Here is a 57010-nt window from a genome sequence, read left to right on the forward strand (position 1 = left end):
GACCGCCGCGACGACGCCGAGCACGATCAGCGAGACGGGACTCGTGCGCTTCACGATGCGCTCCCCCCAGGTCGGTGGATCGGAGATCGGTGGATGGGGTCGTAACGGTGCACCGGATCCGTGGCGCGGGCGGCGAGGTCGGCGACGCGTCCGTGGCCGGTGAGCTGGGCATCCGGTGCGATGTCGAGCCACGGCACGAGCACGAACGCGCGCTCGGCCGCCCGGGGATGCGGGAGGGTCACGCGCTCGTCGTCGGAGACGATGCCGTCGTAGTCGACGATGTCGATGTCGATGGTGCGGTCGCCCCAGCGCTCCTCGCGCACGCGGCCGAGGGCGTCCTCTACGGCGTTCACCGCGTCGAGCAGCGCGAGCGGGTCGAGGATCGTGTCGATGACGGCGACCGCGTTGAGGTAGGCGGGCGCGTCGTGATCGATGCCGTCGAGTTTCAGAGCGGGGGTCTCGTAGAGCGGCGACACCGCATCCAGGTGGATGCCGGGGGTGGCTTCGAGCGCGGAGACGGCGGCGCGGATGTTCGCAGCTCTGTCGCCCAGGTTCCCGCCGAACGCGAGCACGGCCGGGTGGCCGACGCGCAGACGCTGCGGCCGGGGCGTCACCCCTCCCGGCGTCACGACCGCTCCCGGAGGATGCGCACGGCAACATCGCCGAACGGAACGCTGATCGGGGCGTCCGGCTTGTGCACGGTCACCTCGACGGCGTCGACGGGTGGATGCGCGAGCACCACCCCGGCCACACGCTCTGCGACCGTCTCGATCAGGTCCACCGGATCGCGGCGCACCGCGTCGGCGATCTCCTCCGCGAGCTCGCCGTAGTGGACCGTGTGCGCCACGTCGTCCGACGATGCCGGCGCTGCGAGGTCGAGCCACGCGGTCACGTCGACCACGAAGTCCTGCCCGTTCTGCCGCTCGAAGTCGTAGACGCCGTGATTGGCGCGCACGCGGAGGCCGGTGAGGACGATCGCGTCGGACGCGTGGGTCGTTGCTGGCCTAGTCATCGCTTCCAGCTTGCCACGCCCGCACGACATCGAGGGCGATCCTGGTGGATGCGACATCGTGCACCCGCACCGCCCACGCACCTTCGCGCGCGGCGAGGGCACTGATAACGGCCGTGGGCGCATCCCGGTCGGTGGCCGGTGCGCCGTCGTCGAGCAGCGCGCCGAGGAAGCGTTTGCGGGACGCGCCGATCAGGATCGGGTAGCCGAGGGTCTCCAGCGCTGGCAGACCGGCGAGCACCTGCCAGTTGTGCTCCCCCGTCTTGGAGAAGCCCAGCCCAGGATCGAGGATGAGCCTGCTCGGGTCGATGCCGACGTCGAGCAGAGACGTCACGCGGGCGGAGAGCTCGGCCCGCACCTCGCCGACCGTGTCGGTGTAGCGGGCGAGCGAGTCCATCGAGTCGCTCTGGCCGCGCCAGTGCATCACCACGTACTGCAGGCCGGTGTCGAGCAGAGCCTGGGGCATGTCGGGGTCGGCGAGGCCGCCGGAGACGTCGTTGATGATCGCGGCGCCGACCGCCGCCGTCTCCCTGGCCGTGCCGGCGTTCATCGTGTCGACGCTCACCGTGATGCCGCGGCGTGCCAGTTCGCGCACGACGGGAACGACCCGCGCTTGCTCCTCCACGGGATCGACGCGGAGTGCGCCGGGCCGGGTGGACTCGCCTCCGACGTCGATGATGTCCGCGCCCTGCTCCACCAGGTCGAGCGCGTGCTCGATGGCGGCGTCCGGCTCCAGCCAGAGGCCGCCGTCGCTGAACGAGTCCGGCGTCACGTTGAGGACACCCATGATGAGCGTCACGCGATGCCACGCCCGATCAGGGTGACCAGCTCCGCGCGGGCTGCAGGCTCCGTGAACGCCCCGCGTGCGGCCATCGTGACGGTGGTGCTCTGCGTCTGCCGAGGGCCACGCGTCGTCACGCAGGTGTGCGCAGCGTCGAGGACGACGAAGACGCCGCGCGCCTGCGTGCCGCTCTCGATCGTGTCGGCGATCTGCTCGGTGAGCCGCTCCTGAAGCTGCGGGCGGGCCGCCAGCGTCTCGACCACCCTCGGGATGCGCCCGAGCCCCACCACCTTCTCCCCCGGCAGGTACGCGACGTGCGCGACGCCGAGGAACGGCAGCAGGTGGTGCTCGCAGACCGACCGGAACGCGATGTCGCGCACCAGGATGGTCTCCGCCTTCTCTGTTTCCAGCGGGACGGCCTCGCCCAGCTCGGCCGCCGCATCCTTGCCGAGTCCGGCGAAGAACTCGGCGTATGCGTCCGCGACGCGCGACGGTGTCGCGGCCAGCCCTGGACGCGCGGAATCCTCGCCGATGGCGGCGAGGATTTCGGCGACGGCTGCCTCGATGCGCGGACGATCGAAACCGGTCATGCGCGCCCCGGCTCTACGCGGTGGCCGGACGCGGCTTGCGAACGGGTGCGCGCTTCGGCTTCGACGGCGGCTCGGAGTCGACGCCTCCGTCGACAGCGCCGGAGTCGATCGGCGCCTTGGCCTTCGGGTAGTCGATGGGAGGCAGGTCGGAGATCGGCCGCTTGTCGCTGGAGAGCCACTGGGGGCGCTCCGGCAGCTTCACGACGTCTTCGAAGATCTCGGCGATCTGGTTGTGATCGAGGGTCTCCTGCTCGAGCAGTGCCGCAGCGAGCCTGTCGAGGACCGCGCGGTTCTCGTTGATGACCTGCCAGGCCTCGTCGTGCGCTTTCTCGATGAGGGTGCGCACCTCGGCGTCGACCTGCTCGGCGATCCGCTCGGAGTAGTCGCGCTGGTGACCCATGTCGCGGCCGAGGAACATCTCGCCGTTGGCCTGCCCGAGCTTGACGGAGCCGATGTCGGCGCTCATGCCGTACTCGGTGACCATCTTGCGGGCGATGGAGGTGGCCTTCTCGATGTCGTTGGAGGCGCCGGTGGTCGGGTCGTGGAACACGATCTCCTCGGCGACGCGACCGCCCATGGCGTACGCGAGCTGGTCGAGCAGCTCGTTGCGCGTGACGGAGTACTTGTCCTCCAGCGGCATGACCATCGTGTAACCGAGGGCACGGCCGCGCGGAAGGATCGTGATCTTGGTCACGGGGTCGGTGTGGCGCATCGCAGCGGCGGCGAGAGCGTGACCGCCCTCGTGGTACGCCGTGATCAGCTTCTCCTGGTCCTTCATGACGCGGGTGCGCTTCTGCGGGCCGGCGATCACGCGGTCGACGGCCTCATCCAGGGCACGGTTGTCGATGAGCTGAGCGTTGGAGCGGGCGGTGAGCAGCGCGGCCTCGTTGAGGACGTTGGCCAGGTCGGCGCCCGTGAAGCCCGGCGTCTTGCGCGCCAGCACTTCGAGGTCGACGGATGCGGCGAGCGGCTTGCCGCGGCCGTGCACCTCGAGGATCTTCTTGCGTCCCACCATGTCCGGCGCGTCCACGCCGATCTGGCGGTCGAAGCGACCAGGGCGCAGCAGCGCTGGGTCGAGGATGTCCGGGCGGTTCGTGGCGGCGATCAGGATGACGTTGGTCTTCGGGTCGAAGCCGTCCATCTCGACCAGGAGCTGGTTGAGGGTCTGCTCGCGCTCGTCGTGTCCACCGCCGAGGCCCGCGCCACGGTGACGGCCGACGGCGTCGATCTCGTCCACGAAGATGATGGCAGGGGCGTTCTCCTTGGCCTGCTGGAACAGGTCGCGGACGCGGCTCGCGCCGACGCCGACGAACATCTCGACGAAGTCGGAACCGGAGATCGAGTAGAACGGCACGCCGGCCTCACCCGCGACAGCGCGGGCGAGCAGCGTCTTGCCCGTTCCTGGAGGGCCGTACAGCAGCACACCCTTGGGGATGCGGGCACCGACAGCCTGGAACTTGGCGGGCTCCTTGAGGAAGTCCTTGATCTCCTCGAGCTCCTCGATGGCCTCGTCGGAGCCTGCGACGTCGTCGAAGGTGACCTTGGGGCTCTCCTTCGTGACCAGCTTGGCCCGAGACTTGCCGAACTGCATGACCTTGTTGCCGCCGCCCTGCATCCCGGACAGCATGATCCAGAAGAACACGCCGATCAGCAGGACGGGGATGAGGAAGCCGAGCGCGGAGAGCAGCCAGTTGGGCTGCGGAACCTCGTCGTCGTAGCCCTTGGGCAGGTTGGCGTCGTCGACCGCCTTGACCACATCCGGGCCGCGCGGGGTGACGTAGTAGAACTGCACCTGGTTGCCGAGCGTCTTGTCGGCGGTGGTGAGCGTCAGGTCGACGCGATTCTCACCGTCCACGATCTTCGCGCTCGAGACCTTGTCGTCGTGCAGGAGCTCGAGGCCCTTCTGCGTCGACACTGCCTTGAAGCCCGACATGGTGATCAGGCTCGAGCCGATCCACACTGCGACGATGGCTAGCACGATGTAGAGAATCGGCCCGCGGAAGATCTTCTTGACGTTCATGGTGCAGCCAGAGTACCGCCACGGGACTGTGCGCCGCCTGCGTGTTCGCTCTGGGCGCGCCGGGCGTTCCTGCCGCCCGCGATCCGCGCTCCGGGATCAGCTGTAGACGGAGGGCGCGAGAATGCCGACGCCCCGCAGATTGCGGTACTTCTCGGCGTAGTCGAGGCCGTAGCCGACGACGAACTGGTTGGGGATCTCGAATCCGACGTACTTCACGTCGATCTCGACCCGAGCAGCCTCCGGCTTGCGCAGCAGGGTGCAGATCTCGATGGACTCCGGGCCGCGCGAGCGCAGGTTGGCCAGCAGCCAGGACAGGGTGAGGCCGGAGTCGATGATGTCCTCGACGATCAGCACGGTCTTGCCGTCCAGGTCGGTGTCCAGGTCTTTCAGGATGCGCACGACGCCGCTCGACGCCGTGCCGCTTCCGTAGGAGCTCACGGCCATCCAGTCCATCGTGACCGGGATCTTCAGCTCACGGGCCAGGTCGGCCATGACCATGACCGCGCCCTTCAGCACGCCGATCAGCAGGACGTCCTTGCCCGCGTAGTCGCGCTCGATCTCGCGGCAGAGCTCCGCGATGCGGGAGCGGATCTGCTCCTCGGTGATGAGAATCTCGGTCAGGTCGTCGTGAACGTCCGTGAGTTCCATGAGGGAGGTGCTGTCCTTAAGAGTTGGGGGAAAACATGAGCAGCCCGTTCTGCCTGACAACTCTAACGCCTGGCAGGCTGAGCGGACCCTGGCCGTGCCAGTCGGTGATCAGCTCGGCGACGGCCAGCGTCTGCGTGCGGCTGAGCGAGACGCCGAACTCGGCTGAGACCACCAGGCGGATGATCCTCTGGCGAAGCGCGGCAGGGTCGGCGGCGAGCCCGCGGACGTCGAGCGCGACCGCGCCGTCGTCGGTCTGAGTGACGAGTTCGAGCGCCCAGTCGAGGGCGAGGCCGTTGAGCGCCTCGTCGTCCTCCCGCAGTTGTCCGGCGGTGCGGGCCAGCGCCTCGGCGATGCCGGGGCCGAGCTCGCGCTCCAGAACCGGCAGCACGGCCGTGCGCACGCGCACCCGCGCATAGGAGGGGTCGTCGTTGTGCGGGTCGTCCCACGGCGTGATGCCGCTGTCGGCGCAGAAGGCTCGCGTTGACGCCCTCCGCAGCCCGAGGAACGGGCGCAGCAGCGTTCCGGTGTCCTGCGCCATGCCCTGCAGGCTGGTCGGACCCGAGCCGCGGGCGAGCCCGAGCAGAACGGTCTCCGCCTGGTCGTCCAGGGTGTGGGCCAGCAGGACGCGCTGGGCTCCCGTCGCCGCACGGGCGCGGTCGAAGGCGGCGTGGCGGGCCTGGCGGGCGGCGGCCTCCGGGCCGGAGCTCTGCGCATCCACTGTCACGGTCTCCACGATGACGGGGTCGAGGCCGAAGGCCGTCGCCTGCTCCGCTGCGCGGGCGGCGACGTCGGCCGAGCCCTCCTGCAGCCCGTGGTCCACGATCACGGCGCCCGCGCGGAAACCGGCGCGCGGCGCCTCGAACGCGGTCGCCGCTGCGAGCGCCAGCGAGTCCGCTCCCCCGCTCAGGCCGACCAGCAGCAGCGCGTCCTCAGTCAGTGGATGCGGCCTGGCCGGCCCGTGATCGTCGTGCGCGTCCGGGGCCTCCAGGGCAGCCGCCGCGGCGATGGCGGCGCGCACGGCACGGCGCGCATCCGCGATCGGAGGGGTGAGACGGGGGCGGCGTTCGGCGTCTGGTGAACCGTTGAGGTGCATCCAGTAACGTTATTGCAGACTTTTCGACACAAGGAGAGAACACTATGGCCGAATACGATGCCGTCATCGAAATCCCCAAGGGGAGCCGCAACAAGTACGAGGTAGACCACAAGACCGGCCGGGTGTACCTCGACCGTGTGCTGTTCACGGGCTTCGTCTACCCGACCGACTACGGGTACTTCGAGAACACGCTCGGCCTCGACGGCGACCCCGTCGACGTGCTGGTGCTGCTCGAGTACCCGGTGTTCCCCGGTGTCGGCGTGAAGGTGCGCCCGGTCGGCGTGCTCAACATGAGCGACGAGGCCGGCAGCGACGCCAAGGTGATCGCGGTGCCGCACAAGGACCCGCGCTGGGCGCACATCCAGGACGTGAACGACATCCCGGAGGCCACCCGCAAGGAGATCCAGCACTTCTTCGAGCACTACAAAGACCTGGAGCCCGGCAAGTGGGTCAAGGTCGAGGCCTGGGGCGACGCCGCCGAGGCCAACGCCATTATCGAGGCCGGCTTCACGAAGCTCGCCGAAGAGGGCCACTAGCCCTAGCCGCCACCCAGCCCGACGCCATCGAGCCCAGGGTTTTTCACCGTATTCGCGCGGAATACGGTGAAAAACCCTGGGCTCGATTGCTTGGGGGGGGGTCAGGCGCTGGGGCGGGCGACCTGGTACCAGGGGGAGCCCCAGACGGACTGGATTTTGACGACGTCGCCCTCGGTGGGGGCGGCGATCATCATGCCGCCGCCGATGTAGATGCCGACGTGGTAGAAGTCGCCGGGAGCGTCGCCCCAGAAGATGAGGTCGCCTGCCTGCTTCTGGTTGTACGAGACGAGCTGGCCGCGGTTGGCCGCCGTGTAGTACTGGTTGTTGACCGAGTGGCTGCCGATGTAGACGCCGGCGTAGCCGTACGCCTTCATGGTCAGACCGGAGCAGTCGTAGCCGACGGGGCCCTCGCCGCCGAAGATGTACGGCTTGCCGAGCTGGGCGCGCGCGTACGCGATCGCCGTGTCGACCACGTTGCCGTTCGGCGGGGCGACAGGGCCACCCCCTCCACCGCCGCCGCTGGGCGCCGTGCCTCCGCCGCCGGAACCGCCGCTGTTACCGCCCCCCGCGTTCTGCGCGGCTTCCTGTTGGCGGCGACGCTCGGCCTCCGCCGCGGCGGCCGCGGCTGCTGCCTGCGCCGCGCGGACCTGCTCGCCTTGAAGGTATGCCGCCTCGGTCTGGGTCGACGTGTTCTTCAGCGTCGCGAGCTGGGCGACCAGTTCGGTGGACTTGCTCTGCTGGGTGGCGAGGGCGGCCTGCGCCTGGCTCTGCGCATCCTGAGCCGCCTTGAGGGCGTCGTCGGCCTTGCTCGCGAGCGACTGGCGCTCGGTCTTGGCGACCTTCGCCTGCGCGGTCAGCGACTCGGCGTTGTTCTTGTCTTTCGTGGCCTGGTCGTAGACGTCCTTCGACTGGGCGGTGAGCTTGCTCATCGTGCCGAGCTGGTACAGCAGCTTGTCGGCCGCGGAGCCGGAGCCGCCGCCCTTCAGCATCAGGTCCACGGAGAGGTCTCCCCCTCCGCCCGACTTCGCCAGGTGCGAGGCGAGGAGGCCGGCACGCATCTGCGAGGTCTTGGCCTTCTCCGCCGCCGCGGACGCCTGCTTCTGCAGGTCGGCTTCCTTCTTGGTGGCGGCGTCCAGGGCGTCCTTCGCCTGGAAGTACGCCTCGGCGGCCTTCTCGGAGGCGACGCGGGCCGCATCCACTGTCGACTGCAGGCCGGAGATCAACTGGGTGATGTTGTCGATCATCGCCTGCTGGTTCTGGACGTTCGCCTTGGCCTGCTGCACGTCGTTCCACGACGGGTAGTCGTCGGCGAACGCCGGGGGCGTGATGACGCCGATGGATGCGGTCACCACACCCATCACGCCCGCGCCGATCATGACGCCGGGGCGAACCCGCGGCCTGTCGTTCTGGCTAGCCAAGTGGTGCCTGCCTTTCCCTCATGAACGGGATCCCGTCGATCTTCACACCGTTGATGCGCACCTCGTAGTGCAGGTGGCATCCGGTGGATGCGCCGGTCGTTCCGACGCGCGCGATCGGCTGGCCGGCACTGACCGACTGGCCGATGCCGACGAGGATCCCTCCGTTGCGGATGTGCGCATAGCCTGTCTGCACACCGCTTCCGTGGTTGATCAGGACGAAGTTGCCGTACGAGCCGTTGGGGCCCGCGTACTCGACGACGCCGGGATATGCGGCGTAGATGGGCGAGTTGCATCCCGCCCCGATGTCGATGCCCTGGTGGTATGTGCTGCCGACGCCGCCGGGCGACGGACGCGAGCCGAACCCGTCGGTGATCGGGCCTGCCGCGGGGACGGCCCAGCCCTGCGGGCCGACGTAGCCGCCGGGAAGTCCGCCGGAGCCCTGGGCTGCTGCTGCAGCGGCCGCCGCGGCGACCCCGGCCTCGTAGCCGCCGACCGTCTTGGTGACCGTGTCGCGCAGCGCCGCCAACTGGGCCTGCATGACGACGATCTGCTTCTGCTGCTCCGCGAGCTTGTCCTGCGCCGCCTTCGCCGCCTCGGCCGCCGCCTTCAGCGCCGCCTCCGCCGCGATCCGCAGCTTCTCGCGCTCGGCCTTCGCGACCACGGCCTGCGCCGCGAGCGCCTTCGCCGTGTTCTGCGCCGTCTTGGCGTCTGTGTACACCTGGTTCGACTGCTCGACCAGCTTGGACATGCTGCCGAGGTCGGAGAGCAGCTTGTCCGGGCTGGTGCTGGATGCGCCGTTGCCGCTCAGGAACAGGTTGGCTGTGAGGTTGCGTCCACCCGTGCGGTAGAGCTGGGCGGCGAGCTTGCCCGCCTGCACACTGGCGTCGTCGGCCTTCTTCTGGCTCTCGTCCGCCTGCTTCTGGATCAGCTCGGCTTCGATGTTGGCCTTGTCGAACGCGGCCTCTGCCGCCTGCAGCTCCTCGCCGCGCTTGACGGCCTCCGCCTGGGTCGCAGCCACCTCGCCCTTGAGCTGGCTGATGAGCCCGTTGATCTTGTCGACCTGCGCGGCGGCGGCGCCCGCGTTGGCCTTGGCGTTCTGCACGTCCTGCCAGCTCGGATACTGGTCGGCGTACGCGGGGGCGGCGACCGCTCCGACCGCGAAGACAGTGGCGACTCCGACCGCGGCGACGAGCGCCCGCATCCTGCGCCTGAGCACGCCTGCACGCCCGGCGGCGGGGGCTCGTCGGGCGGTGGGGGAGACCGGTTCAGTGCGCTTCATCGTTTCCTCGAACCCGTTCGCTCGTGCTCGCTTGAGTCACATGAGTCACACGGGTCCCGTTGTCAACGTGTGCAACTTTAGCAACAAGGCCTCGGAGCCCAGGGTCGGTGGGCCTGAGAGGCGGCGAAGCTGCGATGACGACGGGGGCGGCGCGCGACTGCACGGACAGCCCGGGCGGCCGTCGACAGCGAATCTAACCCGCGATCGAGAGGAAATCGTGACCATTCGCTGGCTGGTCGGGAGTTGAGCTTTTGTGCCGTTTTGGTGGGCGGTGAACCGGGCTTCCGCATCCGGAATCGTCGGACCCGCCCGGGATGCACGCCGGATTCGCTTTTGCCCACGGGTTTCCGTATGCTTGTTCGTCGGTGGTCATCGGAAAGTGAAAGCGATCCGAGACATTCCGGCCCCATCGTTTAGCGGCCTAGGACACCGCCCTTTCACGGCGGCAGCACGGGTTCGAATCCCGTTGGGGTCACTGTCCGTTGAAGGTAACGGCGTCCTATATAATTGAATAGCTTCACATTGAGGCCCTGTAGCGCAGTTGGTTAGCGTGCCGCCCTGTCACGGCGGAGGTCGCGGGTTCAAGTCCCGTCAGGGTCGCCACGACGAGAAGCCCTTCCACATCGGAAGGGCTTCCGTCTAGAGGCGGCGAATGTCACCTCGAGAGGCTCTGTAGCTCAGTTGGTAGAGCGTTCGACTGAAAATCGAAAGGTCACCGGATCGATGCCGGTCGGAGCCACTTTAAAAAATCCAGGTCAGGCCTGATTTCTGCGGGAAATTCACCTCCCCCAGAATGACCTACCGACTGGGCGTCGTAGAACCGAGACAGCGGTTCAACTCCACGACGTGCAGCCAGATGACGAGTGTCCGCGTAGAGCTGAGTCACGAGAAGTGACGAATGGCCGAGGATGGCTTGAACGTCCGGTGCGGGCAGTCCCGCGTCAAACAGAAACACCGCCGCCGTGTCGCGCAGGTCGTGCCAGTGCAACGGCAGCTCGTCGGAGGCGGCTGTTTTGACCTGATCGCGAATCCCGTGCGAGTTCAAAGTTCGGCTCAAGTTCTTCGAGTTCAAGAACCCTCCACGCGGGCCCGTGAATAGGTAGTCGTGCATGCCCTTGCCCGCCGCTGCCTCACGAAGGATCGGCACGAGCTGGTCGACAATTGGCATCTCTCGCTTGCGTCGGCCCTTCGTCGGTCCGATCACCACTTGGCCCGTCTCCCCCGCCGACGCCGTCCAGCTCACACTGATCGTGCGTTCGCCCCAGTTGACGTCGGAGACGCGGAGACCTGCGACCTCACCAAGCCGGCAGCCGGTGTAGACCATCGCGAGAACGAATCGGCGGTACGGACCAGCCGGCGGCAGGACTTCGAGCAGCGGTTGTATTCGTCTCGAGTGAGCGCCCGACCCGCGACGTCTCGCGATTGATCGCGTCTGCGGTCCACGCCGAGACATGGGTTACTTGCGACAAACCCGCCCTTGATGGCGACCCGATACACCGCGGACAGCACGCCCAGCGCATCCGCACGGGTCGATTCAGACCCGGACCAGTTCGCGAAGGCTTCCTCGACGTCGAGGGTTGTCACCGACGTGACGTCCCTCTCCCCGAACCAGGGAGCAACGCGAAGACGCCAGGCGTTCGCGTATGCGCGCTGAGTTCAGGGTGCGATCTTTGAAAAAATGACCGCGCGATAACGCTCATAAAGCGCGCCAACCGTCATCGGCGTCTCGCTATCGTTCGCGAACATGAACATACCCGATCGGCGTTCGCGTTCGCGGCACAAGTACGTTCGTGTTTGCGAACGCTAGCGTCTGTCCCCGACCGCCGATGCGCCGTCCGAATGACGGAATCGAACGACCGCGCAGCACTGGACCCGGAGCTGCAAGTTGATGAAGTCGATCGAAGCGACCTTGCTGAGAAACTGTCTCAGCTGAGCGAACAACTGCAGCGCGCAGCCGAACTCTTGTACAACCGCACCCGCGCTGACTCGCTGTCAGAGCGTCATTTTCACGGCGACGAGCCCGACGACTACGAACAAATCCAACTAGACCAGAAGTCTGCGGACGAGTTCCGTCGGACACTCACCACCCTTCGCGACTTCCGTCGCACGTATGGCCGTTGGGAGCGAGTCATCGCAGAGTTTGCGCTCACCAAGATGAACTACACGCAGCGCGATGCGGCGAAGCTTCTTGGCGTCGGGGTAAGCACAATCAATCGGTGGGCCCAGCATCCCCTACGGATCGACGAGCACAACTAATGACATTAGAAAACGGGGACACTTTCGATGAGTCTGCTCGACCTTCCAGTTGGCACCCAGGTCCCTCGCGCGGAGATCAACAGTCGCTATGGAGGCGGCCCTCAAGGAGGAAGCTGACGCCGGCCGGTGGCGCTCTCATGCTCCTGTATAGCGACCACTCGAGTGCCAAGACCTACGGTTACACGACGGACGGCTGGGCCGACGCTAAGCGGACCCGTTACGACTAACCGGCGAAGGTGCCGTTGGCCCGCAGTCGGTGGATCGAGGCAAGAATAGGATCCTGCTGGAGTCCATTGACTCCCGTCGGGAAGTTCACCTCTTCCGCGCGGTCGGAACCGTCCCGCATACGAGAACGCGCATTCACGAGTATCTGGCCAGTTCGAAGTCGACCCGTCTGACCCGTGGCGCCCCGAAGAAACCCTCGACCAAGAGGGGCAGCCCGCATCGCTGTGGTCTTTCAACTCCGGCGCGTAGGTGCCACCGCTTCACCGTCACCGGCGGCACAGATCGAAGCCGACCAGCCTGTGGCAACTACCGATGTCACCCCCATCGCGCGAGAATCGGCCAACAAGCTGCGCTCGAACCGCCGAGCCGTCGATCCCGTCGTCGCGGAACGACGCGAGCGACAATTCGAAGACGAAATGATTGACTGGCTACTTGCGCAGGGTCACGCCACGTCTCGGCTTCGCATTCAGATTGCCGGCGAGCTCGGACTCTGATTCCGACACCTGGATGCCCGAGCCGCGCACTCTGATCGAGGCGAAAGGAGATGCGACACGTAACGACATTCGAATGGCCGTCGCTCAGCTCCTGGACTACCGGCGCCACCCCACGCCGCCCCCACTCCGAAACACAGTCGTCGTACCGATCGCTCCCAGCCAAGACCTGCACGACTTCGTAAGGTCAGCAGGACTCTCCCTGGCTGTGTTCGACTCTCGCGGATTCACCTACCTGGTGGAATGACCACGGTTTGCATCAGCAATTGGCTGGTTTCCCGAAATCTTCTACACAGGATCAAGTAGCCAACGCGGGCGACGATAGGCTCATCGCCATGACAGACGTCGAGGATGAGCAGGAACGCCCCGCGGACGAGGAACTCCTACTGACCGATGAGGAGTTTGACGACCTCGAGACAGCGGAAGCTGTAGTCACCCCGATTAGCTACTCGGGGCAAGACTTCGACGTTGACGGCCTCGTCAGAAGACTGAACAAGAAGGACATCGTTGTTCCGAGTTTCGGACTAGAAGATGACGCGATTGAAACCGCAGGGTTTCAACGCGGTTTCGTCTGGACTCGCAAGCAGATGGACCGATTCATCGAATCTCTCTTACTTGGGTATCCGATCCCCGGTCTCTTCTTGGTGAGACAGCAAAGCGACAAGCGTTACCTTGTGCTGGACGGCCAGCAGCGCCTTAAGACGCTCCAGGCATTCAGAAAAGGGGTCCACGACTCGAAGGTATTTGCACTTGCGAATGTGGCGGACGAGTTCAAAGGCCTCACTTACGACACACTCCCCGAGCCCCTTCGGCGCACGCTTGATGACGCGTTCCTTCAGGCGACCGTCGTAAGCACAGACGGCTCCCGCCAGTCGCTCGAAGCCGTCTATCAAATCTTCGAAAGACTGAATTCCGGAGGCACCCAGCTAACTCCACACGAGATTCGGGTTGCTCTATATGCTGGCCCGCTCATCGGCGAACTCGAACGCTTGAATTCACTCGAGTCATGGCGGAAGCTCTACGGGCAAAAGAAGAATCCCCGACTCCGCGACCAGGAGCTAATCCTCCGCATCATTGCGCTCTACATTGCGCTTGACACATACTCAAGGCCCCTTAAAGGGTTCCTGAACGACTTTGCCGGCGAGCACCGGGAGCTCCCGGGCAGCGTGGTCATGCAAGCGTCCAAGCTGTTCGAACACGCCGCTGAACTTCTCGAAGCGGGCCCGGGCGCTCCCGCATTAAGAAAGGGGTCCGGGCAGGTTAATGCAGCTCAGAGCGAGGCAATTTTTGTTGGCCTCATGCACGAGCTAGCGAAGCGCGAACTTTCACCGAGTGATGTCAGCGGAGCCGTTGCTCGACTAACCTCCGACCCAGACTTCGATGCGGCCACGACAAGATCAACCGCGGACGAGTTGGTCGTGCAGTCTCGAATTCGAATTGCCAACCGGGTCTTTAGCGTAGCCTGATGGCGTGGCCAGGAGCGTGGCCGTCGTACGCCCTAGCGACATCGCGCACGCGCTTAGAGGAACTGATCGAAGAGGTCGATGCCTTGGATGTTGAGGTATCGAGTGGCACTGACCAGGCAATGTCTCGCTTCTTGGTTGTGCGGGCGTGCGGACACATCGAGTTCACGTTCGACGAGGCGTTCTGCGCATTCGCTGAAAGCAAATCGAGCCCGATCATCGCCACTTTCGTCCGTACCCAGTTCTTCAGAGGCGCGAATCCGGGACCAAAGCGGATCAGCGACACGCTTCGCAAACTTGAGCCGGTCCGAGCAGATCGCTTCGACCAATTCATTGACGACAACGACCAACGCCTAAGACGGGAACTCTCGTTCCTAGTCGATCGTCGAAACAAGATCGCTCACGGGCAAAGCGAAACGGTGCGGAAGCGACGAGCACTTGACCTAGCCGGAGTTGCTCTCGAGATCGCAGACTGGGTGGTGTACGAACTCGATCCTCGTTGAGGCTGCACAGGCTGCCACCCTCAGCGCTGCGCGCTTCGGTTGCCCCCGATTCGTTGGGCCCGGCTAGCCGCTCCCACAGAAAACCCCCGATCCCCTGCGGATGTCGGGGGTTTTTCCTTGGCTTCGGCGATCGTCGCGTGCGCCCGCCGTCATCGTCGAGTCGCTTCGCAGAGGTGAGCTGCCCGGCTCAGCTCTCCAGCGGCTCCACGAACACGGTCGCCCAGTCGTCCTTCACGCTCACCCTCGTGAATCCGGAGGCCTCCGCCTCCGCCAGCACCTGCTCAGCACCCTTCTCGTACGGCTGGTCTCCGCGGCCGCTGTCATCGTCGTGGTGCACGACGAGACTCAGCGAGCGCGGGTGCTTCTGCACGAAGCGCAGCATCGGGATGTCGCCGTTCGAGTTGCCGACCGCCAGCACGGGACGACGCCCGATGCGGCTCCAGATCCGGACGGGCTTCTCCGGGCCGTCGTCGAGGAAGCCGAACTCGGAGCCGTAACGCACGTCGTTCGTCTCCTGGTCGTAGCGCAGACCGACCGCCGAGCCGATCACGCGCTCCGGGGGGATGCCGTAGTAGTCGGCTGTCATCGGCCGCATGAAGTCGCGGTCGCCACCCGACACGATGTAGCTGGTGAATCCGCTCCCCTCCAGGTAGCGCAGCAACTCGGTCATCGGCTGGTACACCGTCTCCGAATACGCCCTTCCCAGGGTCAGGTGCTTCGCGTCGCGATAGAACGCGGCGACCGCCGCCTGATAGTCGTGGACGCTCTCATCCAGGGTGGTGCCGAGCAGCGCCGCGATGATGGTGTGCAGGTCGGAGTCGTCCCCCGCGTAGTGCTTGTCGATCGCGGCGCCGAGCCACGCGAAGTCGCCGGTCACGGCCGCCCGGTATGGCTGTTCAGCCGCCAGCGACGGGTCGGCCCTGGCCTCCGCCGCCCAGTTCTCCACGATGTAGTGGAGCTGGGTGGGCATCGGCTTCTCCGTCCACAGCGTGCCGTCGTTGTCGAAGACAGCCACGCGCTCCTCCTCGGGGATCGCATCGGGGCCACTGGTGACCGCATCCACGAATTCGGTGATCGCGCTCAGCGTGCCGCCGTCGCGCCACGAAGGAAGACGCCCTGTGGATGCGGTCATGCCGTCACACTCCTCACAATTCGGAACCCGATGTGGCTCATCCCCGTGTCGATCATCTGCGCCCGGCGCGCGGCCGGGCGGTAGCGCCGGCAGTAGCTGTCGGCGCAGAGGAACGATCCGCCCTTGACCGTCTTGCGCGGCACGGCGAACTGCTCGGCAGGGTTGATGCTGCCGTCCCTGGTGCCGCCGGACGGGTTCGAGGGAGCACAGCATCCGGTGTCGCCGTCGAACCCCTCGTACCAGTCGGACGTCCACTCCCAGACGTTGCCCGCCATGTCGTAGAGGCCGTAGCCGTTGGCGGGGAACGAGCCGACGGGGGCCGTCGATCCGTAGCCGGAGACCGCGCGCCACGGGAAGTCACCGTGCCAGTAGTTCGCTCGGGCTTCGCCGGGCGCCTCCGGATCGTCGCCCCAGGTGAAGCTGGCGCCGTTCAGCCCGCCCCGCGCGGCGAACTCCCATTCCGCCTCGGTCGGCAGCCGCGCGCCGACCCACACCGCGTACGCCTCCGCGTCCTCGTACGCGAGATGCACGACGGGATGTTCTGCCCTGTTCCCGATGCTCGACCCCGGCCCGAACGGTCGCCGCCAGTTCGCGCCTGGCGTCCACGCCCACCACTGGCTCAGGTGCCGGAGGTCCACCGGCCCCGGCGTCCCCGTGAACACCATCGACCCCGGCACGAGGTTCTCGGCGGGTGCGCCGGGGAAGTCGGCGGGGTCGAGCGGGCGCTCGGCGACCGTCCGGTAACCGGTCGCGCGTGCGAAGGCCGCGTACTCGCGGTTGGTCACCGCGGTCGGGCTGATCCAGAACCCGTCGACGGAGACCCTGTGGGATGGGGCTTCCTCCGGGTAGTGCTCGTCCGACCCCATCCGATATTCGCCGCCGGTGACCAGCACCAGCCCGTCGACGGTGGCCGCAGCGTCCTGAATGCTCAGCTCAATCCCCTCCAGCGAGGAACGACTGCAGCTTGTCCACTGCCTGGTCGATGCTGAACGTCGCCGGCTTCTGCCGCGGCGGGAATTCCTGGAAGGTGGCCAGGAACTCGGAGATCAGCGTCGTCGCGGCGAAGATCAGGTAGTCGTTGTCGAAGATCCACTCGTAGTAGGTGTTCGAGGTGATGTCCGCGCGTTCGAACGGGTCGGTGCGCAGGTTGAACAGTTTCGGCACCCGCAACGGGATGAACGGCTCGGCCCACACCTGCAGGGTGCCCTGCACGCGCTGCTCCATGAACACGACTTTCCAGTTGTCGAACCGGAGGGCGAGAACGTCGCCGTCGTCGGAGAAGTACACCAGCCCCTTGCGCGGGCTCTTCTCCTCCTCCCCCGTCAGATATGGCAGCAGGTTGTAGCCGTCGATGTGCACCTTGAAGGTCGTGTCGCCGATCGTCTTGCCCGATTTCAGTTCTTCGACAGTCTCGGTGTCCCCGGCCGCCGCGAGGAAGGTGGGCAGCCAATCGTGGTGCTGCACGATCTCGTTCGAGACGACACCGGCCGGGATGTGTCCTGGCCAGCGGATCATCTCCGGCACCCGGAACGCACCCTCCCAGTTCGTGTTCTTCTCACTGCGGAACGGCGTCATGCCGCCATCCGGCCAGGTGTTCATATGCGGGCCGTTGTCGGTCGAGTAGATGACGATGGTGTCGTCTGCGATGCCGAGCTCGTCGAGCTGGTCGAGCAGCGAGCCGACCACCTTGTCGTGGTCGATCATCACGTCGTGGTACTGCGACTGCCACCGCCCCGCCTGCCCGACACTCTCCGGTTTCGGATGCGTGCGGAAGTGCATGTGCGTGGTGTTCATCCACACGAAGAACGGCGTCTCCGCGTCGACGGCCCTGCCGATGAAGTCCTGCGCTGCCGCAGCGAAGTCCTCGTCGATCGTCTCCATCCGCTTCTTGGTCAGCGGCCCGGTGTCCTCGATCCGCTGCCTGCCCCTGCGGCCGTAGCGCCCATCCACCGTGTCGTCGTCCGTGTCGCTCGCCCAGGAGTGGATGACGCCGCGGGGCCTGGCCAGCTCGTTGAACCGGGGGAACTCCTCCCTCGACGGCCAGTTCGGGAGCTCCGGCTCCTCTTCCGCGTTGAGGTGGTAGAGGTTGCCGTAGAACTCGTCGAAACCGTGGACGGTGGGGAGGAACTCGTTCTTGTCCCCGAGGTGGTTCTTGCCGAACTGCCCGGTCGCGTAGCCGTGCGGTTTGAGGACCTGGGCGATGGTCGGGTCCTCCGCCTGCAACCCGAGGTCTGCGCCGGGGATGCCGACCTTGCTGAGACCGGTTCGGAACACGCTCTGCCCGGTGATGAAGGACGACCGCCCGGCGGTGCAGCTCTGTTCGCCGTACGAGTCGGTGAACCGCATCCCTTCTTCGGCGATCCTGTCGATGTTGGGGGTGTGGTACCCCATCAGCCCGTCGCTGTACGCGCTCAGGTTGGTGATCCCGATGTCATCTCCCCAGATGACCAGGATGTTCGGCTTTCCGTTCGGCATCGCAGACCTCCCCATCGCGTCAGCCGAGCACCGCGTCGAACCCGGCCCTTCCGCCCATTCTGGCGGCGTGCACCGCCCCGCGCATACCCCCAACTCAGCTCGGGTTGGACCTCGGACGCCCGGTGACCGAGTCGTCTGTGACGCTGGACCGTGTCATCCGCGGGTGAGGAAGGCGAGCTCGACGACCCACCGCGTCTTCTTCGGCTCCGTGCGGGGGTCTGTCAGGTAGATCTCGCAGCGGGACGCGAAGACTTCGCCACCGGGATGCGGCTGGGTGTCCAGTTCGAGGTCGTGCTCGCGGATCCACGCGTGCAGGAGCTTGTTCGCCGCCATGGATTTCGCGCGATAGGCCAGCACTGCATAGTTGCCGGCCGGGATGACCCCGGCCTGGACCCGGTCGTCGGCGGCGTCGGACTCGCCGGCGACGCCGACCTCGATCTGCATCAGGTCGGACATGTTCACCACGTGGAGGCGCAGGAAGAACGGCCCGGTCGGTTCGATGTCGTGCTCGGCGAGCCAGCCGATCAGCTCCGCGAGCATCCGGTCCCGGTTGGAGAGCATCGTACGGAACGGGACCGTCTCGCGGATGCCGAGGGTCGCGACAGCCGGGCGCACGCTCAGCTCGGGTCCGCTCACGATGTCCAGTTCACCTGCGCTCACGCGATCATCCTCGCACGCGCTTCGGGCGGAATTGCCAACTCGGCAACTTTGTCCGACATTTGGTCATTTGCTGCTAGCGTGGCCGTCATGCCTCGTCTCGCCCCCAACGTTCCGCTCTCGGAACGCATCGCAATCCAACTGCGCCAGCGGATCGCCGAGGGAGAATTCCCTGTCGGCACACTTCTCCCGACCGAGGTCGATCTGGCCACGGAGTTCGACGTCAGCCGCGGCTGCGTGCGCGAGGCGGTGCGTTCGCTCGTGCACGCCGGGATGCTCGGCGCCCGCGCCGGATACGGGACGTTCGTCGTCGCCACGAGCGATCTGGCGCCTGCGCTCGCCCGGCGGCTCGAGCACGACCGCATCGCCGACGTGCTCGAGGTGCGTCTGCTGCTGGAGCGCGAAGGCGCCAGGCTGGCGGCCGCCCGCGCGACGCCGGGCCAGCGAGAGGTGCTGGCCGAGGCGCTCGCGGAGCGTGCAGAGGCTCGGGACACCGGGGATGCGCCCGCGTACGCCGAGGCGGACCGCCGGTTCCACCGCGCGGTGTTCGAGGCCTCGGGCAACGTGCTGCTCGCCGAGCTCTACCGCGGGGCGGGCGGCAACGATCAGGCACTCCTCCACCTGGACTCGCCGGAGGTCGACCTCGCCGCCATCGCCGACGACATCGCCAGGATCGACGCGACACACGTCGAGCTGGTGGCGGCGATCGAGGCGGGAGATCCCGACCGCGCCGCCGACGCTGCAGAGCGGATGGTGCGCGTCGCGCACGCCCAGGCCGAGGAGAACGCCCGATGAGCACCGAGACCCGCCCCACGCCCGCACAGCGGACCGCGCGGACGCCCGCCGCCATCCGGCCGCTGCGCCCCGCCCTCGTCATCGCGGGACTGCTGCTCGTCGCCGGCAACCTGCGCGCGGGCATCACCACCGTCGGCCCCGTGCTCGCCGAGCTGCAGCACGACCTGGGGCTGTCGTCGCTGACCGCGTCGATCCTGATCAGTCTCCCCCTGCTCGCATTCGCGTTCGTTTCGCCGGTCGCTCCGGCCTTCGCGCGTCGACTCGGCCTTGAGCGCGCGCTCGGCGTGGCGCTCGCCGGCCTGGCGGTGGGCCTCGTGGTGCGCTCGCTGCCGGGACTCCCGCTGCTGTGGATCGGCACGGCGCTGCTCGGCGTCGCCATCGCCATCCTGAACGTGGTGCTCCCCGCGCTCGTGAAGCGCGATTTCCCCACCCGCATCGGGCAGGTCACGGGCGCATACTCGGCCGTGCAGGCTTCCTTCGCGGCGATCGCAGCCGGTGCCGCCGTGCCCGTCGCCGCGCTCACGGCGTGGGGCTGGCGCCTCCCGCTCGGGATGTGGGCCGGCCTGGCGCTCATCGCCCTCGCGGTCATGGTGCCCCAGCTCCGCCGCCGCACCGTCGTGCCGCCGACCGAGGACGACGTTGCCCTGCCGGAGCCGCACCACCAGACGCCCTCCGCCCGCCCGGCAGGCGGACGGTCGCCCTGGGGCACCGCCATCGGCTGGCAGGTGACCGCATTCATGGGACTGCAGTCGGTCGGCTTCTACGTGTTCATCACCTGGCTGCCGTCTATGGAGGGCGCGGCCGGGGTGGATGCGGCTGCCGCCGGTGTGCACCAACTGCTGCTGAACGCCTTCGGCATCGGGGGCAGCCTGCTCGCCTCCACGCTCATCCCGCGCTTCCGCGATCAGCGCCTGCTGGCGGTCGCCGGTCCCGCCCTCTTCGCCCTCGCCGCGCTCGGTGTGCTGCTCGCGCCGCAACTGGGCGGCATCTGGGCGAGCATGGCCGGTCTCGCCGGAGGGTCGAGCATCGTGCTCGCTCTCTCGTTCTTCGGCCTGCGCACCCGGCACCACGACCAGGCCGCTGCGCTCTCCGGAATGGCACAGTCCGTCGGCTACGTCCTCGCCGCCGCTGGTCCGATCGCCGCGGGCGCACTGCACGACGCGACAGGCTCGTGGACACCGGCGCTCGCGATCCTCGTCGGACTGCTCGCGGTGCTCGGGGTGTTCGGCTACCTCGCCGGGCGGGCGCGGGTGATCGCCGACTGACCTCATACCCGGTGAGCGCGTGTGCCGTTCCCGTGACGGTTGTCAGGCGGCGTCGTCCGGCTCGACCAGGCGCTCGTCGTCGCCCGTCAACCAACGGGCGAGACGCGCATCCGGTGCTGCTCCCAGCAGGAGGAAGCGGACCAGAAGGCTGAGCGGCACGGCGAGGATCGCGCCGATCGGGCCGAGCAGCACGGTCCACAGCACCACGGAGAAGAAGGTCAGGGTGATACTGAGGCGCACCGTCCTGCTGACGAAACGGGGTTGCACGAGCACCTGCAGCACCACGTTGACCACGCAGTAGATGGCGGCGACGAGCAGGCCGAGGCCCCAGCCGCCGGTCACGACGGCCAGCACGACCGGAGGGATCAGGCCGATCACGAAGCCGACGTTCGGGATGTAGTTGGTCACGAACGCCAGCACCGCCCAGGCGAACGGGGCCGGGATGCCGAGCGCCCACAGGGCCAGGCCGTCGACCACCGCGACGATCAGACCGAAGATCGAGTTCACCAGGTAGTAGCGGCTGGTGCCGTCCGCGAAGTCGCGGAACGTGCGGATGCGCATGGCCTGGGGTCCGGCCACCTCCGGCGGGAGGTCGCGGAAGCGCGCAGCATCCACGGCGAGGTAGATCACGTAGGCGAGCACGAAGAAGATCGCCGAGCCGAGGCCGAGCAGCGACCGGCCGGCGGCGAGCAGCAGCGGCAGCAGGACATCGGGTCGCAGCGCGGAGCCGTCGAGGCCGAGACCGCCGAAGAACGAGGCGACCGCGTCGGAGCTCAGCTTCAGGTCGTCGGCGTAGTCGGTGAGCACGTGCCCGAACTGGGCCATGGCGAGGCCGACGATCACGGCCAGCCCGATCAGCACGGCGTACGCGAGAGCGATGACGACCGTCGTCCCCACCCAGCGCGGCACTCCGCGCCGGTCGAGCGGCCGCCGCACCGGGTGCGCGACGATCACCAGGATGACCCCGAGCAGCAACGGGGCCAGCAGGTCCCGTCCTGCCGAGATCGCCCAGGCTGCGACCCCCGCCGCCGCGAGCGTGAGCAGCACCAGCGTCGGTTGTGCGAGTGCTGCCGCACGCTGCGGCGGACGGTCGGTCATCCGGGAGCCGTGCCGATCAGGGGACGACGATGTTGAAGTGGAGCTGCGCATCCCCTTTTCGGTTCGCGCTCGACGTAGATGAGGACCCCGTTGCGGAGCGTGAGGTGGAAGCTGCGGCCGAGGTCGCTGAACGTGATGTCGAACGACAGGTCGAGCTCCCAGGCCTTCGGGCCGTTCACGGTGATGGCGATGGCGTCGAAGAGCTGCTCTGGGGTGGGGCGCCCGCCAGAGCCTCCTTGGCTGCTGCGATGCTCGGAGCCGGATCATTCTGCTTCATGCGTTGTCCTTTCCAGAGGACTCGGTTGGTGCGGGGCGGCGGCGTCTGGTCACCAGGGCGCCGATTCCGACGAGACCGAGACCGGCGAGCAGCAGCGGCCACACGTCGGTTCCGGTGTCGGAGAGTCCGGATGCGGCAGGGTCGAACGTGTTGGTGACCGTCACATCAACGGTGTCCCCGTCGCCCACCGTGACGGTTCCCACGCTCGCGTCACCGGAGTTCGGGGTGATCGAGGTGGCGTCCGCTCCGCCGTCCGCCGTCTCGGTCAGCTCACAGCTCGCCCCGGTCGGCAGCTCGGCGTACTCCGCGGTCAGGTCGTTCGCCGCCGAGAGCGTGCGGTCGGCTCCGCCGGGGATGACGACCGGGGCCGCGAGTCCGTCCGTCAGTGCCGTGCAGACGAGATGAACGGTGAACGGCCCGCCACCGCGTTCCGTCGCCCCGCCGCCGTCGACCAGCTTGGTCACGCGGATCGACCCGACAGCGAAGGTGTTGACCGCGGTCAGGGTGACGGTCTCGCCTGCGACCACGGTCACCGGCCCCGTCTGGTCTCCGTTCGCATCCAGGATCGTGTGGCCGGTGGCTCCACCCGTGCCGGTCTCGCGCAGCACGCATGACGCGCCGGCCGGAAGCAGCAGGTAGTCCGCCGCATAGCCGTTGGCACTGTCCAGAGTCCGAGACGGGCCGCCGGGGATCGGCACAGCCGCCGGAACACCGTCGACGATGCGCAGACAGGTGAGGACGACGGTGAACGGACCAGAGCCGTACCGGTCGGCGCCCGCTCCGTCGCGCTCCTTGTCGACGTGGATGGCTCCGGCGAGGAACGTGTTGGTCGCCGTCACGGTGACGATGCCGCCGCTGCCGATCGTCACCTCGCCCGGCGAGACCGCCGAGCCGTTCGCGCCGCCCTGGCCCGGCTCCGTCACGTCGCAGACCGAACCGGTCGCGATGTCGCCGATGGTGGACTCGAGCGGCCGGGAGCCGCCGAGCACCACGTTCCCGTTCCACGTCGTGCGGGTGCCGGAGGCGTCGTCCAGGGTGCAGGTGATGTGGAACAGGAAGGGTCCGGCGCCGAAGTCCGGCGCGCCGGCGCCGTCCACCACTTTGAGCAACCGCAGTGAACCGACGTCGTAGCCGTTGGTGACGGTCACCGTGTTGGTCGAGCCGCCCGCGGCGTCGGGTGTCAGCTCGACGGTGGCGCTGTCGCCTGTCGTCGGGCCGGTGGTGCCCTCGGCCGTCGTGGTGGTGACGGACGTCGTGACCGCGCCCATCGCATCCGTCTCCGTCACGACGCAGGAGGCGCCGGCCGGCAGACCGGTCAGGGTCAGCGAGCCGCCGTCGGCGAGGTCGGCTGCCATCGGGTCGGCGGCGCTGTACCCCGTCGCGTAGACGGGCGCGCCCAGGTACGTGCAGTCGACCGTGACGGGGAACGGCCCGTATGGGATGGGGTCGCCGTTCTGGTCGACGGCGGTCGAGTCGACGTGCTTCACGACCACGAGCCCGGCGAGGTCGTAGGTGTTCACGACCGTGATCACCGGCACGGGGTCGCCCTCGGTCGCGACAGTCACGTGGGTCGCGGTGGACGAGGCCTGGCCGGCGTCGTCCTCGACCACGGTGCAGTCGGCGCCCCACGGCAGGTCGTCGACCGTCGTCGGCGTCCCTGGCATCAGGGTGACGGGGATGGGGTCGAGCGTCACGCCGGCAGAGACGCACTGCAGCTCTCCGGTGAAGGTCGCCGGCGCGAAGTCGGCGCCGTCGCCCGTCACCTGTTTCACGATGGAGACCGACCCGGTCGCCAGGGCGACGCCGACCTTGTTGCCCTCCGTCTGCGCGGTGACCGCCGGCACGCCGTTCGGGTTCACCCGCCCGGCCACCCCGACCGTGTTCCACGCGACCGGATCGGTCGTGGCAGCAGGAGGAACCGCGGGAGTGCGCGTCGTCACGTCGATCGAGATGGAGTCGGCAGGGGCGATGGCCGGATCGAAGGCGACGACGAACTTCAGCGCCGTCACCGTCGTGGGGTCCACTCCGGCCGACCACAGCGTCCAGGCGCCGGGCGGGCACGCGACGCCGGTGGTGGAGAGGTCGTCGACGCAGGGGGTCGCATCCGTCGTGTAGTACTCCGTCAGCACGGCTCCTGCCGGTGCCTGCGCGAGGGTGGAGGTTCCGGTGTACGTCGGGCGGAACTCGGAGTTGCGCGGCAGCGGCGTCAGCACGCCGGTGTCGCCCGGCGTCGGCAGCTTGTCGATGGCGATCATCCTGTCCATCGGCAGCGTGCCGGTGTTGACGAGGGTCAGCCGCCAGACCTCCGTGCCGCCCGGCTTCGTGATCGGCACACACGGCCCCGCATAGAAGCCGTCGTCGGAGGGGGTGCAGGTGACACCGGGCACGGTGGTCTCCACCCCGAGCTCCGGGTCCGTCGCGCGCACGGACTTGACGCCGCGCAGCGCTCCCGCGCTCTCCACGGTGACGGTGGTGGTCGCCGTGCACGCCCCCGTCGCCGGGTCGAGCACAGCCGTGCACCCGTCGAACGGGCGATCGCCCGTCACGCCGACGGTGTTTGTGACGTTCGTGCCCGCCGGCAGGCCAGGTCGGAACATCAGGGCGATCGTGATCGTGTACGTCTGTCCGACCTCGAGCACCGTCCCAGGCGGGAACGCGAACTGGATGCGCGCACCGGCCTGGCTGACGCTCGCGGACACCGACGCCGGGTCCGTCGGCATCGCCGGTCCGCTCGGCGGCACGGGGGCCGCTCCGGCGAGCGCGTAGCTGTACGGGCTGCTGGTGGGGTCGGCGAACGGATCGAAGACGAGGAGCGGCCCGTCGGCGTCGGTGGGGAGCTGGTCGGTGATCACCGGGTCGGTCACGGCGATCGCGCCGGTGTTGGTGACGGTGAGCGTGTACGGGATGAGCGCGCCAGGCACCTGCGACCCCGCCGGTGACTTGGTCACGGCGACGGCGCTGGTGGCGTGGACGTACGTCTCGGTGGCCGTTGCCGAGTCCTCGGCGGTGAACGGCGCTCCCCCGTTGTCGAAGGTGCCCTCGGCGAGCGCATCCACCGTGTTGGTGAATGTGCCGGCCGCGGTCTCTCCCGGGGCCGGGCTGTTGGTGGAGAGGTCGCTCGGCACGGGCCCGCCGGAGCGCAGGTCGGCGCGGCGCTGGGCGCTCACGGCGACGTCCTGGCGCGGGACGGGCTCGAAGAGGGAACCGTCCACTCTGGTGAAGACGAACCGGATGCCGTCGACGTCCGCATCCGTCACTCCGGCGGGGAGCGGTGTCGCGTTGGCGTCGGCCTCCGTCTGCCGAACGCCGAGCTCCCAGTGACCGCCGTCCGCCTCGCAGGTGGCGGTCGGGTCGGCCCAGGTGCGATCCACGCAGGCGTCGATCTGGACGCGGTCGATCGGTGCGGTCAGCACGAGCGGTGTCGCGAACCCGCGGAAATCGAAGGCGTTCCAGAAGGTGCCGGACTCGTCGGTGAGCGTGAGACGCCTGGCCCGGATGCTCCCTCCCGGCTCCCCAGAGAGCGCGACGGTCACGGCCGAGTCGTCCGGCTCCGTCTGCTGCGCGGGCGTGATGGTCTTCCCTGCGGTGACGGTCAGCTCGCCGTCGACCAGATCGATCGAATCGCTCGCCCGCACGGTCGGGATGCCGCCCACCGCCCCGCCCTCGTCGCTCACCGTCGCCTCTGCCGTGTTCTGGACGGGCGAGTCCGCCGCCGCCGTCACGGGGCTGCCGTCCGTGCGCATCGTCGCCCGCAGCCGGGTGTCGAAGACCACGACGGACGCCGCGCCCGCATCGATCCGCCCGGAGTGGATCACCCGGATGCCGATGACGTCGGCCAGCTCGGACGCGGTCAGCGCGAGCGCGTCCGCGATGCTGTAGCCGGTCGTCACCGGCGGGCCGTTCTGCGCCACTCTGGTGAGCTCCACCGTGGAGCTCGTGGCGCCGGAGGGCACGGAGACACTCTCGATCGCGACCAGGTCGAAGACGTTGAACGGCGTCGGCGTTCCGCTCGCCGGGTCCTCGATGGCGAGGTTGTCGACGTTCGACGCCGTCGTGTTCGTGCCGGTCAGCGTCACCCGCCCTGACGGGTAGAAGGCCGGGTCCGTGCCGAGCTCCGGCACGCCGAGCGGTCCGCCCTCCCACGACTTGGTGAGCGACGCGTTCAAGGGGACGTCCAGCAGCCGGACGATGTCCTCCGCGGTGTCGGTGACGGTCGTGCCGTCGACGGCGGAGGTGCCCGTCGCCCGCGCGGTGTTGACGATCTCCCCGGGAAGATCGGAGTTGTACACGCGCGTCGCGATCACCGGATCCGGCGTCGTCACCGGCGAGCGGACATCGTCGCGAAGCCGGAAGGTGAGAACGATGCCCCTGGTGTTGCCGGTCGACCTCGCCACACCGGAGCCGACGGGCGGAGCGGTCGGATCGCCGATGGACACCGCTGCCCTGTCGGGGCTCTCGACATAGGTGAGGCGCACTCCGACGGTCGACGCCTGCTCGCCTGCCGTGAGCGTCACGCCGGGGAAGGAGCCGATGCAGGCGGCGGGGCACGGATCGTTCGCCGCGTCGACCCAGCCTGTGCCGTTGTAGAGCTCGACGCCCGTCACCTGGTCGTACTTCAGCAGCGGGTCCTGCGCGGCCGTGATCGCCGGGACGCCGATCAGATCGAAGGCGTTGAACACCGAGAGCGAGACCGGCGTGGTGGTGGGGTCTGCCGCATCCGAGATGACCATGGAGCTCAGGTTGGAGCGACCGCCGGTCGACCAGTTCAGTGTCGCCGTGGTCTGCGCGTCGCTGCGGGCGGTCAGCACCTTGGGGGCCGCCCAGCTCTTGTCGAGGAAGTCGTCACCGCCTGGGAGGCCGCCGGCATGGGTGTTCACCACCGGGCAGGGTGACGGCATCACCGTGTCGGCGGTCTCCCCGCCGACGCCGGTCGCCGACGACTCCGCGCAGTTCTCGATGGTCTCGTCGGTGCCCGTCGCGGGTCCCGATCCGTCGCGCAGCTCATCCCGGAGCGACATCGTCACGTTCGGCTGGACACTCGCGCCAGGGGGGAACCCGTTCGGATCGGTGTAGACGAAGCGCAGTCCCTGAATGTCGTCCTGCAGGTTCGCGGGGATGTCCATCGAGAACGCGGGCGGCGTCGTCGGGCCCTGGATGCCGACAGCACCGGGAAGGTCGACCCACTCTGTTCCGTCCCAGTACTGGATGGTCAGGCTGGCGCCGGCGGGGACGGCCGTCTGCGTGATCGCGGTGGCGTTGAAATGATTCCACCAGTCGGTCTGCGTCGGTGGATCGCCGGGGGGATCTTGCACCACGATGGTCGTCGCATCCACGGTGGATGCCGGACTCGGGCTGGTGCCGGCCGGGAGCTGCACCGTGACGTATTCACCTGGGCTGGACGCGATGTCCGTCGGGCTGATGACCTTGCCGATGGTCGTGGCGAGCCGCTTGGTCAGGATGGTCAGGTCGGCGGTGGCGACGTCGGTCCCTGTCGAGCCGGACGCCGACGTGCCGGTGGCGGTCTGGCTGTTGGTCAGCGTGAGGGAGTCGTTGGTGATGTTCGGGTCGGTGTCCAGCACGAACGGGATGCTCGCGCTCGCGCTCGGCGGCATCTCCCCGGTGAAGGTGACGCTGAAACGGGTGACCGACTTCGACGCATCCGGTGCTGGAATCGTGTCCGTGGTAGTGGACGACAGCGTTTCGTCCGTGCCGTCGGTGTAGTAGTAGTGCACGCTGACGCCGGTCGCGCCCGCCGGCCAGGTCACGTCCCCGGTGAAACCGCCGAACGTGATCCCTGCTGGGAAGCCCCCGGCGAACGGGTCGGCACCGGTCTGGGTCGGCTCGGTGAGGGTGAGCTCGGTGAGCGGGACGGCGCTGTTGTTCGTCGCGCCGATTGTGGCCGTGCTCGGCAGCCCTTCCACCACCGTGGTCGGGTCGAACGACTTGGTCGCGTCGACTGTGACGACGCTCGACTGGATCGTGTAGTCGGCGCTGCTCGTTCCGTTCGCGGTGTCCGTGCCGTGCACGACCGTGCTCTGCACGTCGTTCGAGACCACTGTCGCCGTGGTCAGGTCGGCGACGTCGGGCCGCTGCACGAGCACGACGTCGACCGATCCTGTCGAGCCGGGCGGGATGGGTTCTCCCGTCGAGTTGGTGAAGGTGAACCGGATGCCCTTGATGAGGCTGGGGTCGATGCCCGTCGGCAGTGTCGGTGTCGGTCCCGGGGTGCCGTTCGACCACTCCGTGCCGTTCGAGACGTCCACCTGCACCTGGTCGGCGGGAGGCGGGAAGGTGACGGCGCCGAACGACGAGAACGCGAGGTAGGTGAACGGATTGGGGGTGGCAGTGGGATCGCCGGGGTCGGTGAGCACGATGCTGTCGACGCCCGCGTTCGACGTGTTCGTGCCGCCGAGCGTGACCGTGGTCGTGGTGCCAGGGTCGGCAGGTGCGCCTGTCGGGTCGAAGGACTTGGTGGCCGTGGTCGCGAGGTCGAGCGGGATGTCCGGAGTGACGGTGGCCGTCGAGGTCGCAGGCGCGAGCTGGTTGGTGGCCGTCAGGTCGCCCGTGTTGTCGATGGGCACGCCGCTGTCTTCGTACGGCAGGTCGTCGCGCACCCTGACCGAGATGGTGACGGTGCCGGTGGCGGAGGCCGGCAGCCCGATCGCGCCGGGCGGGTCGTCCAGCGGCGAGTCGAAGACGACCGTCACGGTGTTGCCCGCGACGGTCGGGGTCTGCGCGGAGAGTCCTGCGCCGACCGAAACGCCGACCACTTCGAACTGCGCAGGCACAGTGTCGACGAGGGTCGCGTTGGTGCAGCCGGTTCCCACATCCACTGCGGTGCAGCCGACCTCCAGCGTGTAGCTGAAGGTCTCGCCCGGCGTGACGGTCGTGGCCGACGCCGTCTTGGTCAGGCTGAGCTGGCTCTGCCCCTCGGCGGCTGCAGGCGAGGCGGTGAGCGGCACCATCGCCAGCACGATGAGCGCAGCGAGTGCCCCACTGGTGACCTTCCCCAGGAACGACCGCTTCGCCTTCCGCATCACGCCAACCGACCCCCAAAGTCAGGTATTGCACGCATTTCGCATCCTAGGAGGATTGACGGAATGGCTCTAGGGGCACGATGGCTCAGGATGGTGAGATTCACTCGACATTCCTCTTGATGCCCCCGAACTCCAGGGGTAGCGTCGCAGCGGCGGACACGCTCGGGCCCGCCGCGAGGCGGGGACGGGTGGAGACATGGGCCGGAGTCGGCAGATGGTGGGCGTCGCGGCAGCGATCGCAGGGTTCGCACTGGCGGCGGCCGTGCTCGTAGCCCCTGGAGCGGAGGCGGCGACGGTTCCGCCGATCCTGTCCCTGAAGTACGGCGTCGATCAGGCGTCCCAGCCCGCATACCAGTTCGGGGACAACGGCACGGCGAAGCTGTCGTACGCGACGCTCTCGCAGGGCATCGCGATCTCGACCGGCGCCGTGAACGTCTCGGTGGTCCCGCCGGCGGGGAAGCCCCTCGCGATGGGCGACTACGCGCTCGTCGACACCGGGCAGGAGAGCGGCCCGTCACTGCCGACCGTGCGCCTGGAAGCGAACGGTTCCGGCGCCGGGTTCACCGGCGAGCTCGACATCCGCGATCTCGCCTGGAACAGCATCGGACAGATCTACCGCTTCGATGTGGTGCTCCACGGCCTCGGTGAACTGAGCATGGACGAGCCGCAGCCGGGAGGCGTCGACCTCGGCGCCCGGACGCTCGCCTTCCCCGCGACGCCGATCGGCTTTGCGAGTGCTCCGGCGCAGCAGGCAGAGTGGCTGCACAACACGACGTCGGCCGCGGTGCCGATCGGCGCACCGACGTTCGCCGGCGTCGGGGCGGCCGACTTCGCCGCATCCGGAGGCACCTGCGGGTCGTCGCTGGCTGCCGGCGCCACCTGCTCGTTCAAGGTCGGCTTCTCCCCCAAGGCGCCCGGCCCGCGCACGGCCACGCTGCGCGTTCCGGTCGGCGGCGCCGTCCAATCGGTCGCCCTGAGCGGTGCCGCTGCGCAGGGCACATCGTCGTTCACGACGTCGGGGAACGACCCGATCGACAAGGGCGCGACGCACACATACTCGAACGGGCCGGACATCATCGCCGAGTCGATCGTCAACGGCGGATACGCCTGGACGGCGACCAGCACGAACCCGTCGGTCTTCGGGCAGATCCAGATCCTGCCGACGGGAGGAGGCCCGTCGAACAACGGGCCGCCGCTGACGCTCGGAGTGCACACGACCGGGCCGTGGTCCGGCGCCGTGCCGACGACGCAGTACGGCTTCCGCGCAACCGTCGACAGCACGGGATGCACGGTGATGGACGGCACGATCGACGTGCAGAGCCTCATCACCGACGCGCTCGGGCTCGTGGAGATGGCGAAGATCGCATACTCGGAGCGCTGCGACGACCTGCCGAACCAGAACCCGATGACGGGGACCCTGCTCTGGCAGTACCGGTCGGACACCACGCCGCCCGCCGCGCCGACCGGACTCACCGTCGGGTCGGGCGCGACACCGGCAGTGAGCTGGACGGCGTCGACGTCCGGTGACGTCGGCCACACCATCGTGCGGGTCTCGCCGGGGTCCGCATCCACGGTCGGGGTGCTCAGCGGGATGGCCGTCGCCGACGGAACGGGGACGTCGGCCACGTTGCCCGGCCTGACCCCTGGTCAGTACACGGTCGCCGTCTACGCCGTGGATGCGAGCGGGAACGTCAGCGCCCCGGTGACGAAGACCATCGCAGTCGGCACGGCGCAGACTCCGTACACGGTCCCTGGACCTCCGACGAACGTGGCGGCCGTGTCCCGCGACGGGGGCGGAACCGTGACGTTCTCACCTCCCGTGAGCGACGGCAACCTCCCGATCACCCAGTACCAGGTGCGCAACACGAACACGGGCGCGAGCGTGCTGCTTCCCGCCACCGCGAGAAGCGCGACCGTGACGGGCCTCACGAACGGGTTCCACTACCAGTACGTGGTTTTCGCGATCAACGCCGCGGGCTCGGGCGCGGCAGCGTACGTCACCCTGAGCCCGGTGGCCGGGGCGACCCCGCCGCCGCCTCCCCCGCCTCCCGTCGCGAAGGAGCTCCTGCCCGATCCGGGATTCGAGTCGGGCCCCGGCGGCTGGAAGGCCTTCACGAGCGGAGTCCTGACCCGCGTCGCGTCGCCGGTCCGCAGCGGCGCCGGTGCGCTGGAGATCGCCGCGACCTCCGCGAACGTCGGCCTGGTCGGGATGACCCAGAACACGGTGGTCGGCAACAGCGTGGCAGGGAAGAGCTACACCGCATCCTGCTGGGTGCGGTCGACGGCGGGAACCCTCAGCCTCACCGCGGAACTCCTCGAGTACACGCAGTCCTTCAGCAGCGACGTCCACCTCGGCAAGCAGACGTCCGCCGTGCCGACAGGGGCCTGGACGCACGTGAGCATCACCGGCGTCGCAGCGACCTCCGGCGAACGGATCATCCCGCAGTTCTACTCGACGAACGAGACGACGTCGACAGGGAGGATCGACTACGACGACTGCTCGGTCACCTCGACGGCGCCATGACACCGCTGGCCGCGCTCACGCCCCGATCGTCGCCGCCGTGACGTCGATGACCGCTCCCGCGCGCCCGGACGACGACGCCCACGCGCTGGCGACCTCGTAGACGCGGCGGCACACCTCGGCGGCCGACTCCACGCCGTCCACCCCGATCCGGATGCGGATGCGGTCCCCCGCCACCAGAACGTCCTCCTGCTGCACCGCTCCCGTCGCGATCGCAGAGCCGATCGCGGTGGCCACCTGGGCGAGCGGGGCGGCGGCGGGATACAGCGTGTCGACGCCGGGGACGGCCAGGATGCTGGCGGCGAGAGCGGCCGTCGACTCCTCGGCGGCCGCGCCGTCCGCCTCGCGCGTCTCGCTCATCGTCCGTCCCTTCCCGCGCGTGACTCGCGCACATCGGTGACGACCACATCCACGGAGTCGATCGTCAGCTCGGCGTGCCTGGCGAGTTCGCCGATCACAGCCGCGCGCACCTCGGCCGCGGCGTTCGCCATGGATGCGCCGTAGCGCACCGAGATCTCGAGGTGGACCGCGATCGGCGCCCCCGGCGTCTCCACGTCGCCGTCCAGCCTGCACCGTCCGACGAGCACGCCGTCGATGCCGTCGCCGACGCTGCGGACGAGCGCCCGGACAGCGCCCTCCGTCAGGGCGAGATCGGCGGCGGGGTCGGGGTGCACGACGGGGATGCGGCGGCCGGACTGCACATCCAGCCGGATCCCGGTGAGGATGCGGCCGACCCAGTCGTCGTCCGCCGGCGCGGCCGCGGCCTCCTCGTCGAGGAGGTCTCTCGTGGCGCGGCCGAGACGCTCCAGCGCCGTGAGGGCCGCGCGGCACTCGGGAGAGTCGTCGATCGCGGGATCGGCGGGCGCGCGACCGGCCGCCAGGTAGTCGCTCAGTTCGTCGAGGGTGTGCCCGTCGATCAGCTCGTCGGCGGGGAGCAGCGGATCGGTCATCGCCATTCCTCCATTTCGTCGAGCAGCTTCCTGCGGCCACGGGCCAACTGTCCGCGCACGGTCGACACGGGGACGTCGAGCTCGCGCGCTATGTCGTCGTAACTGTACTGTCCGACCTCGCGCAGCACCCAGCATCTCTTCTGCAGCGGCGGCAACCGGTCCAGCGCACGACCAAGGGCTTCGGTCGCCGTGCGCGCCTCTGCGACCCTGCTCGGCTCGTCGCGGTCGGGAGTCGGCGCATCCAGCTCTGTCACGTCGTCGTGCTCGTGGCGGGCGCGGATCCTGTCGATGCAGCGTCTGCTCAGGATGCGCATCAGCCAGCTCCTGACCGCTGCGCCTTCCTGAAGTTCGCCGAGCCGACGCCACGCGGTGACGAAAGTCTCCTGCACCACGTCGTCCGACTCGTAGGTCGAGCCGAGCATCCTGGCCGCGTACGCCCGCATCAGCGGGCCGTGGCGGCGCACCAGCACCTCGAAGGCGACGGTGTCGCCGTCCGCAGCCCGTCCGGCGAGGGTGTCGTCTGCCGCGTCCCACAGGTCGGACACGCTCGTCCTCGGCACGGCACCCCCCTCGGTTCGACGGTGCGCTTGAGCGACCGCTCGCATCATGTTAGACAGGCGAACAGTATGCCAGGAAAGATTTTCGGAGTTTTCTGCTCCGAAAGCGTGACGAACGGGCGCGGCATCCCGTCCCAGGAGCACGAGTCACACCAGTGACCGCAGCGGGAGATCCCCGCAGCAGACGGAAGGACCACGCATGGCGAACACAACGACCACCGCCGTATCGAACATCGGAGCGGCGCAGGGCAAGACCGTCATCAACGACGCTGTCGTCGCGAAGGTCGCGGGAATCGCAGCCCGCGAGGTTCCGGGTGTCTACGCGCTCGGCGGCGGAGCCGCCCGTGCGCTCGGAGCACTCCGCGACGCCATCAACAACACCGATCTCGGTCAGGGCATCAGCGTCGAGGTCGGCGAGACGCAGGTCGCGACGGACGTGACCATCGTCGCCGAGTACCCGGTGTCGCTGCAGAAGGTCGCAGCCGACGTGCGCGCCGCGATCACGCAGGCGATCGAGCAGATCGTCGGGCTCCAGGTGACCGAGGTCAACGTGACCATCAACGACGTGCACGTGCCGTCCGACGACGACGCCGAGCAGGAGGCGCGAGTCCAGTGACCTCCGCCAAGTTCGGCGTCCTGGTCGGCGGCGCTCTCGCCGTCGTCTGGGCCGCCTTCGGCTTCTGGGTGTTCGTCGGCGTGGCAGCGGCCATGCTCGTCGGCTACCTCGTCGCGCGGCTGGTCAGCGGCGACATCGACGTGGCCCGTCTGACCGACGCGCTGCGCGGCCGCCGCTCATCCTCATGACCGCGGGGCGCGACCGCATCGCGCCGCGTGCGCTCGAACGGCTGGCCAGGGCGGTCGCTGCAGAGGCGCTCGGCGTGCGGATCGCCGACACGGCGGCGCGCGTCGTCGACTCCGCCGGCGCCATCGCCGTGCGCATCCAGTCGCCTGTGGCCGTGTCGCCGTTGCGCGACTCGGCCGACGATGCAGCGGGCATGGGCACGGGCACGGGCCTGACCGTTCGCCTCGCCGATGCTGCCGCCGACACCCGCAGACGGCTGGCAGAACTCACCGGCCTGGAGGTCACACGCGTCGACGTCCGCGCCACCGGCGCCGTCATCGTGGAAAGGAGAGTGCGATGAGCACAGCAGGTTCGATCAGTGCCGTGGATGCGCGGATCGTGCGCCGCGAGACCCACTCGCCCCGCTCGACGGCCGCCGTGGTCACTGCGGCAGTGCTGGTCCTGGTGATCGCCTGGGTCGCGACGGAGTCCGTCCTGTCCCTGCTCGGACTGCGACCGTTGCTCGTCTCGCCCCGCGGGATGCTCACGGCCGTGACCGCGCTGCCGGACGCCCCTGTCGCGCTGCAGGTCGGCATCGCGGCGCTCGCCGCACTGATCGGCGTCGTCCTGCTCTGCCTCGCGCTGCTTCCCGGCCGCCGGGCGCGACGCAGGCTCGCCGCAGACAACACCATCGTGGTGGCCGACGACGACATGGTCGCGTCCGCACTCGCCCGTGTCGCGGCTCGCACCGCAGGGGTGGCTCCGGATGCGGTCTCCGTGTCTCTCGGACGGCGCGCGGCCACGGTGCGCATCGTCCCCGTCTCCGGGAGTCGCGTGGACCGCGAAGCGGTGCGCGGCGCCGTCGCCGACGCCTTCGGGCTCGCCGCGCCGGAACGCCCGATCCGCGTCGCCGTGCTCGTCTCGCCGGAAGGAAGGGTCGGATCGTGAACAGCACCAACCGCGCTCTCAACCGCGCACTCCTCGCGATCGTCGGGCTGCTGTCGCTCGCGATCGGCGCATCCATCGTCTGGATGCTCGTCGATCAGAGCGCGCGCACGATCTGGCGCGACACCGGCCACACGGTGACCGCCTGGGCGGACGACCTGTTCGGCAGGCCGCTCTGGGAGGGCACGACCTTCAGCCTCGCCGCCGTGATCGCCCTCGTCATCGCACTCGTGCTCGTCGTCCTCCTGATCGCGTTCGCGTTCCGGCAGGGCGGAGGCTCGACGGGCACGGTGCTGCGTGCGCGCAGCGACGACGGCGAGGTCTCGATCGACACCGCGATCCCGGCAGCGCTGCTCACGGAGCGTCTCGCCGGTGTCGCCGGGGTGGCGGGTCTGACCGTCAGCGCATACCGGGTGCGCCGACAGCCGACCCTGAAGGTCACCGTCAACTGCCGCCGCGGCGCGGCACCGCGCACCGTCGTCGACGCCATCGACGACGCCGTCGTCCGGCTCGGGGACGCGCTGGGCGCTCGTCCGATCGTCTACGCCCAGCTCACCGGAGGATTCCGCTCGCGGGTCCGTTCGCCCATCCGAGTCGACACGAGCACGACGACCGCCCGGTCGTCGTGAACATCACAACGCTGAGGAGAAACAGCATGAGTGCAGCAGACAAGATCAAGAACACCGCGCAGGACCTGAAGGGCAAGGCCGAGGAAGCGATCGGCAAGCTCACCGACGACGAGCGCAAGGTCGCAGAGGGCAAGGCCGACCAGGCCGCGGCGAAGGCGAAAGACACCGTGGAAGACGTGAAAGACACCTTCCGCAAGTAGCCAGCCTCCTGGGCACGGACACACGAGCGGCGACGACTCCCCTGAGTCGTCGCCGCTCGTGCGTGTGCGCGCCGTCTGGTCAGTACGCCAGCCCGTGCCCGAAGCGGAACAGCGGGTCCATCGTGTCGAAGGGGACGTCCTCGCGACTCGCCTCGACGGCGGCCATGCTCGACGGCAGGTCGAACGGCAGCCTGCCCAGCGGCTGGGCGGAGCCGGTGAGCACATCCAGGAGCGCTCTGGCGTTCGCGCCGTAGTTCGCGACGATCGCGGCGGGGGCGTCGACGATCGGCGTCAGGATCGCCGGGCGATCGAGGTGCACGTCGACGATCGTCGGCACGGTCGCCGCGAGCTCGCGGAGGTGCGCGACGGCCTCCTCGGTGAAGTCGAGCGACCCCTGGTGGAAGAAGTTCTCGAACGTGGTCGCCCTGACCTCGAACGGCGCGTGCGTCCGGACGACGGCGATGTCAGCATCCGCCGGCTCGTCCACGACCGTGCCGTACTCGGCGGCGACCGCCGGGTCGATCCCCTCGACGTAGAGCCGCAGGCCGGTCGCGATCGGCAGGACCGGTGCACCGGACTCCGTGGCCGTGTTCGTCAGCACGGTGATCGAGGAGCGCTGCGCTGCCTCGCCGGCAGCACGGAACTCCGCGGAGCCCACCAGGGCTGCGGCCTTCTTCGTGTCGACCAGTGGCGCGTCGAACAGGCCGAGCCGGAACTTCTCGCGCAGCAACCGGCGCGCGGATACGTCGAGACGGTCCTCGCTCACCTCGCCGCTGCGCACCAGGTCGATGAGGAGCTCCGGGATGGCCTCCCCGCCGAACTGGTCGGCTCCCGCATCCAGGATCTTCCGCATCCGCTCGCGCGGCGACAGGTGCTCGACACCCCAGGCGCGGGCGGGGAACGGCTGTCCCATGATCTCGGAGTCGGAGATCAGACCCCAGTCGGTGCAGACGATGCCGTCGAAGCCGTAGCGTTCGCGCAGCAGGCCGGTGATCACAGACTTGTTGAAGCCGAAACCGACCTCCTCGTGCTCGGTGCCGACGGGCATCCCGTAGTACGGCATGATCTGGCTGGTGCCCGCCGCGAACGCCGCCTCGAACGGCTTGAGGTGCAGCTCGAACTGGCCGCCGGGGTAGACCTGCTCGCGACCGTAGGCGAAGTGGGCGTCCTCGCCGTCCTGCTGCGGGCCGCCGCCGGGAAAGTGCTTGGTCATCGTCGCGACGGAGTCCGGGCCGAGCTCAGCGCCCTGGAAGCCGCGGATGTATGCGGCGCCCAGCCGTGAGGTGAGGTCGGCATCCTCGCCGAACGTGGCGACCTGCCTGCCCCAGCGCGGCTCGGTGGCGAGGTCGATCTGCGGGTGCAGAGCGACGCGGATGCCGACGGCGGCGTACTCCTGGCGGGCGATGTCGCCGAACCGCTCGACGAGCGCTTCGTCCCGGATGGCGGCGAGACCGATCGTCTCCGGCCAGCTCGAGAACGGGCCGGCCATCATCCCGGCGAGAGGGTTGTCGCTGAACGAGTGCCGCGGGTCGCTGGAGATGGTCACCGGAATGCCGAGACGCGTTCCGGCGGCGAGCTGCTGCAGGGTGTTGTGCCACTGCGCCATCAGCTCGGCGGTGGGAGCTGCGCCGAGCACGTTGAAGTGCGTCATGCCCTTGCCGACGACGTACTCCTCGTTCGACGGCAGCCCGAACACCGGATCGGCGGGGGCGAGCTCTCCGTCCTGGCTCATGGCGATCATGGTCTGGAAGAACAGGCCGGCCTTCTCCTCCAGGGTCATCTGGCCCAGCAGGTTCTCGACGCGCTCCTCGATCGGGAGGGAGGCGTCGCGATAGGTCGGGTCGACGTCTGCTGCGGTGTCGGTGCTTGGTGCGGTGTCGGTGCTTGGTGCGGTGTCGATGCTTTGTGCGGTGTCGGTCATGGTTACTTGACTCCCTTGATCTTGTAGACGAGCACGGCACCCGAGAGCGCGACGAGCGCGCCGAACAGGTACCAGAGGGTGTATCCGCCGAGAGCGGTGGTCGCGCCGAACGCGATCACCGCGGGGGCGATGGCCGGGGCGACGGACTGCGGCAGGGCGTTGGCGATGTTCAGCACGCCGAGGTCTTTGGCGGTGTCGGCCGGGTTCGGCAGCACCTGGGTGGCCAGGGCCGTGTCGACCGAGAGGAACGAGCCTGCGCCGAAGCCGATGATCGCCTGCGCGACGATGACGATCCCGATGCTCGGAGCGAAGGCGAGCACGACCAGGCCGACCACCATGATCAGTCCCGCTGCCGTCACGAACGGGCGGCGCTTGCCCACGCGGTCGGAGATGATGCCGCCGAGCGGGCCGGAGACGGCCATGGCCAGCATCGAGGCGAGGTTGGCCAGGAGGATGGTGCCGATGGCGTCCGCCTCGCTCAGGTGGAACTTCTCCGTCAGGTAGAACGGCAGGAAGGTCGCGATGCCCGCGTAGCCGAAGAAGATGAGGAACTTGGTCAGCCAGGTCCAGCCGAAGTCCTTGTGCTTCACCGGGTTGAACACGAACGAGCCGAAGAACTCCTTGACGCCGTAGCGCTCCACCGGCTTCTGCTCCAGCACGCGGTCTCTGAGGGTGAAGACGAAGACCAGCACCAGGATGACCGCGATCACGGCGGGCACCACGAACCGGCTGACGTCGTCGGCCAGGAAGTTCACCAGGAAACTTCCGCCGAGGATGCCGAGCGGCGTCGTCAGCCCGACGATCCCGGAGACCTTGCCGCGTCCGTCGACGGGGACCTGGTCGGGAACCGTCGCGGTGGATGCGGCGAGCACCCCGTTGAGCGACGCCTGCACGATGCACCAGGCGATCAGCACGATCCAGGTGCTCGTGGCGACGCCGATCAGCACGAACGCGGCCAGTCCCACGAGCACGCCGCCGAGCATCCACGGGCGCCGCATCCCGAAACGGGAGGCTGTGCGGTCGGAGAGTCGACCGACGAGCGGGTTGCAGATCAGGGCGAACAGGGCGCCGACGCCCATGATCATTCCCAGTTGGCTGGTCGCCTCTGCCGCAGAGGAGGTGATGTGTTCCACCTTGAAGGCGAGTGAGACCATCACCGGGGTGAGGAGGGCGAGGTAGAGACCGAAGTTCGAGATGGCGAGTCCGGCGATGTAGAAACGGGGAGCCTTGGCGGGTGTTCGGGTGGGTGGATCGACTGCGAGAGTTGACGACTCTGTCACGGTGTTCCTTTCGGGTGAACCTGAGCCATCTTCGGCTCGCGGCTGAGCATACACGAAAATAGACCACGTGGTAACTGAAACCTGTCCGCGTGGTAACACGGGTGTGAGAGGATGGTCCCCTGACCGGCCGAGGGGAGAGCGGATGAGCGACGTCGCGACGGGACGGGCCGCTCCATCGGTCGCGCGCTACGAAGCTGCGCAGCAGACCCGTGCCACGATCGTGGATGCGGCCGCCGCCCTGTTCGTCGACCGCGGCTTCGGCGCGGTCTCGCTCCGCGACATCGCGGCGGCCGCCGGGCTCTCGCACCCCGGCGTGCTGCGGCACTTCGCCTCGAAGGACGAGATCCTGGACGCGGTCGTCGACGGACTGGAGCAGCGCAACCGCGCCTGGGTCGACGCGCACGGCGTCGGCATCGACCTCTACGCCGACCTGGCACGGCACAACGCGAGCACGCCGGGATACACCGCGCTGTTCGCGACGCTCGCCGGGGAGGCCACTCGATCGGAGCATCCGGCGCACCAGCGGTTCCGCGAGCGCCATCGCGAGCTGCGCACCCTCTCAGCCGCACAATTCCAGGCTGCCGTCGATGACGGGCTCCTTCCGCCCGACACCGACGTCACCGGCGAAGCCGTGCGGCTCGCCGCGGCGTGGGACGGCCTGCAGCTCATGTCCCTCTACCTCCCGGAGCGCGTCGACGTGCCGGAGATGGTGGATGCGTACGTGAGCAGGCTGAGGGGGATCGCGACGCCGCCTTCCGGTGCCGCGGCCAGCGTGCATCCCAGGGATGACGACAGAGCCTGGGCACGCGCTGCGGGCTACGCGCCAGGGAGGGCGCGGCGCGCGCGGATCATCGCCGACGCGTCCGCTCTGTTCGCCGCCAGGGGTTTTCACTCGACGAGCCTGCGCGAGGTCGCCGCGAAGGCGGGCATCGGCAAATCGACACTCCTGCACCACTTCTCCAGTAAAGAGGAGCTGCTCACCGCGGTCATCGCCCATCGGGACGCGACCCGCGACGAACAGTTCGGGTTCGACATCGACACGGCCGACGCTCGCGGGTTGTTGCTCGACCTCCCGGCGAAGGCCAGGGACGACGCTCGCAGGGAGCCAGGACTCATCGAGCTGTACGCCGTGCTCTCCGCAGAGGCTGCCGCGCCAGCACATCCGGCCAACGCGTATTTCGAGAGGCGCTTCGAACTGGGCATCGCGGAGTTCGCTCGACTGTTCGCCCGCGCGGCGGAGGACGGCCAGCTACGGCAGGGACTCGATCCCGAGCGCGAGGCGATCTGGCTGATCGCCCTGTGGGACGGATTGCAGTTGCAGTGGCTGTATGAACCGGAGGGGGTCGACATCGGCGAGCAGCTCGCCGCCCATCTGGCGGGGCTGCTGCGCTGAACTGGCCGCGTTCGGCCGTCCCTTGGTGCGCGGACACCGTGCGCGTACCATGCCGGACATGAACGCAACCGGATGGATCATCCTGATCGTCGTCGTGGTGGTGGTGATCGCGATCGTCGTCGTGATCGCCGCGACAGCGGGCCGACGGCGGAAGCTCGAAGCAGACAGGCACCGCGCGGAAGACCTCCGCGTCGCCGCACGCGACGACGACCTCGCCGCCCGCGAGCGCGAGGCGAAGGCCGCCCAGGCCGACGCGGACGCGAAACAGGCGGAGGTCGAGGCGGAGCGCCGGCGCCGCGAAGCGGAGGCGCACACGGCGGAGGCCCGCGACGCGCGCGCGTCCGTGGACGAGAAGCTGGCCAAAGCAGACGAGGTGGACCCCGATGTGCGGGGTGACCGCACCGCCGACGCAGCCGGTGGAGCCGGAGCCGGTGCAGCCGGTGAGCGGCACGAGCCCGGGCACAGCGAGCCACGACTCGACATCGGAGGCACACCGAGCGCCGACGGGGACGCAGAGACCCCGCCGCCGCGCCCCGCGCGCTAGCCAGCGCGGAACGGCTCGGCCATACCGGCCCGGATGCCAGCGCTCGCCTCTGACGTTCCCCAACACCTGACGACGCACTGACCGGGCGGGCGCTCAGTGCAGGGCGGCCCGGTGGCTCCGCAGCGGAGAGAGCGGCGCACCGTGCAGCAGCGCTGCCAGCTCCCTGATGCGGCGCCGCACGCCCCAGCCGGTCACCTTGGCGAGCGACTCCGTCACGATGTCTCCGCTCATCTTGGACACGCCGTGGACGCGCTCGGTGAAGACGATGGGGAACTCGACGACGTCGAGACCCGCTTGCAGCCCGCGCCAGAGCACGTCGACCTGGAAGCAGTATCCGTGCGACTCGACCGTGCGCAGGTCGATGCGATCCAGGGCTTCCATCCGGAACCCGCGGAAACCACCCGTGGCGTCCCGCACGCTGATCCCGAGAGCGAGCCTGGTGTAGAGGTTTCCGCCGCGGCTGAGGAGTCTGCGGTGCAGCGGCCAGTTCTCGACGGCGCCGCCTGGCACCCAGCGCGATCCGAGGACGAGGTCGTAGCGCTCGAGCAGGCCGAGCATGGTCGGCAGCTCCTCCGGGTGGTGCGAGCCGTCCGCATCCATTTCGATCACTCGCCGGTAGTGGTTGGCGCGCGCCCAGGAGAAGCCCGCGAGATAGGCGGCGCCCAGTCCGGCCTTCGCGTCGCGCTCGAGGTAGCGGACGCGCTCGTGATCCCGTTCCAGGTCTGCCGCGATCGCGCCGGTGCCATCGGGCGAACCGTCGTCGACGATCAGGATGTCGACGTTCGGCGTCGCTCGCAGCGTCCGTCCGACGATCCACTCCAGGTTGTCGCGCTCGTTGTACGTGGGGATGATGACGATCGACGTGTTCATGACTGCTCCTGATCGATGGTGATGGATGCTCGCGGTCAGCGCGCCGGAGACAGGTCGGCGAAGACCACGAGGTTGTTCTCGTAGTGCCCGACCGCTCGGTCGAACACGCCCGTGCAGCTGATCAGCCGCAGTTGAGGGGTGGGGACGGCGCCGTAGACCTGCTGCGTCGGGAATGCGCGCTTGGAGACGTCGATGCTGTGGTCGACCGTGAACGCGACGACGGAGGCATCGGACAGCGTGACCGTCACGGATGCGCCGGGCTGCAGTTCGTTCAGTCTGGCGAAGACAGCCGGACCGGCGTCCGAGTCGATGTGCCCGGCGATCACCGCTGGACCGACCTGGCCGGGCACGACACCTGACCGGTACCAGCCCGCCGACTGCCACTGCGCGGGAGGGAGCAACGCGCCGCTCGCATCCTGGTCGAGAAGCTCGACAGGCGCGTCGACGCCGATCGACGGGATCGTCACGCGGGTGACCGCCAGCCCGCGCACGGTCGGCGCGGAGGACGGGGAAGCAGGGTCCTGGAATCCGGAGGCAGCCGACACACTGTGCTGGGTCGGCTTCGCGGTCGGCGACGACACACCGGATGCTCCAGCCGAGCAGGCCGCGAGGAGGGCGACGGCCGCACCGGCCAGCGCGATCGTGATGGTGGTGCGGACACGGCCGCACGCTCGGCTGCTCACGACGACCCCGCGGGGTTTCCCGCCCCCGGCAGTTCCGCGCAGCCACCGAGCCGCGTGGAGCCGAGGTACAGCGGAGCAAGTGCTGCCCAGGCCGACCCGTAGTAGGTGCGGACCGTGGCCGCGAGCGCGTCCGCGCGACGCAGGTCGGCCAGAGCCCGGGCGTCGTCTCCCGCCGCGGCACGGGAGGCCGCGCGCGCGAGGTAGGCGAGCGGATGCTGGTCGGTGGTCAGAGGCCCGGCGCCGAGGTCGAGCTCGGCGGGCAGGGCTGCCGTGCGGTCGAGTGGAGCGGCGAGCGCGGCGGACAGCTTGCGGTCGGCGGGATCGCAGGACTCGGCCAGGCGCAGGGGGAGCCGCGCGGCGTCGTAGCCGTAGCGCACGCTCTGCCCGGAGCCGCGGGCGCCGGGCATCGGATCGATCGTGCCGTCGGCGTGCACCTGCGCCCAGTCGGGTGGCAGCGCCGTCTGCTTCAGGATCGTGGTGGTCGCAGCCCTGGTCCCCGCTTCGAGCTGGGTCCAGCGCGCATCCTTCGTGTAGTTCGCGATCACGGCGAACGCGGCGGGCGCGGCGTACGACGGGTTGTAGGCGAACGGCTCCGCCGTGGCGGCCCACAAGCCAGGCAACAGGATGCGCCCGTCCTGCGTCTCGACCGTCAACCGGTCGGCGATCTGCCCGGCCAGGGCGGTGCCCGCTTTCGTCCACTCGGGATGGTTCATCGTGTCTCCCGCGATCAGGAGGGCGCGGGCGGCGTCGAGATCGGCGTCCGTCGCCGGTTCGTCGTCGACGATCTTGCCGTCCGACCACCGCCAGGCGAGCAGGCCGTCGGGGCGCTGCAGATGCTGTGCGGTCCAGTTCCACACCGAAGCGAAGTCCTTCTCGTCACGGTTGCCCGCGGCGATGAGGAGCGCGTACGCCTGCCCTTCGCTCACGGTGTCGCCGCCCTGGTCGTGCCGCACGACTCTGCCGCCGGTCACCCAGTCGGCGAAGAACGCGCGGGCGAGCCCCGCCGTCGTGGTCGGCACGGGCGACCGGGTGGACGCCGCCCCCGGAGTCGACGACGCCTGCGGTGGTGGCGGCCGGACGCCGCCGCCGATCGCGACGGCCGCGATCGACGCGGTCGCCGCCACGGCGACGACCGCCGTCGCTGCGCCGATCAGGATGCCCTTCTTCATCAGAAGGCGGTCCACTGGCCGCGAGCGCCCGCATCCTGCCGCGGCCCCGTTCCAGCGTCGTGAGTGGCGAGCCAGCCGCCGCCGGTCTGCACGCCGCCCTTCGGCTGACTTCCGACGCTCGAGCTGTCCACGACGCCCGTGAGGGTGACACCGCCCGTGGCGTTGTCGAGCACGAGCAGGGTGTTGACGCTGCCGTTCGTCAGGGTCAGGGCAGCCGCCGCCTTCGCGCCGGAGCCGGAGGCGTCGAGTGTCCACGGTCCTGCGGGCACGCTGGCATAGCCTGTCGCGCTGCCCGTCTTCGCGTTCGCCGCGATGGGCAGCCCCGTCGACGTCTTCACCGTGACGGTCGAGTGCTTCGTCGACGCCTGGATCAACCGGATGCGCGCCTGACCGTCGGCCGGTGCGGTCAGATCGTCGCGGAACACGGTCGTCTTCAGATCGGCGTTCGCGCCGTACGCCGCCACGGTGCTCGCCGTGCCGGCCTGGACCGTGACCGACTGCTTGACGATCGGAGAGCTCGACGCCGACGCGCCAGCCGACCGCATGGAGATCACGTACGTCCCCTGCGCCATGTCGAGGTACTTCGACACCTGCCCATAGGTGACGTCCTTGAGTGCATACGTGGTGGCGCCGCCTGCGAGCGCGGTGATCTGCACATCCACGCCGGTGGTGTCGGCCGAGAAGTGGCCGACGCGGACCCAGCCGGTGGTGCTGTCGGCCGCGTTCGCTGGAGCGGGGCCAGCGAGCGTCACCATCGTGGCGATCGCCACGCTGACGCCGATGGAGAGGACGGAATTGCGTGAGGTTCGTGCGTGCATGGTCGTTCCAATCGTGTTGGTCGTGCTACGGGGGTTGTGATCGAACAGCTAGGGGGAGGTGACGGGCACGGTCGTGCTCTCGGAGAACTCCACGAGCAGGCCGCGCTCCGTGAAGCGCACGTCGGCCGGCTTGTACATGCCGGATGCGGACGAGACAGCGCGTGCCACGGCGGTCGCCGCCGCGGTGCGACCGAGCGTGGATGCTCCGTCGACCGCGCTGATCAGCACGCGCCGGGAGGCGGGCGCTGTCTCTCCCGCGGGGAGCGGGAAGGCGGCGACACTCACCCGCTGTCCGGCGAGAAGCTGACCGAGCATCACGTTGACCCGCGGGTCGACCCGGCCGTCGCGCAGCAGCGTGCGCTCGGCCACGGCCGCCGTGAGGCGTGGGTTCTCGGCGACCTCGACGCCGGTGGCCTTCGCCGCCTTCGCGTTGCCGGAGTCGGTGGTCTTGGCTGCGGCGATCCCGTCCGGGTCGATCCGGCGGATGTCCACCTTCTGCGTGCCAGTGCCGAACGTGGCGACCGTGACCGAGTTGGCGATCGCCGCATCCACCTGGGGGAAGGTGCCGCTGAACGTGCGCATCGAGTCGGTGGTGACCACGTAGTCGGAGTCGCGCCAGCCGTTGGGCGAGAGCGCCTGGACGGCGGGATCGGTGTCGACCTTGTAGTACCAGGTGACGTTGTCGCGGGCGAAGCCGTGACGCACGAGGTCGACCCACATCGAGTCGTCGACGATCAGGCGCGAGTCCTTCGGAACGTTCAGGTCGACCCACTGCTGCGCCTGCCTGGTCGTGCGGTCGAGATCGGCCAGGAGCAGGCCGCGAAGCTGCGTCGACCAGACGGGCACTGCCGTCGCCAGCGCCGCGACCAGCGCGACGCCCCACAGCACCGTCGGCACCCTGACCGTCGCCCCGCTCCGCCGACGCGCGCGCCAGAGGGTCTCGCTCACGGCCGCGATCAGCAGGGAAGCGAACGGGAGCAGCATGATCACGTACGGCACAGGGAGGTAGCCGCCCGGGCGGAACATGAAGACGATCAGGAACAGCAGCATCGCGGCGTACGGTCGCAGAGTGCGCACGAACAGGCCGCCGACGGCGGCGAGCGCGCCGAGGGCGATGATCACTGGATCGAGCTGCCACCAGATCGCGAAGGTCTTGTTGATCAAGCTCGCCGGATCGAGGATCGATCCGCTGGACGCACGCGAGCTGAGCTGGAAGGCGACGCCGTTGAGCAGGCTCACGTGGCCCGTGCTCGGAAGGAGCTCGCCCTTCACGATGGCCAGCAGCAGATAGCTGAACCCGATCAGCACCAGGATGCTCGCGGCGACCGAGAGGGTATACCTACGCGTCTCGGGCTTGGCCGACCGCCAGATCACCCAGATCAAGAACGGCAGGGCCAGCAGGTATGTCTCCTTGCTCAGCACCGCGATCCCGAACGCGGCAGCGGCCCCGGCGAACCCGAGCAGCTGGTTGCGCCGTGTCGATGCCAGCAGGAAGGCGGCGAGCAACCACGGGGTGGCGACGTTGTCGAGGTAGACCGTGCGGTGGAACTGCACGGCGAGGGGGGACACCGCGAAGACGAGCGCGGCGACAGCCGACGTTCCCCTGCGCAGGCTCAGCCTCCTCGCGAGGAAGAACACGAGTGCCACGGAGATCAGCGTGGCGACGAGCATCGCCTCCCGCCCTGCGAGCACCGCGATGTCATAGCGACTGAACGCGCCGGTGAGCTTGGCGTATCCCGCGATCTGCAGCCAGCCCAGCGGTGGATGGTCGTACCAATACGTGTAGTGGGTGAGGCTGCCGAGCGTGTCGACCGCCCAGGCCTGCGCGGTGTACGTCCCCTCGTCGTCGATCCGCTGCGGCGAGCCGCCCATGTTGAAGCCCTGCACCAGCCCGGCGATCGCGAGCACGGGCAGGAGGAAGGTCAGCGTGCGACCGTGGACGGCCAGCCAGCCGGCCAGGCGGGAACGGACGGCGCGCGGCGCGTGCACGACGGGATACTGGGAACCGGGATCGACGGTGTCGGACGGCGTGCGCTCGATGGGCGGAGGCCGGTGCAGCGTGGTCGTCATCAGCGCACCTCGCTGGTGGTGGAAACGGCCGTCATGGTCGGGACGGCGGCCGGTGTGCGGTGCAGGTTGCTGTGCTCCGTCTTCTCCCACGAGTTCTCACCGCGGAGCTGGCGGAACACCGACCGCATCGCGGCTAGCGCGAGGAACACCTGGTAGGGGAAGGTGCCGATGATCAGCCGCAGGTAGTCGCGCACCCGCGCCTTCGGCCCGTAGAGCTTGCCGAACTCGTTCAGACCCACGACTTCGACCGCGATCGTCACCAGGGTGGGTGCGAGCGGGATGAATGTGATCAGCGCGACGACGGTGGGAACCTTGACGGTGAACGCGATCACGAGCGAGATGGGGATGAGCAGACCCGTGATCGCCTGCAGGAACGGCATCGCCAGCAGATAGCGGGCGAACAGGCGCTGGGTGCGGTGCGGAAGGCGGCGCCACTCCCCCTTGCCGAGCACCTGCAGGAAGCCCTGGTTCCAGCGCGTGCGCTGCTTGAACAGCGACGTCAGGCTGCCGGGCGTCTCCTCCCTGGTCACCACCTCGGGACTGTACGCGACGACGACCTTGGCGGATGCGCTCGACAGGCGCACGCCGAGCTCGCAGTCCTCCGCGAGGCATTCCGCATCCCAGCCCTGCGACCAACTGAGCCACTCGCGGCGAACGAACACGGTGTTGCCGCCGAGCGGGATGAACCGCGACCTGGCGTGGAAGTGCAGGCGGGAGCGGAACCAGAAGTAGTACTCCAGCACGTTCCGCAGCGACCACCAGCTCGACCGGTAGTTCATCAGTTGCACGCCGCCCTGCACGACGTCGGCGCCTGTCTCGGTGAAGCGCGAGTCGACCAGACTTAGCAGATGCGGATGCACCTCGTCCTCAGCGTCGAAGACGCCGACGATGTCGCCCGTCGCGAAGGCGAGCGCGGTGTTCAGCGCCTTCGGCTTGTTCTTCGGGACACTGGAGTCGACGACCACGGAGATGAGGTGGGGATGGCGCGCCGCGGCTTCGCGCGCGACCGCCGCGGTGCCGGGGTCGTCGTCTCCGACGATCGCGATGATCTCGAAGTCGGGGTGGTCCTGCATCGCGAGGGTGTCGAGTGTCTGCCCCATCACGTCCTCTTCGTGCCGCCCGGGGACGAGCAGGGTGAACGAGTGGTGCGGAGGGGAGGGGTTAGCGGCGAACCCCGTGTCGGCGAGTCCCGCCCGGGAACGCCACGCGTGCAGCATCCACCACAGGGTGGTGACCGCGATGGCCGTGAGCAGGAGGGCGACGATGATCAGGCTGCTGTAGCCGATCCACTCGCCCCAGCTCCACTGGTCTGGGGTGAGCGTCGTCGGATCGGCGGGCACGAGTCCGCCTGTGCCGCGATTGGGCACTATGTCGAGGTTCTGCGGCGCGCTCGGCTGCGGGGTGAGCAACGGAGTCGGGTCGTCGAGAGGGAAGAAGGTCATCATTCTCCGGGGGTTCGGGATACAGATGGCTGAGCAGAGGGCGCCGCGGGGACCGGGTGGCGAGGTTTCCGGAACACGAAGAACCGGTAGGCGAGATAGCGGAACAGCATCCCGAGCACCAGGCCGACGCCGTTTCCGGCGATGTTGTCGGCGAGCGTCGACTCGAAACCGAGAAGATAGTGCGAAATGAAGAGGCACGCGGACGCGATGCCGAGGCCGACGACGTTGACGGCCGCGAACAACACGCCCTCCCGGACGACGGCGGCGCGGGACCTCTGCCCACCGGTCCGGAACGTCAGGTAGCGGTTGCCGAGCCAGGCGACGACCGTGGCGACGATCACCGACACGATCTTGGCGCCGATCGGCTTGTCGTCGAGCAGTGTCAGCCGCAGCAGGTTGTACAACCCCACATCCACGACGAACGAGACCCCGCCGACCAGCCCGAAGCTGAGGAGCTCAGCGGACCGCACACGCGCCCTTCTGGAGAGGGGAACGGGTGGAGAGGGGGGCGGTCCGAAGACGAGGGTTTCTCGGGTCACGGGTGCGGTTCGGGGCGAGCCGCGAGTCCGGATTGAAAAATGTCCCCCAATTGAGGGTATTGCCAGGGAGGGGACACGTGCCCGAAATGCGTCCCGGGCATCCGATGCCCGCGGGTGCGCTGGGAACCAGAGCCGCGTGAAGCAGCTCCGGCCCCCAGCGCGGCCACGACGAGGAACGCCCTCGTCGCCGGAGCGACGGGGAACGATGTCCGCACCACCCCACGGGTGGTGCGCCTGTTAGCTTGGAATTACGCTTTGGCGTTCTCCGGGCCGTGTTGGCTCACCCGGCCAGCTCCAGCGTCTCCGCCCTGTCACGCGCATCCACCAGGTGCTGCGCGTACGCGGGGATGGTCAGGAAGGTCGGGAACTCCTCCGCCAGGCACACCTCGCGGAGGATGTCCGCGGCGTCCGCGAAACGGTCGCCGTCACGCGACCGCAGCTCCGTCTCCGTCGCGATGAGGGCGGCGATCCGCTCGCGCGTGACCTCCGTGCCCTCCGCCGTGACCACGCGGTTGTCGATCCACTGGCGCAGCAGCGAGCGGGAGATCTCGGCGGTCGCCGCGTCCTCCATCAGCCCGTCGATGGCGACCGCTCCTGTTCCGCGCAGCCACGCCTCGATGTAGCGGAGGGCGACGGAGACGTTGGAGCGCACACCGGCGTCCGTGACCTCGCCGGCCGCCGAGGTGATGTCGAGCAGGTCGCGCTCCGTCACCACGACGTCGTGGCGGAGGCGGCCGACCTGGTTCGGGCGGTCGCCGAGCACCGCGTCGAACTCGGCGAGCGCGGTCGGGATCAGGTCCGGATGCGCGACCCAGGTGCCGTCGAACCCGTCGCCCGCCTCCCTGCGCTTGTCCTCGGCGACCTTCGCGAGCGCGAGCTGCGTCGCCTCCGGGTCGCGGCGGTTCGGGATGAAGGCGCTCATCCCTCCGATGGCGTGCGCGCCCCGCTTGTGGCAGGTGGCGACGAGCAGCTCGGTGTACGCCCGCATGAACGGCACGGTCATCGTGATGCCGCTGCGGTCGCCGAACGCGAACCTCTTCCCCCGACCCTCGAACGTCTTGATGATCGAGAAGATGTAGTCCCACCGTCCGGCGTTGAGCCCGGCGCAGTGGTCGCGCAGCTCGTACAGGATCTCCTCCATCTCGAACGCGGCGGGGATGGTCTCGATCAGGACCGTGGCTCTGACTGTGCCGACGGGCATCCCGATGCGCTGCTGCGCGAACACGAAGATGTCGTTCCACAGCCGCGCCTCGAGGTGCGACTCCAGCTTGGGCAGGTAGAAGTACGGCCCGCGGCCCGAAGCGACCAGTTCGGCGGCGTTGTGCCAGAAGTACAGTCCGAAGTCGACGAGGGATGCGCTGGCAGGCGCGGTGCGTCCCGACCGGTCGGTGAAGCTGAGGTGCTTCTCCACCAGGTGCCAGCCACGAGGCCGCATCACGACGGTGGGCGTGAACTCCTGCGGCGTCGTGACCCGGTAGTCCTTGCCGTCGGCGCTGGTGAAGGAGAGCTCGCCGCGCACAGCGCGTTGCAGGGTGCGCTGACCGCCGACGATGTTCTCCCAGGTCGGGCTCGTGGCGTCCTCCAGGTCGGCCAGCCACACCCGCGCCCCCGAGTTGAGGGCGTTGATCGCCATCTTCGGGTCGGTCGGACCGGTGATCTCGACGCGGCGGTCGGTGAGGCCGGGGCCGGCTCCCGCGACGCGCCAGTTCGGGTCTTCGCGCACGGAGGCCGTGGTGCTCAGGAACTTCGGGTCCCGGCCGTTGCCGACCAGTGCCCGGCGCTGCTGCCGTTCGGCGAGGAGCTCCTGGCGCCGTCCGGCGAACGCCTGGTGCAGGTGGTCGATGAAGGCGATGGCCTCCTGGGTGAGGATGTGGTCGGTGCCTGCAACGGCAGGACCGGTGATGTCGATCATGATTCTGTCCTTAGAACTGGTGCTGTTCGGTGGAACCGACGAGGGCGAGCGTGGCGCTGTCGGGGTTGAGCGCTGTCGCGATGCGGTCGAAGTATCCGGTGCCGACCTCCCGCTGGTGGCGGGTGGCGGTGTACCCGGCTGCCTCGGAGGCGAATTCGGCCTCCTGCAGGTCGACGTACGCGCTCATGTTGCGGGACGCGTAGTCCTTGGCGAGCGTGAACATCGAGTGGTTGAGGGCGTGGAAGCCCGCGAGGGTGATGAACTGGAACGCGTAGCCGTACGAGGCGAGCTCGCGCTGAAACCGGGCGATCGTGTCGTCGTCGAGGTGCTTCCGCCAGTTGAACGACGGCGAGCAGTTGTACGCCAGCTTCTTGCCGGGGAACTCCGCGTGCACGGCCTCGGCGAACCGACGGGCGAGGTCCAGGTCGGGTTCGGCCGACTCCACCCAGAGCAGGTCGGCGTACGGCGCGTACGCCAGGCCGCGGGCGATCACCGGCTCGATGCCGTTGGTCACCTCGTAGAAGCCCTCTGCGGTGCGCGAACCGGTGAGGAACGGCCGGTCGCGCTCGTCGTGGTCGCTGGTCAGCAGCGTGGCGGCGAGCGAGTCGGTGCGGGCGATCACGATGGTCGGCACCCCGGCGACATCGGCCGCGAGACGGGCGGCGTTCAGCGTCCGGATGTGCTGCCCGGTCGGGACGAGCACCTTGCCTCCCATGTGCCCGCACTTCTTCTCGCTGGCGAGCTGGTCCTCCCAGTGCACGCCTGCCGCGCCCGCCTGGATCATCCCGTGCATCAGCTCGTACGCGTTGAGCGGGCCGCCGAAACCGGCCTCCGCGTCGGCGACGATCGGCGCCATCCAGTCGGTGACGGCGCCCTCCGTGCCCTCGATCTGGCCGGCGCGGAGAAGCGCGTTGTTGATGCGGCGCACGACAGCGGGAACGGAGTTGGCCGGGTAGAGGCTCTGGTCCGGGTATGTCTGGCCGGACAGGTTGGCATCGGCGGCGACCTGCCAGCCGGACAGGTAGATGGCCTCCAGGCCGGCACGCACCTGCTGCACCGCCTGGTTGCCCGTCAGCGCGCCGAGCGCTGCGACCCACTGCGCATCCGGCCCGCTGCCGTCGCGCTGGATGAGTTCCCAGAGCCGTTCGGCCCCTCGGCGGGCGAGCGTCTGCTCCTCACGGACGGGACCGCGGAGGGCGACGACGTCCTCGGCCGTGTAGTCGCGGCGGATGCCGGACCAGCGCGGGTCCCCATCCCACTCCAGCCGGAGCTCGTCTGCGGTCTGGGTGGTGTCGCCCGGTCGCGCTGCGCCGGTGCTGTCGTGGATGCTCATCGGGACCTCCATTGGTCGTTGGTCGGTGGTGCGCTGGTCGGTGGTGCGCTGGTCGGTGGTGCGTTGAGTCGAGTGTGTGCCCGGCGCGCATCCCCTGAGCCGGATCGATGGGCAGAAGTTCCGCGGTTCTTCTGTTTGCCAGAACTTCGGCGGGGTGTCACCATGGCCTGCATGACCATCGCCGACGATGCGGACACCGACCAGGCCGGAGCAGACGCGCTCACGCTCGGTCGGCGGGTGCGGGCGTTCCGCATCCGGCAGGGGATGACGCTGGAAGCGCTCGCCGCGGCCATCGACCGCGCCCCGTCGCAGGTGTCGACGATCGAGAACGGCAACAGGGAGCCCAGGCTGGCTCTGCTGCGCGCCATCGCCTCGGCGCTCGGTGTGAGCGTCGACGACCTCCTCGACCCTGAGCCGCCCGACGAGCGCTCCGCTCTGGAGATCGCGGTCGAGCGCGCCCAGCGCGGGTCCGTGTTCGCCGCCCTCGGAATCCAGCCGATTCGCGTGGGCAAGACCGTCCCGGACACCACGCTGCAGGCGGTCCTCGCGCTGCACCAGGAGGTCGAGCGGCTGCACCGCGAGCGGGCGGCCACCCCGGAGGAGGCGCGCCGCGCGAACGCGGAGCTGCGCGCATCCATGCGGGCGAGAGACAACTATTTTGCCGACCTGGAGGCCATCGCCGCCGACCTGCTCTCCGTCGTCGGTCACTCGGGCGGCCCGGTCTCGCACCAGACCGTGACCGAGATGGCCGACCACCTCGGCTTCTCCCTGCACTACGTCGGCGACCTGCCGCACTCCACCCGCTCGGTCACCGACAAACGCAACGGCCGCATCTACCTGCCGACCGAGCAGTCGGCCTCGCGCGACTCCCGCTCCCCCATCCTGCAGGCCTTCGCCTCCCAGCTCCTGGAGCACGACGAGCCGGGAAACTACGCCGAATTTCTGCGGCAGCGCATCGAGACCAACTACCTCACGGCGGCGCTCCTGCTGCCGGAGCGGGATGCCGTCTCCTTCCTCGCCGAGGCCAAGAACTTCCGGCGCATCTCGATGGAAGACCTCCGGGATGCGTTCGCGGTCTCCTACGAGACGGCCTGCCACCGCTTCACCAACCTCGCCACCGCTCGCCTCGGCATCCCGGTGCACTTCATGAAGGTGCACGAGTCCGGCACAATCATCAAGGCATACGAGAACGACGCGGTGTCCTTCCCGTCCGACGCGCTCGGCGCGATCGAGGGCACCCCGGTCTGCCGAAGCTGGACGGCGCGCACCGTCTTCGACGTGCCAGACCGGTTCAGCCCGTACTACCAGTACACCGACACGCCACGCGGCACGTACTGGTGCACCTCCCGCATCGAGAAGGCGAAAGAGGGCGACTACTCCGTGAGCGTCGGCGTGCCGTTCGAGCACGTCAAATGGTTCCGCGGCCGCGACACCGGCCACCGGGCGGTGTCACGCTGCCCCGACGAGACCTGCTGCCGCCGACCTCCCTCCGCTCTGTCGGAGAAGTGGGAGGGTCAGTCCTGGCCGGCGGCGCGTACGCCGACGTCCCTGCTGGCGGCGCTGCCGACGGGGACGTTCCCCGGGGTGGATGCGAGCGAGGTGTACGACTTTCTGGAGCGGCACCAGCCGCGGTGATGCGGCAGCAGTCCCGCGGGCGGCGGTTGCCGCTGACGGAGGCATGGCGTCTGCATCCCCTCCTCGTCGAGGATCTGCTGCGCGCTCACCAACGCCCGAAGCTCGACCGATACGGCGACGTGCTTTTCCTCGTCGTGCGGTCCGCACGCCACACGTTCGACCGCATCGAGAAGCTCACTCCCGGCGACGTGGTCGTGCGCGCCCTCAGCCGCAGAGCACCCGCGCCACCGCGGCCGCGTTGACGCGCGCGGACCCGTAGGCGTAGACCGCGTTCAGGTCTGCCGCCGCATCGCCGGGCGGCGGCCAGCCCGCCACGATCACCACCGCGTCGGGGCGCCGTGCCAGTACCGCGTCCAGCACGGCGGCTTCGAGCGCGTTGCTCTGCACCTGGTTCACGATGAGGACGGGCGCCATCGCCGCGCCGAGGACGTCGGCGGCGCGGCGGGCGGCGTCCGCGGCGGAGCCTGAGTCGGTCAGCCAGACCCGCTCGACCTCGCGGTACGCGCTGAGCGCTCTGGTGAAGTGGTCGGGTTGCGCGCCGACGGCGATATTGCGCTTGGTGCGCGCATCCACCACGGTGAGCTGTCCAGGACCGAGCCGGGGTGCGCCAGCGACGTCGAGCGCAGCAGACACGATCGCGTCGAGCTCAAGCGAGGCGGGCTCTGATGGCACCCCGCGCGCCGCGGGCACCGAGTCCGAATGCCGCCGAGCCCGCTGCGCTCGCGCCCAGGCGGCCAGCTCGGCGATCCGGTGCGCGGCGTCCTCGACCCGAGCGGCCGGCAGCTCCCCGGAGCGCAGGGCGGCGACCAGGGCATCCCGGACTTCGCGGTACTCCATCTCGTCCGTCGGCCCATCCGGATGCGCGGGGTTCGATGCCGGATTGCCGACGCAGAGCAGGTCGACGCCCGCCAGCAGCGCGAGCACCGCTCCCCTGCCCATCCCGACCGTGTGGCGGATCGCCGCCATGTCGAGGGCGTCCGAGACGATCACACCGTCGAATCCGAGAGAACGGAGCAGAGCGAGCGCACGCGGGTTGAGCGTCGCCGGTTCGTCGCCGAGCTGAGGCACGCGCAGGTGCGCGGTCATCACGGCCTTGGTGCCAGCGGCCACCGCCGCAGCGAACGGGCGGAGATGCACGTCGTGGAACTGCGCATCCGATGCGTTGCTCACCGCGAGCGCCAGGTGCGAGTCGGTGGAGGTGTCTCCGTGCCCGGGATAGTGCTTGACGCAGGCGGCGACGCCGGCCGACTGGAGTCCGCGCACCGCGGCGACGGTGTGCCGGGAGACGAGGTCGGGGTCGGCGCCGAACGACCGGACGCCGATGACCGGGTTGCGCGGGTCGACGTTGACATCGACGGTCGGGGCGAGATCCACATCGATGCCCGCCGCGGCGACCAGGTCGCCCGTCCAGGCGGACACCCGCTCGGTCAGCGCGACGTCGTCGACCCGGCCGAGGACGGCGTTGCCCGGCGTCGACGAGCCGTCGCGGGATTCGAGGCGCGTGACGATGCCGCCCTCCTCATCCACCCCGATCAGTCCGGCGGGGTTGAGCTCGTGGATGCGGGCGGACAGCGCCCTTGTCTCTTCCGGTCCTCCGATGTTCTGCTCGAAGTACACCAGCCCGGCGAGGCCGTCGCGCAGGGCGTCCTCCGCCCAGGCGGGAAGCGTCCTCCCGCGGAATCCCGGCCAGATCACACTGTTGGCGAGCCGCCGTAGCGCACGGTCGTCTCGCTGTCCGGATGCTGCGTTTCGGGATCCTGCATGTCGATGCTCCGTTCTCCGCCGAGGCAGGGATGAGGGATGGGAGGGGAGAGTGTTCCGCCCCGTGCGATCGCGCCATACGCACGGGGCGGAAACTGTTCAGTCCTGCTGTCTGGTCGCTCGCTCCAGATGGACCAGGATGTGCTCGTAGTCCTTCCCGACCGCCCTGGTCATGCCGAGCTCGCAGGTGCGGTTGGTGGAGGCGTACGCGTCGAAGCTGCCGGACGCCACCTCTGCGGCCTCTGCCGCGGTGGCGCTGGCCGTCAGCTCGGGATGCAGCAACCCCCTGTCGCCCGCGAAGCCGCAGCATCCCCAGTCCACCGGTGTCACGACCTCGGCGGCGATGCGCGAGGCGATCGTCGCCAGCACGGTGTCGACGCCGAGCTGCGTCGACGAGCAGGTGGGGTGCAGGACCATCGAGCCGATCGGTTCGGTGACCGTCAGAGCGGGCAGCAGGTGCTCGCCGGCGAAGGCGATGCTGTCGACCACGCGGAAACCGGCCGATGCCGCCATCAGTGCAAGGCCCTCCGTGCAACTGCTCGCGTCGCACACCACGGGCAGGCGCCCGCCGTCCGTCGCTTCGGTCAGCACCTCGCGCACGCGGTCGGACATCCGGTCGTACCCCGCCGTGTACCCCTTCGACTTCCACGGGGTTCCGCAGCAGAGCGACCCGATGCCGTCCGGTACGGACACCTCGACACCCGCACGCTCGCACAGCGCGATGAATGCCTCCGACGCCGACAGCGCACCACCGGGCGTGCCGAACATCGTGCCGACGCAGGCGGGGAAGAACACGGCGACGGGGTCGGCGGCGGCGAGGGCGCGGCGAGCGCGCCCTCCGCCCGGAAGCTCAGCGGAGTAGAGGGGAATCTGGTCGGCGCCCAGCAGCGAGCGGCCGACCGCCGTCGCGGCTTTCACCGCGGGAGAGGGAAGCGCCTTCGCGATGGTGAGCGCTGCGCCCGCCGCGGTGGTGACAGCGCCCCACTGACGGGATGCTCCTCCCCAGACCATAGCGGCCGGACGCGCCGCCGTCTCCGCGCGTAGCCGCCGCACCAGGTCGCCGGTGTTGATGCCGACGGGGCAGGCCGACTGGCACATCCCGTCGACGGCGCAGGTCTCGACGCCCTGGTACTCGTAGTCGGCCTGCAGCAGTTTCAGCAGGTCCGTGTCGCCTCTGCGCTCCGCGTCCGCCATCTCGCGCCGCAGCACGATCCGCTGGCGCGGGGTGAGCGTGAGGTCGCGCGACGGGCAAGCGGGTTCGCAGTACCCGCACTCCACGCAGCGATCGACCTCCGACTCGACGGTCGGCGTGATCTTGAGGTCGCGGAGGTAGGAATCGGGGTCGTCGGAGAGCAGGACACCGGGGTTGAGCATCCCCATCGGGTCGAAGAGGCGCTTGATCGCCCACATCACCGCGTACAGCTCGTCGCCGTACTGGCGGGAGACGAAGGGCGCCATCACGCGGCCCGTTCCGTGTTCGGCCTTGAGTGAGCCGCCGAACTCCAGCACCAGGTCGACCATCGCCTCGGTGAAGGCGCGATAGCGAGCGAGCAGCTCCGGCTGGTCGAAGCGCTCGGTGAGCATGAAGTGGACGTTGCCGTCCTTGGCGTGACCGAAGATCACCGAGTTCTCGTAGCCGAACCGGTCGAACAGTGCGATCAGGCCGTCGCAGAACGCGCCGAGGTTCTCGACGGGCACGGCCACGTCTTCGAGCAGGGCGGTCGTCCCGGACGGTCGCGCTCCCGCGACCGCGGTGTACAGGCCCTTGCGGAGATGCCACAGGGATGAGCGCCTGGCCGGCTCAGGGGAGAGGACCACCGCATCCACCACGGGCAGCGCCTCCAGGGTCGCTGCCGTGCGGCGCCGCTCCGCGTCGAGCGTCGCCTCGTCCTCTGCCTGGAGCTCGATCAGCAGGGCCGCGTGCCGATCGACCGCGAGCGCCGCGATGTCGTCCGGGCAGTCGGGAAGCTGCTGCGCCACCCGCAGCGAGGTCGCATCCATCAGCTCGA

At 69.0% G+C, this 57010-nt stretch carries 49 protein-coding genes, 3 tRNA genes and 1 pseudogene (2 of these 53 cut by a window edge); 19 read left to right on the forward strand and 34 right to left on the reverse strand.

Annotated elements, in window-relative coordinates:
- The 8 genes from ACYVGI_RS02400 to tilS all read right to left on the reverse strand — a co-directional run.
- Positions 1-54 carry the 5' end (the start) of a DUF3180 domain-containing protein gene (locus ACYVGI_RS02400; RefSeq protein WP_460631060.1) on the reverse strand. The gene continues 426 nt to the left of window position 1, outside the view, so only the first 54 of its 480 coding nucleotides appear in the window; the start codon lies at positions 52-54; the stop codon falls past the left edge of the window.
- On the reverse strand, positions 51-629 hold the full coding sequence (gene folK, locus ACYVGI_RS02405; RefSeq protein ID WP_460631061.1) for a 2-amino-4-hydroxy-6-hydroxymethyldihydropteridine diphosphokinase: 579 nt from the start codon (positions 627-629) through the stop codon (positions 51-53). The genes ACYVGI_RS02400 and folK overlap by 4 nt, the downstream gene beginning before the upstream one ends.
- The gene (gene folB, locus ACYVGI_RS02410) at positions 626-1012 is read right to left on the reverse strand and encodes a dihydroneopterin aldolase (RefSeq protein ID WP_460631062.1); all 387 of its coding nucleotides are present in this window, start codon (positions 1010-1012) and stop codon (positions 626-628) included. The genes folK and folB overlap by 4 nt, the downstream gene beginning before the upstream one ends.
- Positions 1005-1808, reverse strand: coding sequence for a dihydropteroate synthase (folP, locus tag ACYVGI_RS02415; RefSeq protein ID WP_460631063.1), 804 nt, complete (start codon positions 1806-1808; stop codon positions 1005-1007). The genes folB and folP overlap by 8 nt, the downstream gene beginning before the upstream one ends.
- Positions 1805-2380, reverse strand: coding sequence for a GTP cyclohydrolase I FolE (gene folE / locus ACYVGI_RS02420; protein ID WP_460631064.1), 576 nt, complete (start codon positions 2378-2380; stop codon positions 1805-1807). The genes folP and folE overlap by 4 nt, the downstream gene beginning before the upstream one ends.
- 13 nt (positions 2381-2393) lie before the next feature.
- A complete protein-coding gene (gene ftsH / locus ACYVGI_RS02425; protein WP_460631065.1) occupies positions 2394-4400 on the reverse strand; it encodes an ATP-dependent zinc metalloprotease FtsH in 2007 nt (668 codons plus the stop codon).
- Between the two features lie 96 nt (positions 4401-4496).
- Positions 4497-5048 (reverse strand): hypoxanthine phosphoribosyltransferase, encoded by a 552-nt coding sequence (gene hpt, locus ACYVGI_RS02430; RefSeq protein WP_055899140.1) that lies wholly within the window; start codon positions 5046-5048, stop codon positions 4497-4499.
- 16 nt (positions 5049-5064) lie between these two features.
- Positions 5065-6141, reverse strand: a complete 1077-nt coding sequence (gene tilS / locus ACYVGI_RS02435) for a tRNA lysidine(34) synthetase TilS (RefSeq protein WP_460631066.1) — start codon at positions 6139-6141, stop codon at positions 5065-5067.
- Positions 6142-6152: 11 nt separating this feature from the next.
- Between tilS and ppa the strand changes: the two genes are divergently transcribed.
- Complete coding sequence (gene ppa, locus ACYVGI_RS02440) at positions 6153-6677, forward strand: inorganic diphosphatase (RefSeq protein ID WP_460631475.1); 525 nt, start codon at positions 6153-6155, stop codon at positions 6675-6677.
- Positions 6678-6778: 101 nt separating this feature from the next.
- Here the strand turns inward: ppa and ACYVGI_RS02445 are convergent, their stop codons facing one another.
- Positions 6779-8095: a C40 family peptidase gene (locus ACYVGI_RS02445; protein WP_460631067.1), complete on the reverse strand. Its 1317-nt coding sequence runs from the start codon at positions 8093-8095 to the stop codon at positions 6779-6781.
- Complete coding sequence (locus ACYVGI_RS02450) at positions 8088-9374, reverse strand: peptidoglycan DD-metalloendopeptidase family protein (protein ID WP_460631068.1); 1287 nt, start codon at positions 9372-9374, stop codon at positions 8088-8090. The genes ACYVGI_RS02445 and ACYVGI_RS02450 overlap by 8 nt, the downstream gene beginning before the upstream one ends.
- Before the next feature lie 402 nt (positions 9375-9776).
- Between ACYVGI_RS02450 and ACYVGI_RS02455 the strand changes: the two genes are divergently transcribed.
- The 3 genes from ACYVGI_RS02455 to ACYVGI_RS02465 all read left to right on the forward strand — a co-directional run bounded on the left by ACYVGI_RS02455 (position 9777) and on the right by ACYVGI_RS02465 (position 10113).
- Positions 9777-9849: transfer RNA gene (locus ACYVGI_RS02455), tRNA-Glu, on the forward strand.
- Between the two features lie 51 nt (positions 9850-9900).
- Positions 9901-9977, forward strand: a tRNA-Asp gene (locus ACYVGI_RS02460).
- 63 nt (positions 9978-10040) lie between these two features.
- A tRNA-Phe gene (locus ACYVGI_RS02465) sits at positions 10041-10113 on the forward strand.
- On the opposite strand, the gene ACYVGI_RS02470 is transcribed toward ACYVGI_RS02465, so the two are convergent.
- Positions 10087-10827, reverse strand: a complete 741-nt coding sequence (locus ACYVGI_RS02470) for a tyrosine-type recombinase/integrase (protein ID WP_460631069.1) — start codon at positions 10825-10827, stop codon at positions 10087-10089. The two genes, ACYVGI_RS02465 and ACYVGI_RS02470, sit on opposite strands and share 27 nt — an antisense overlap.
- A 386-nt stretch (positions 10828-11213) precedes the next feature.
- Between ACYVGI_RS02470 and ACYVGI_RS02475 the strand changes: the two genes are divergently transcribed.
- The 3 genes from ACYVGI_RS02475 (at position 11214) to ACYVGI_RS02485 (ending at position 14312) form a co-directional block, all read left to right on the forward strand.
- Positions 11214-11630, forward strand: coding sequence for a helix-turn-helix domain-containing protein (locus tag ACYVGI_RS02475; protein ID WP_460631070.1), 417 nt, complete (start codon positions 11214-11216; stop codon positions 11628-11630).
- Positions 11631-12681: 1051 nt separating this feature from the next.
- Positions 12682-13812, forward strand: coding sequence for a DUF262 domain-containing protein (locus tag ACYVGI_RS02480; RefSeq protein ID WP_460631071.1), 1131 nt, complete (start codon positions 12682-12684; stop codon positions 13810-13812).
- A complete protein-coding gene (locus ACYVGI_RS02485) occupies positions 13812-14312 on the forward strand; it encodes a HEPN domain-containing protein (RefSeq protein ID WP_460631072.1) in 501 nt (166 codons plus the stop codon). The genes ACYVGI_RS02480 and ACYVGI_RS02485 overlap by 1 nt, the downstream gene beginning before the upstream one ends.
- 187 nt (positions 14313-14499) lie before the next feature.
- Here the strand turns inward: ACYVGI_RS02485 and ACYVGI_RS02490 are convergent, their stop codons facing one another.
- The 4 genes from ACYVGI_RS02490 to ACYVGI_RS02505 form a co-directional block, all read right to left on the reverse strand.
- Complete coding sequence (locus ACYVGI_RS02490) at positions 14500-15444, reverse strand: HAD family hydrolase (RefSeq protein WP_460631073.1); 945 nt, start codon at positions 15442-15444, stop codon at positions 14500-14502.
- Positions 15441-16340 carry a formylglycine-generating enzyme family protein gene (locus tag ACYVGI_RS02495; protein WP_460631476.1) on the reverse strand — a complete coding sequence of 300 codons (900 nt, stop codon included), beginning with the start codon at positions 16338-16340 and terminating at the stop codon, positions 15441-15443. Before ACYVGI_RS02495 ends, ACYVGI_RS02490 begins: the two co-directional genes overlap by 4 nt.
- A gap of 37 nt (positions 16341-16377) precedes the next feature.
- Positions 16378-17919: an arylsulfatase gene (locus tag ACYVGI_RS02500; RefSeq protein ID WP_460631074.1), complete on the reverse strand. Its 1542-nt coding sequence runs from the start codon at positions 17917-17919 to the stop codon at positions 16378-16380.
- Between the two features lie 153 nt (positions 17920-18072).
- Positions 18073-18579, reverse strand: coding sequence for a GyrI-like domain-containing protein (locus ACYVGI_RS02505; RefSeq protein WP_460631075.1), 507 nt, complete (start codon positions 18577-18579; stop codon positions 18073-18075).
- Between the two features lie 87 nt (positions 18580-18666).
- Between ACYVGI_RS02505 and ACYVGI_RS02510 the strand changes: the two genes are divergently transcribed.
- Positions 18667-19371 carry a FadR/GntR family transcriptional regulator gene (locus ACYVGI_RS02510; RefSeq protein ID WP_460631076.1) on the forward strand — a complete coding sequence of 235 codons (705 nt, stop codon included), beginning with the start codon at positions 18667-18669 and terminating at the stop codon, positions 19369-19371.
- On the forward strand, positions 19368-20636 hold the full coding sequence (locus ACYVGI_RS02515; protein ID WP_460631077.1) for an MFS transporter: 1269 nt from the start codon (positions 19368-19370) through the stop codon (positions 20634-20636). The genes ACYVGI_RS02510 and ACYVGI_RS02515 overlap by 4 nt, the downstream gene beginning before the upstream one ends.
- Before the next feature lie 42 nt (positions 20637-20678).
- Here ACYVGI_RS02515 and ACYVGI_RS02520 read toward each other — a convergent pair whose 3' ends face one another.
- The 3 genes and pseudogenes from ACYVGI_RS02520 to ACYVGI_RS02530 form a co-directional block, all read right to left on the reverse strand.
- Positions 20679-21734, reverse strand: a complete 1056-nt coding sequence (locus ACYVGI_RS02520) for an AI-2E family transporter (RefSeq protein WP_460631078.1) — start codon at positions 21732-21734, stop codon at positions 20679-20681.
- Positions 21731-21937 (reverse strand): annotated as a pseudogene (locus ACYVGI_RS02525) (alkyl sulfatase C-terminal domain-containing protein); the annotation flags it as partial. The gene ACYVGI_RS02520 and the pseudogene ACYVGI_RS02525, both read right to left, overlap by 4 nt.
- A 70-nt stretch (positions 21938-22007) precedes the next feature.
- Positions 22008-29048 (reverse strand): DUF5979 domain-containing protein, encoded by a 7041-nt coding sequence (locus tag ACYVGI_RS02530; protein ID WP_460631079.1) that lies wholly within the window; start codon positions 29046-29048, stop codon positions 22008-22010.
- A gap of 196 nt (positions 29049-29244) precedes the next feature.
- On the opposite strand from ACYVGI_RS02530, the gene ACYVGI_RS02535 reads away from it, so the two are divergent.
- Positions 29245-31572 (forward strand): fibronectin type III domain-containing protein, encoded by a 2328-nt coding sequence (locus tag ACYVGI_RS02535; RefSeq protein WP_460631080.1) that lies wholly within the window; start codon positions 29245-29247, stop codon positions 31570-31572.
- A gap of 15 nt (positions 31573-31587) precedes the next feature.
- Here ACYVGI_RS02535 and ACYVGI_RS02540 read toward each other — a convergent pair whose 3' ends face one another.
- The 3 genes from ACYVGI_RS02540 to ACYVGI_RS02550 are packed head-to-tail and all read right to left on the reverse strand — an operon-like array spanning position 31588 to position 33079.
- Positions 31588-31929, reverse strand: a complete 342-nt coding sequence (locus ACYVGI_RS02540) for a hypothetical protein (protein WP_460631081.1) — start codon at positions 31927-31929, stop codon at positions 31588-31590.
- Positions 31926-32519, reverse strand: a complete 594-nt coding sequence (locus ACYVGI_RS02545; protein ID WP_460631082.1) for a hypothetical protein — start codon at positions 32517-32519, stop codon at positions 31926-31928. Before ACYVGI_RS02545 ends, ACYVGI_RS02540 begins: the two co-directional genes overlap by 4 nt.
- Positions 32516-33079, reverse strand: a complete 564-nt coding sequence (locus tag ACYVGI_RS02550; protein ID WP_460631083.1) for an RNA polymerase sigma factor — start codon at positions 33077-33079, stop codon at positions 32516-32518. Before ACYVGI_RS02550 ends, ACYVGI_RS02545 begins: the two co-directional genes overlap by 4 nt.
- A gap of 196 nt (positions 33080-33275) precedes the next feature.
- Between ACYVGI_RS02550 and ACYVGI_RS02555 the strand changes: the two genes are divergently transcribed.
- Genes ACYVGI_RS02555 through ACYVGI_RS02580 form a run of 6 tightly spaced genes read left to right on the forward strand, consistent with a single transcriptional unit; the run spans position 33276 to position 35631 of the window.
- Entirely contained in the window at positions 33276-33692 is a 417-nt protein-coding gene (locus ACYVGI_RS02555; protein ID WP_460631084.1) for an Asp23/Gls24 family envelope stress response protein, read from the forward strand.
- Entirely contained in the window at positions 33689-33880 is a 192-nt protein-coding gene (locus ACYVGI_RS02560) for a hypothetical protein (protein WP_460631085.1), read from the forward strand. Before ACYVGI_RS02555 ends, ACYVGI_RS02560 begins: the two co-directional genes overlap by 4 nt.
- Positions 33877-34218 (forward strand): hypothetical protein, encoded by a 342-nt coding sequence (locus ACYVGI_RS02565; protein ID WP_460631086.1) that lies wholly within the window; start codon positions 33877-33879, stop codon positions 34216-34218. The genes ACYVGI_RS02560 and ACYVGI_RS02565 overlap by 4 nt, the downstream gene beginning before the upstream one ends.
- A complete protein-coding gene (locus tag ACYVGI_RS02570) occupies positions 34215-34805 on the forward strand; it encodes a DUF6286 domain-containing protein (RefSeq protein ID WP_460631087.1) in 591 nt (196 codons plus the stop codon). The genes ACYVGI_RS02565 and ACYVGI_RS02570 overlap by 4 nt, the downstream gene beginning before the upstream one ends.
- Positions 34802-35431, forward strand: coding sequence for a hypothetical protein (locus ACYVGI_RS02575; protein ID WP_460631088.1), 630 nt, complete (start codon positions 34802-34804; stop codon positions 35429-35431). The genes ACYVGI_RS02570 and ACYVGI_RS02575 overlap by 4 nt, the downstream gene beginning before the upstream one ends.
- Positions 35432-35457: 26 nt before the next feature.
- Positions 35458-35631 (forward strand): CsbD family protein, encoded by a 174-nt coding sequence (locus ACYVGI_RS02580; RefSeq protein ID WP_460631089.1) that lies wholly within the window; start codon positions 35458-35460, stop codon positions 35629-35631.
- Positions 35632-35710: 79 nt separating this feature from the next.
- Here the strand turns inward: ACYVGI_RS02580 and ACYVGI_RS02585 are convergent, their stop codons facing one another.
- On the reverse strand, positions 35711-37552 hold the full coding sequence (locus tag ACYVGI_RS02585) for a glycoside hydrolase family 3 protein (protein WP_460631090.1): 1842 nt from the start codon (positions 37550-37552) through the stop codon (positions 35711-35713).
- Positions 37553-37554: 2 nt separating this feature from the next.
- Complete coding sequence (locus ACYVGI_RS02590; protein ID WP_460631091.1) at positions 37555-38832, reverse strand: MFS transporter; 1278 nt, start codon at positions 38830-38832, stop codon at positions 37555-37557.
- A gap of 142 nt (positions 38833-38974) precedes the next feature.
- Between ACYVGI_RS02590 and ACYVGI_RS02595 the strand changes: the two genes are divergently transcribed.
- Both ACYVGI_RS02595 and ACYVGI_RS02600 read left to right on the forward strand, forming a co-directional pair.
- The gene (locus ACYVGI_RS02595; protein ID WP_460631092.1) at positions 38975-40225 is read left to right on the forward strand and encodes a TetR family transcriptional regulator; all 1251 of its coding nucleotides are present in this window, start codon (positions 38975-38977) and stop codon (positions 40223-40225) included.
- A 58-nt stretch (positions 40226-40283) separates the two neighbouring features.
- Positions 40284-40769: a hypothetical protein gene (locus tag ACYVGI_RS02600; RefSeq protein ID WP_460631093.1), complete on the forward strand. Its 486-nt coding sequence runs from the start codon at positions 40284-40286 to the stop codon at positions 40767-40769.
- Between the two features lie 93 nt (positions 40770-40862).
- Here ACYVGI_RS02600 and ACYVGI_RS02605 read toward each other — a convergent pair whose 3' ends face one another.
- The 9 genes from ACYVGI_RS02605 to aceA form a co-directional block, all read right to left on the reverse strand.
- Positions 40863-41639: a polyprenol monophosphomannose synthase gene (locus tag ACYVGI_RS02605; RefSeq protein WP_460631094.1), complete on the reverse strand. Its 777-nt coding sequence runs from the start codon at positions 41637-41639 to the stop codon at positions 40863-40865.
- A 35-nt stretch (positions 41640-41674) separates the two neighbouring features.
- Positions 41675-42322, reverse strand: a complete 648-nt coding sequence (locus ACYVGI_RS02610; protein WP_460631095.1) for a class F sortase — start codon at positions 42320-42322, stop codon at positions 41675-41677.
- Complete coding sequence (locus tag ACYVGI_RS02615) at positions 42319-43491, reverse strand: glycosyl hydrolase family 8 (protein ID WP_460631096.1); 1173 nt, start codon at positions 43489-43491, stop codon at positions 42319-42321. The genes ACYVGI_RS02610 and ACYVGI_RS02615 overlap by 4 nt, the downstream gene beginning before the upstream one ends.
- Positions 43491-44309, reverse strand: a complete 819-nt coding sequence (locus ACYVGI_RS02620) for a DUF4397 domain-containing protein (protein WP_460631097.1) — start codon at positions 44307-44309, stop codon at positions 43491-43493. Before ACYVGI_RS02620 ends, ACYVGI_RS02615 begins: the two co-directional genes overlap by 1 nt.
- Before the next feature lie 48 nt (positions 44310-44357).
- Complete coding sequence (locus ACYVGI_RS02625) at positions 44358-46379, reverse strand: ArnT family glycosyltransferase (RefSeq protein ID WP_460631098.1); 2022 nt, start codon at positions 46377-46379, stop codon at positions 44358-44360.
- Positions 46379-47821: a glycosyltransferase gene (locus ACYVGI_RS02630; protein ID WP_460631099.1), complete on the reverse strand. Its 1443-nt coding sequence runs from the start codon at positions 47819-47821 to the stop codon at positions 46379-46381. Before ACYVGI_RS02630 ends, ACYVGI_RS02625 begins: the two co-directional genes overlap by 1 nt.
- The gene (locus ACYVGI_RS02635) at positions 47821-48291 is read right to left on the reverse strand and encodes a GtrA family protein (protein ID WP_460631100.1); all 471 of its coding nucleotides are present in this window, start codon (positions 48289-48291) and stop codon (positions 47821-47823) included. The genes ACYVGI_RS02630 and ACYVGI_RS02635 overlap by 1 nt, the downstream gene beginning before the upstream one ends.
- A gap of 349 nt (positions 48292-48640) precedes the next feature.
- A complete protein-coding gene (gene aceB / locus ACYVGI_RS02640; protein WP_460631101.1) occupies positions 48641-50272 on the reverse strand; it encodes a malate synthase A in 1632 nt (543 codons plus the stop codon).
- Between the two features lie 10 nt (positions 50273-50282).
- On the reverse strand, positions 50283-51605 hold the full coding sequence (gene aceA, locus ACYVGI_RS02645; protein WP_460631102.1) for an isocitrate lyase: 1323 nt from the start codon (positions 51603-51605) through the stop codon (positions 50283-50285).
- 162 nt (positions 51606-51767) lie between these two features.
- Here aceA and ACYVGI_RS02650 point away from each other — a divergent pair, with 162 nt between their 5' ends.
- A complete protein-coding gene (locus ACYVGI_RS02650; protein ID WP_460631103.1) occupies positions 51768-53240 on the forward strand; it encodes a helix-turn-helix domain-containing protein in 1473 nt (490 codons plus the stop codon).
- 204 nt (positions 53241-53444) lie between these two features.
- Here the strand turns inward: ACYVGI_RS02650 and ACYVGI_RS02655 are convergent, their stop codons facing one another.
- Together ACYVGI_RS02655 and ACYVGI_RS02660 are read right to left on the reverse strand one after the other, a co-directional pair.
- The gene (locus tag ACYVGI_RS02655; protein ID WP_460631104.1) at positions 53445-54935 is read right to left on the reverse strand and encodes a glycoside hydrolase family 3 protein; all 1491 of its coding nucleotides are present in this window, start codon (positions 54933-54935) and stop codon (positions 53445-53447) included.
- Between the two features lie 165 nt (positions 54936-55100).
- On the reverse strand, positions 55101-57010 hold the 3' portion of the coding sequence (locus tag ACYVGI_RS02660) for an FAD-binding and (Fe-S)-binding domain-containing protein (protein ID WP_460631105.1). 883 nt of this gene lie beyond the right edge of the window; 1910 of the gene's 2793 nt are visible here — the last part of the coding sequence; the start codon falls outside the window, past its right edge; its stop codon occupies positions 55101-55103.

The sequence above is a fragment of the Leifsonia lichenia genome (assembly GCF_054780215.1).

Bases quoted from the DNA above. Each gene is read 5' to 3' on its own strand.
- aceA (WP_460631102.1), bottom strand. From the start codon at position 51,605: ATGAGCATCCACGACAGCACCGGCGCAGCGCGACCGGGCGACACCACC.
- ACYVGI_RS02595 (WP_460631092.1), top strand. From the start codon at position 38,975: ATGAGCGACGTCGCGACGGGACGGGCCGCTCCATCGGTCGCGCGCTAC.
- ACYVGI_RS02470 (WP_460631069.1), bottom strand. From the start codon at position 10,827: ATGTCTCGGCGTGGACCGCAGACGCGATCAATCGCGAGACGTCGCGGG.
- ACYVGI_RS02605 (WP_460631094.1), bottom strand. From the start codon at position 41,639: ATGAACACGTCGATCGTCATCATCCCCACGTACAACGAGCGCGACAAC.
- ACYVGI_RS02570 (WP_460631087.1), top strand. From the start codon at position 34,215: ATGAGCACAGCAGGTTCGATCAGTGCCGTGGATGCGCGGATCGTGCGC.
- ACYVGI_RS02475 (WP_460631070.1), top strand. From the start codon at position 11,214: ATGACGGAATCGAACGACCGCGCAGCACTGGACCCGGAGCTGCAAGTT.
- ACYVGI_RS02485 (WP_460631072.1), top strand. From the start codon at position 13,812: ATGGCGTGGCCAGGAGCGTGGCCGTCGTACGCCCTAGCGACATCGCGC.
- ACYVGI_RS02615 (WP_460631096.1), bottom strand. From the start codon at position 43,491: ATGAAGAAGGGCATCCTGATCGGCGCAGCGACGGCGGTCGTCGCCGTG.
- ACYVGI_RS02565 (WP_460631086.1), top strand. From the start codon at position 33,877: ATGACCGCGGGGCGCGACCGCATCGCGCCGCGTGCGCTCGAACGGCTG.
- ACYVGI_RS02620 (WP_460631097.1), bottom strand. From the start codon at position 44,309: ATGCACGCACGAACCTCACGCAATTCCGTCCTCTCCATCGGCGTCAGC.
- ACYVGI_RS02500 (WP_460631074.1), bottom strand. From the start codon at position 17,919: ATGCCGAACGGAAAGCCGAACATCCTGGTCATCTGGGGAGATGACATC.
- ACYVGI_RS02450 (WP_460631068.1), bottom strand. From the start codon at position 9,374: ATGAAGCGCACTGAACCGGTCTCCCCCACCGCCCGACGAGCCCCCGCC.
- ACYVGI_RS02520 (WP_460631078.1), bottom strand. From the start codon at position 21,734: ATGACCGACCGTCCGCCGCAGCGTGCGGCAGCACTCGCACAACCGACG.
- ACYVGI_RS02630 (WP_460631099.1), bottom strand. From the start codon at position 47,821: ATGACCTTCTTCCCTCTCGACGACCCGACTCCGTTGCTCACCCCGCAG.
- ACYVGI_RS02650 (WP_460631103.1), top strand. From the start codon at position 51,768: ATGGCCTGCATGACCATCGCCGACGATGCGGACACCGACCAGGCCGGA.
- ACYVGI_RS02585 (WP_460631090.1), bottom strand. From the start codon at position 37,552: ATGACCGACACCGCACAAAGCATCGACACCGCACCAAGCACCGACACC.
- ACYVGI_RS02480 (WP_460631071.1), top strand. From the start codon at position 12,682: ATGACAGACGTCGAGGATGAGCAGGAACGCCCCGCGGACGAGGAACTC.
- ACYVGI_RS02600 (WP_460631093.1), top strand. From the start codon at position 40,284: ATGAACGCAACCGGATGGATCATCCTGATCGTCGTCGTGGTGGTGGTG.
- ACYVGI_RS02535 (WP_460631080.1), top strand. From the start codon at position 29,245: ATGGGCCGGAGTCGGCAGATGGTGGGCGTCGCGGCAGCGATCGCAGGG.
- ACYVGI_RS02555 (WP_460631084.1), top strand. From the start codon at position 33,276: ATGGCGAACACAACGACCACCGCCGTATCGAACATCGGAGCGGCGCAG.
- ACYVGI_RS02625 (WP_460631098.1), bottom strand. From the start codon at position 46,379: ATGACGACCACGCTGCACCGGCCTCCGCCCATCGAGCGCACGCCGTCC.
- ftsH (WP_460631065.1), bottom strand. From the start codon at position 4,400: ATGAACGTCAAGAAGATCTTCCGCGGGCCGATTCTCTACATCGTGCTA.
- ACYVGI_RS02490 (WP_460631073.1), bottom strand. From the start codon at position 15,444: ATGACCGCATCCACAGGGCGTCTTCCTTCGTGGCGCGACGGCGGCACG.
- ACYVGI_RS02545 (WP_460631082.1), bottom strand. From the start codon at position 32,519: ATGACCGATCCGCTGCTCCCCGCCGACGAGCTGATCGACGGGCACACC.
- ACYVGI_RS02510 (WP_460631076.1), top strand. From the start codon at position 18,667: ATGCCTCGTCTCGCCCCCAACGTTCCGCTCTCGGAACGCATCGCAATC.
- ACYVGI_RS02580 (WP_460631089.1), top strand. From the start codon at position 35,458: ATGAGTGCAGCAGACAAGATCAAGAACACCGCGCAGGACCTGAAGGGC.
- ACYVGI_RS02515 (WP_460631077.1), top strand. From the start codon at position 19,368: ATGAGCACCGAGACCCGCCCCACGCCCGCACAGCGGACCGCGCGGACG.
- ACYVGI_RS02540 (WP_460631081.1), bottom strand. From the start codon at position 31,929: ATGAGCGAGACGCGCGAGGCGGACGGCGCGGCCGCCGAGGAGTCGACG.
- folE (WP_460631064.1), bottom strand. From the start codon at position 2,380: ATGACCGGTTTCGATCGTCCGCGCATCGAGGCAGCCGTCGCCGAAATC.
- folB (WP_460631062.1), bottom strand. From the start codon at position 1,012: ATGACTAGGCCAGCAACGACCCACGCGTCCGACGCGATCGTCCTCACC.
- aceB (WP_460631101.1), bottom strand. From the start codon at position 50,272: ATGATCGACATCACCGGTCCTGCCGTTGCAGGCACCGACCACATCCTC.
- tilS (WP_460631066.1), bottom strand. From the start codon at position 6,141: ATGCACCTCAACGGTTCACCAGACGCCGAACGCCGCCCCCGTCTCACC.
- hpt (WP_055899140.1), bottom strand. From the start codon at position 5,048: ATGGAACTCACGGACGTTCACGACGACCTGACCGAGATTCTCATCACC.
- ACYVGI_RS02530 (WP_460631079.1), bottom strand. From the start codon at position 29,048: ATGCGGAAGGCGAAGCGGTCGTTCCTGGGGAAGGTCACCAGTGGGGCA.